The organism is Embleya sp. NPDC020630, from assembly GCF_044334985.1.
In the GTDB taxonomy this organism is placed as follows: domain Bacteria; phylum Actinomycetota; class Actinomycetes; order Streptomycetales; family Streptomycetaceae; genus Embleya.
Genome location: NZ_JBIRUB010000032.1, coordinates 1 through 57352 on the forward strand (window position 1 = coordinate 1; position 57352 = coordinate 57352).

Annotated in this window: 57 protein-coding genes and 3 pseudogenes (1 of these 60 cut by a window edge); 49 read left to right on the forward strand and 11 right to left on the reverse strand. The window is 70.4% G+C overall.

The genetic code is table 11. The features are described 5' to 3' along the window. Nucleotides 1–272: 272 nt before the first annotated feature. From ACH4XV_RS44760 to ACH4XV_RS44845, 18 genes are all read left to right on the forward strand, one after another. Nucleotides 273–785, forward strand: a complete 513-nt coding sequence (locus tag ACH4XV_RS44760) for a hypothetical protein (RefSeq protein WP_395799738.1) — start codon at nucleotides 273–275, stop codon at nucleotides 783–785. A gap of 101 nt (nucleotides 786–886) precedes the next feature. Further along, a complete protein-coding gene (locus ACH4XV_RS44765) occupies nucleotides 887–1090 on the forward strand; it encodes a hypothetical protein (protein ID WP_395799740.1) in 204 nt (67 codons plus the stop codon). Between the two features lie 126 nt (nucleotides 1091–1216). Next, nucleotides 1217–3403 (forward strand): hypothetical protein, encoded by a 2187-nt coding sequence (locus tag ACH4XV_RS44770; RefSeq protein WP_395799742.1) that lies wholly within the window; start codon nucleotides 1217–1219, stop codon nucleotides 3401–3403. A gap of 44 nt (nucleotides 3404–3447) precedes the next feature. Beyond that, the gene (locus ACH4XV_RS44775) at nucleotides 3448–3897 is read left to right on the forward strand and encodes a conjugal transfer protein TraB (protein ID WP_395799744.1); all 450 of its coding nucleotides are present in this window, start codon (nucleotides 3448–3450) and stop codon (nucleotides 3895–3897) included. Nucleotides 3898–4006: 109 nt separating this feature from the next. Then, the gene (locus ACH4XV_RS44780) at nucleotides 4007–6145 is read left to right on the forward strand and encodes a chromosome segregation protein ParM (RefSeq protein WP_395799746.1); all 2139 of its coding nucleotides are present in this window, start codon (nucleotides 4007–4009) and stop codon (nucleotides 6143–6145) included. A gap of 105 nt (nucleotides 6146–6250) precedes the next feature. Further along, nucleotides 6251–6868, forward strand: coding sequence for a hypothetical protein (locus tag ACH4XV_RS44785; protein ID WP_395799747.1), 618 nt, complete (start codon nucleotides 6251–6253; stop codon nucleotides 6866–6868). Between the two features lie 101 nt (nucleotides 6869–6969). Continuing rightward, complete coding sequence (locus ACH4XV_RS44790) at nucleotides 6970–7380, forward strand: hypothetical protein (RefSeq protein ID WP_395799749.1); 411 nt, start codon at nucleotides 6970–6972, stop codon at nucleotides 7378–7380. 74 nt (nucleotides 7381–7454) lie between these two features. Continuing rightward, nucleotides 7455–8171 (forward strand): hypothetical protein, encoded by a 717-nt coding sequence (locus ACH4XV_RS44795; RefSeq protein WP_395799751.1) that lies wholly within the window; start codon nucleotides 7455–7457, stop codon nucleotides 8169–8171. 125 nt (nucleotides 8172–8296) lie between these two features. Next, the gene (locus ACH4XV_RS44800) at nucleotides 8297–8641 is read left to right on the forward strand and encodes a hypothetical protein (protein WP_395799753.1); all 345 of its coding nucleotides are present in this window, start codon (nucleotides 8297–8299) and stop codon (nucleotides 8639–8641) included. A 135-nt stretch (nucleotides 8642–8776) separates the two neighbouring features. Continuing rightward, the gene (locus ACH4XV_RS44805) at nucleotides 8777–9118 is read left to right on the forward strand and encodes a hypothetical protein (RefSeq protein WP_395799755.1); all 342 of its coding nucleotides are present in this window, start codon (nucleotides 8777–8779) and stop codon (nucleotides 9116–9118) included. Nucleotides 9119–9223: 105 nt separating this feature from the next. After that, nucleotides 9224–9583 (forward strand): hypothetical protein, encoded by a 360-nt coding sequence (locus ACH4XV_RS44810; RefSeq protein WP_395799757.1) that lies wholly within the window; start codon nucleotides 9224–9226, stop codon nucleotides 9581–9583. Continuing rightward, nucleotides 9580–10041 (forward strand): hypothetical protein, encoded by a 462-nt coding sequence (locus tag ACH4XV_RS44815; RefSeq protein ID WP_395799759.1) that lies wholly within the window; start codon nucleotides 9580–9582, stop codon nucleotides 10039–10041. Before ACH4XV_RS44810 ends, ACH4XV_RS44815 begins: the two co-directional genes overlap by 4 nt. Before the next feature lie 114 nt (nucleotides 10042–10155). Further along, nucleotides 10156–10431, forward strand: coding sequence for a hypothetical protein (locus ACH4XV_RS44820; protein WP_395799761.1), 276 nt, complete (start codon nucleotides 10156–10158; stop codon nucleotides 10429–10431). Between the two features lie 98 nt (nucleotides 10432–10529). Next, nucleotides 10530–10886 (forward strand): hypothetical protein, encoded by a 357-nt coding sequence (locus tag ACH4XV_RS44825; RefSeq protein WP_395799763.1) that lies wholly within the window; start codon nucleotides 10530–10532, stop codon nucleotides 10884–10886. 117 nt (nucleotides 10887–11003) lie between these two features. Further along, entirely contained in the window at nucleotides 11004–12065 is a 1062-nt protein-coding gene (locus ACH4XV_RS44830) for a tyrosine-type recombinase/integrase (RefSeq protein WP_395799764.1), read from the forward strand. A gap of 12 nt (nucleotides 12066–12077) precedes the next feature. Further along, a complete protein-coding gene (locus ACH4XV_RS44835) occupies nucleotides 12078–12401 on the forward strand; it encodes a helix-turn-helix domain-containing protein (protein ID WP_395799766.1) in 324 nt (107 codons plus the stop codon). After that, nucleotides 12398–14101, forward strand: a complete 1704-nt coding sequence (locus ACH4XV_RS44840; protein ID WP_395799768.1) for a hypothetical protein — start codon at nucleotides 12398–12400, stop codon at nucleotides 14099–14101. The genes ACH4XV_RS44835 and ACH4XV_RS44840 overlap by 4 nt, the downstream gene beginning before the upstream one ends. Before the next feature lie 494 nt (nucleotides 14102–14595). After that, nucleotides 14596–15960, forward strand: a complete 1365-nt coding sequence (locus ACH4XV_RS44845) for an ankyrin repeat domain-containing protein (protein WP_395799770.1) — start codon at nucleotides 14596–14598, stop codon at nucleotides 15958–15960. 657 nt (nucleotides 15961–16617) lie between these two features. Here ACH4XV_RS44845 and ACH4XV_RS44850 read toward each other — a convergent pair. Then, entirely contained in the window at nucleotides 16618–18126 is a 1509-nt protein-coding gene (locus ACH4XV_RS44850; protein ID WP_395799772.1) for an MFS transporter, read from the reverse strand. Between the two features lie 153 nt (nucleotides 18127–18279). Here ACH4XV_RS44850 and ACH4XV_RS44855 point away from each other — a divergent pair, with 153 nt between their 5' ends. Next, a complete protein-coding gene (locus ACH4XV_RS44855; RefSeq protein ID WP_395799774.1) occupies nucleotides 18280–19188 on the forward strand; it encodes a LysR family transcriptional regulator in 909 nt (302 codons plus the stop codon). Here ACH4XV_RS44855 and ACH4XV_RS44860 read toward each other — a convergent pair. Then, nucleotides 19169–20185: an NAD(P)-dependent oxidoreductase gene (locus tag ACH4XV_RS44860; RefSeq protein WP_395799776.1), complete on the reverse strand. Its 1017-nt coding sequence runs from the start codon at nucleotides 20183–20185 to the stop codon at nucleotides 19169–19171. The two genes, ACH4XV_RS44855 and ACH4XV_RS44860, sit on opposite strands and share 20 nt — an antisense overlap. Here ACH4XV_RS44860 and ACH4XV_RS44865 point away from each other — a divergent pair. After that, nucleotides 20184–20535, forward strand: a pseudogene (locus ACH4XV_RS44865) (winged helix-turn-helix transcriptional regulator). The gene ACH4XV_RS44860 and the pseudogene ACH4XV_RS44865 sit on opposite strands and share 2 nt — an antisense overlap. A 55-nt stretch (nucleotides 20536–20590) precedes the next feature. On the opposite strand, the gene ACH4XV_RS44870 reads toward ACH4XV_RS44865, so the two are convergent. After that, nucleotides 20591–21043, reverse strand: a complete 453-nt coding sequence (locus ACH4XV_RS44870; protein ID WP_395799778.1) for a VOC family protein — start codon at nucleotides 21041–21043, stop codon at nucleotides 20591–20593. Nucleotides 21044–21064: 21 nt separating this feature from the next. Between ACH4XV_RS44870 and ACH4XV_RS44875 the strand changes: the two genes are divergently transcribed. After that, nucleotides 21065–21667 carry a CGNR zinc finger domain-containing protein gene (locus tag ACH4XV_RS44875; RefSeq protein WP_395799780.1) on the forward strand — a complete coding sequence of 201 codons (603 nt, stop codon included), beginning with the start codon at nucleotides 21065–21067 and terminating at the stop codon, nucleotides 21665–21667. Here ACH4XV_RS44875 and ACH4XV_RS44880 read toward each other — a convergent pair. Continuing rightward, on the reverse strand, nucleotides 21630–22136 hold the full coding sequence (locus ACH4XV_RS44880) for a hypothetical protein (RefSeq protein ID WP_395799782.1): 507 nt from the start codon (nucleotides 22134–22136) through the stop codon (nucleotides 21630–21632). The genes ACH4XV_RS44875 and ACH4XV_RS44880 overlap by 38 nt on opposite strands. Before the next feature lie 190 nt (nucleotides 22137–22326). On the opposite strand from ACH4XV_RS44880, the gene ACH4XV_RS44885 reads away from it, so the two are divergent. The 3 genes and pseudogenes from ACH4XV_RS44885 (at nucleotide 22327) to ACH4XV_RS44895 (ending at nucleotide 24897) form a co-directional block, all read left to right on the forward strand. Beyond that, nucleotides 22327–22917, forward strand: coding sequence for a DUF6891 domain-containing protein (locus ACH4XV_RS44885; protein WP_395799784.1), 591 nt, complete (start codon nucleotides 22327–22329; stop codon nucleotides 22915–22917). 301 nt (nucleotides 22918–23218) lie between these two features. Continuing rightward, a pseudogene (locus ACH4XV_RS44890) lies at nucleotides 23219–23491 on the forward strand (transposase); the annotation flags it as partial. Between the two features lie 1091 nt (nucleotides 23492–24582). Further along, complete coding sequence (locus ACH4XV_RS44895; RefSeq protein ID WP_395799874.1) at nucleotides 24583–24897, forward strand: transposase; 315 nt, start codon at nucleotides 24583–24585, stop codon at nucleotides 24895–24897. Here the strand turns inward: ACH4XV_RS44895 and ACH4XV_RS44900 are convergent. After that, nucleotides 24878–25321 carry a hypothetical protein gene (locus ACH4XV_RS44900; protein WP_395799786.1) on the reverse strand — a complete coding sequence of 148 codons (444 nt, stop codon included), beginning with the start codon at nucleotides 25319–25321 and terminating at the stop codon, nucleotides 24878–24880. The two genes, ACH4XV_RS44895 and ACH4XV_RS44900, sit on opposite strands and share 20 nt — an antisense overlap. Nucleotides 25322–25568: 247 nt before the next feature. On the opposite strand from ACH4XV_RS44900, the gene ACH4XV_RS44905 reads away from it, so the two are divergent. The 13 genes and pseudogenes from ACH4XV_RS44905 to ACH4XV_RS44965 all read left to right on the forward strand — a co-directional run. Beyond that, nucleotides 25569–26201, forward strand: coding sequence for a hypothetical protein (locus tag ACH4XV_RS44905; RefSeq protein ID WP_395799788.1), 633 nt, complete (start codon nucleotides 25569–25571; stop codon nucleotides 26199–26201). 111 nt (nucleotides 26202–26312) lie between these two features. Then, nucleotides 26313–26834: a hypothetical protein gene (locus ACH4XV_RS44910; RefSeq protein ID WP_395799790.1), complete on the forward strand. Its 522-nt coding sequence runs from the start codon at nucleotides 26313–26315 to the stop codon at nucleotides 26832–26834. An 88-nt stretch (nucleotides 26835–26922) separates the two neighbouring features. Continuing rightward, nucleotides 26923–27285 (forward strand): hypothetical protein, encoded by a 363-nt coding sequence (locus ACH4XV_RS44915; protein ID WP_395799792.1) that lies wholly within the window; start codon nucleotides 26923–26925, stop codon nucleotides 27283–27285. Nucleotides 27286–27363: 78 nt separating this feature from the next. After that, complete coding sequence (locus ACH4XV_RS44920) at nucleotides 27364–27636, forward strand: hypothetical protein (protein WP_395799794.1); 273 nt, start codon at nucleotides 27364–27366, stop codon at nucleotides 27634–27636. A 148-nt stretch (nucleotides 27637–27784) separates the two neighbouring features. After that, a complete protein-coding gene (locus ACH4XV_RS44925; protein WP_395799796.1) occupies nucleotides 27785–28318 on the forward strand; it encodes a hypothetical protein in 534 nt (177 codons plus the stop codon). After that, complete coding sequence (locus ACH4XV_RS44930) at nucleotides 28315–28542, forward strand: hypothetical protein (protein WP_395799798.1); 228 nt, start codon at nucleotides 28315–28317, stop codon at nucleotides 28540–28542. Before ACH4XV_RS44925 ends, ACH4XV_RS44930 begins: the two co-directional genes overlap by 4 nt. Then, a complete protein-coding gene (locus ACH4XV_RS44935; RefSeq protein ID WP_395799800.1) occupies nucleotides 28539–28865 on the forward strand; it encodes a hypothetical protein in 327 nt (108 codons plus the stop codon). The genes ACH4XV_RS44930 and ACH4XV_RS44935 overlap by 4 nt, the downstream gene beginning before the upstream one ends. A gap of 34 nt (nucleotides 28866–28899) precedes the next feature. After that, a complete protein-coding gene (locus ACH4XV_RS44940; RefSeq protein WP_395799802.1) occupies nucleotides 28900–29106 on the forward strand; it encodes a hypothetical protein in 207 nt (68 codons plus the stop codon). Between the two features lie 160 nt (nucleotides 29107–29266). Beyond that, a complete protein-coding gene (locus tag ACH4XV_RS44945) occupies nucleotides 29267–30148 on the forward strand; it encodes an NUDIX domain-containing protein (protein WP_395799803.1) in 882 nt (293 codons plus the stop codon). A 249-nt stretch (nucleotides 30149–30397) separates the two neighbouring features. After that, nucleotides 30398–30700 carry a hypothetical protein gene (locus ACH4XV_RS44950; protein ID WP_395799805.1) on the forward strand — a complete coding sequence of 101 codons (303 nt, stop codon included), beginning with the start codon at nucleotides 30398–30400 and terminating at the stop codon, nucleotides 30698–30700. Then, on the forward strand, nucleotides 30697–30951 hold the full coding sequence (locus ACH4XV_RS44955; protein ID WP_395799807.1) for a hypothetical protein: 255 nt from the start codon (nucleotides 30697–30699) through the stop codon (nucleotides 30949–30951). The genes ACH4XV_RS44950 and ACH4XV_RS44955 overlap by 4 nt, the downstream gene beginning before the upstream one ends. A 715-nt stretch (nucleotides 30952–31666) precedes the next feature. Further along, a complete protein-coding gene (locus ACH4XV_RS44960) occupies nucleotides 31667–32548 on the forward strand; it encodes a hypothetical protein (protein WP_395799809.1) in 882 nt (293 codons plus the stop codon). Nucleotides 32549–32557: 9 nt separating this feature from the next. After that, nucleotides 32558–33467, forward strand: a pseudogene (locus ACH4XV_RS44965) (transposase); the annotation flags it as partial. A 213-nt stretch (nucleotides 33468–33680) separates the two neighbouring features. Here the strand turns inward: ACH4XV_RS44965 and ACH4XV_RS44970 are convergent. Continuing rightward, complete coding sequence (locus ACH4XV_RS44970) at nucleotides 33681–34991, reverse strand: hypothetical protein (protein WP_395799811.1); 1311 nt, start codon at nucleotides 34989–34991, stop codon at nucleotides 33681–33683. Nucleotides 34992–35158: 167 nt separating this feature from the next. On the opposite strand from ACH4XV_RS44970, the gene ACH4XV_RS44975 reads away from it, so the two are divergent. After that, nucleotides 35159–35401, forward strand: coding sequence for a hypothetical protein (locus ACH4XV_RS44975; protein WP_395799813.1), 243 nt, complete (start codon nucleotides 35159–35161; stop codon nucleotides 35399–35401). 489 nt (nucleotides 35402–35890) lie between these two features. On the opposite strand, the gene ACH4XV_RS44980 is transcribed toward ACH4XV_RS44975, so the two are convergent. Further along, on the reverse strand, nucleotides 35891–36313 hold the full coding sequence (locus ACH4XV_RS44980; RefSeq protein WP_395799815.1) for a hypothetical protein: 423 nt from the start codon (nucleotides 36311–36313) through the stop codon (nucleotides 35891–35893). Nucleotides 36314–36687: 374 nt separating this feature from the next. Here ACH4XV_RS44980 and ACH4XV_RS44985 point away from each other — a divergent pair, with 374 nt between their 5' ends. Together ACH4XV_RS44985 and ACH4XV_RS44990 are read left to right on the forward strand one after the other, a co-directional pair. Then, nucleotides 36688–37347, forward strand: a complete 660-nt coding sequence (locus ACH4XV_RS44985) for a ParA family protein (protein ID WP_395799817.1) — start codon at nucleotides 36688–36690, stop codon at nucleotides 37345–37347. Further along, complete coding sequence (locus tag ACH4XV_RS44990) at nucleotides 37347–38351, forward strand: ParB/RepB/Spo0J family partition protein (RefSeq protein WP_395799819.1); 1005 nt, start codon at nucleotides 37347–37349, stop codon at nucleotides 38349–38351. Before ACH4XV_RS44985 ends, ACH4XV_RS44990 begins: the two co-directional genes overlap by 1 nt. A 75-nt stretch (nucleotides 38352–38426) precedes the next feature. On the opposite strand, the gene ACH4XV_RS44995 is transcribed toward ACH4XV_RS44990, so the two are convergent. Then, a complete protein-coding gene (locus ACH4XV_RS44995) occupies nucleotides 38427–38966 on the reverse strand; it encodes a hypothetical protein (RefSeq protein WP_395799821.1) in 540 nt (179 codons plus the stop codon). 15 nt (nucleotides 38967–38981) lie between these two features. Beyond that, nucleotides 38982–40835, reverse strand: a complete 1854-nt coding sequence (locus ACH4XV_RS45000; RefSeq protein WP_395799823.1) for a hypothetical protein — start codon at nucleotides 40833–40835, stop codon at nucleotides 38982–38984. Between the two features lie 458 nt (nucleotides 40836–41293). Here ACH4XV_RS45000 and ACH4XV_RS45005 point away from each other — a divergent pair, with 458 nt between their 5' ends. Further along, nucleotides 41294–42643: a hypothetical protein gene (locus ACH4XV_RS45005; RefSeq protein ID WP_395799825.1), complete on the forward strand. Its 1350-nt coding sequence runs from the start codon at nucleotides 41294–41296 to the stop codon at nucleotides 42641–42643. Between the two features lie 96 nt (nucleotides 42644–42739). On the opposite strand, the gene ACH4XV_RS45010 is transcribed toward ACH4XV_RS45005, so the two are convergent. Next, nucleotides 42740–43273: a DUF1772 domain-containing protein gene (locus ACH4XV_RS45010; RefSeq protein WP_395799827.1), complete on the reverse strand. Its 534-nt coding sequence runs from the start codon at nucleotides 43271–43273 to the stop codon at nucleotides 42740–42742. 361 nt (nucleotides 43274–43634) lie between these two features. Between ACH4XV_RS45010 and ACH4XV_RS45015 the strand changes: the two genes are divergently transcribed. The 4 genes from ACH4XV_RS45015 (at nucleotide 43635) to ACH4XV_RS45030 (ending at nucleotide 47914) form a co-directional block, all read left to right on the forward strand. Then, complete coding sequence (locus ACH4XV_RS45015) at nucleotides 43635–43898, forward strand: hypothetical protein (RefSeq protein ID WP_395799829.1); 264 nt, start codon at nucleotides 43635–43637, stop codon at nucleotides 43896–43898. Next, complete coding sequence (locus ACH4XV_RS45020) at nucleotides 43895–44458, forward strand: RNA polymerase sigma factor (RefSeq protein WP_395799831.1); 564 nt, start codon at nucleotides 43895–43897, stop codon at nucleotides 44456–44458. Before ACH4XV_RS45015 ends, ACH4XV_RS45020 begins: the two co-directional genes overlap by 4 nt. A gap of 1 nt (nucleotide 44459) precedes the next feature. Continuing rightward, a complete protein-coding gene (locus ACH4XV_RS45025) occupies nucleotides 44460–45503 on the forward strand; it encodes a hypothetical protein (protein WP_395799833.1) in 1044 nt (347 codons plus the stop codon). A 566-nt stretch (nucleotides 45504–46069) separates the two neighbouring features. Continuing rightward, on the forward strand, nucleotides 46070–47914 hold the full coding sequence (locus tag ACH4XV_RS45030; RefSeq protein ID WP_395799835.1) for a zeta toxin family protein: 1845 nt from the start codon (nucleotides 46070–46072) through the stop codon (nucleotides 47912–47914). On the opposite strand, the gene ACH4XV_RS45035 is transcribed toward ACH4XV_RS45030, so the two are convergent. Beyond that, complete coding sequence (locus ACH4XV_RS45035) at nucleotides 47878–48186, reverse strand: hypothetical protein (RefSeq protein WP_395799837.1); 309 nt, start codon at nucleotides 48184–48186, stop codon at nucleotides 47878–47880. The two genes, ACH4XV_RS45030 and ACH4XV_RS45035, sit on opposite strands and share 37 nt — an antisense overlap. A 242-nt stretch (nucleotides 48187–48428) precedes the next feature. Here ACH4XV_RS45035 and ACH4XV_RS45040 point away from each other — a divergent pair, with 242 nt between their 5' ends. The 4 genes from ACH4XV_RS45040 to ACH4XV_RS45055 form a co-directional block, all read left to right on the forward strand. Further along, entirely contained in the window at nucleotides 48429–51068 is a 2640-nt protein-coding gene (locus tag ACH4XV_RS45040) for an ATP/GTP-binding protein (RefSeq protein WP_395799839.1), read from the forward strand. A gap of 233 nt (nucleotides 51069–51301) precedes the next feature. Beyond that, entirely contained in the window at nucleotides 51302–52288 is a 987-nt protein-coding gene (locus tag ACH4XV_RS45045) for an AAA family ATPase (RefSeq protein WP_395799841.1), read from the forward strand. A 223-nt stretch (nucleotides 52289–52511) separates the two neighbouring features. After that, nucleotides 52512–54905 (forward strand): S8 family peptidase, encoded by a 2394-nt coding sequence (locus tag ACH4XV_RS45050; protein WP_395799842.1) that lies wholly within the window; start codon nucleotides 52512–52514, stop codon nucleotides 54903–54905. 1974 nt (nucleotides 54906–56879) lie between these two features. After that, nucleotides 56880–57352, forward strand: the 5' portion of a protein-coding gene (locus tag ACH4XV_RS45055; protein WP_395799844.1) for a DUF5677 domain-containing protein. 334 nt of this gene lie beyond the right edge of the window; the window shows 473 of its 807 coding nt (coding positions 1–473); its start codon is at nucleotides 56880–56882; its stop codon lies off the right edge, out of view.

Here is a 57352-nt window from a genome sequence, read left to right on the forward strand (position 1 = left end):
CGGTCCGGACACCCCCAGTGGCAGGTGCGGCTCGACCAACTCCCATTCGCCATCCGACAGATCACCCCGGGTCATGCCGTCCGGTCTACCGCATTCCCCCGGACGCCGAGGCCGGAATGACCCGATCGTGATCCGAACTCAGAACAGGCCCTAATACCTCCGCAGACGGCTTCGCTGGTCCCGGTGCGCGCGTGTCGCGTCCCGGGGCTCGGCGAAGGCGCCGTGCGCCGAACCCGAGATCCCACTCCCCCGAACAGCGAAGGAACACCCTGATGAACACCGACGACCGGGATGCCCAGGCGGCGTCCGAGCAGAGGGCGGCGATGCTGCGCCGGGTGGCGCAGGACCCGGAGGCGTTCGCCCGCTACATGGCGGACGTGCAGCGGACGCTGCTGGGCATCGGCGCGAGCCTGGAGCGCCTGCAACGCGAGACCCGGGTGCACTGCCGCGGCGCGCACGTGGAGGGCGACCGCTGGTATCAGGCCCGGCTGCGGGCGCGGCCGGTCGAGAGCGCCCTGCGCGAGGTCCTCAAGCACGTCCATGGCTTGACCGACGGCCTGGAGAAGAGCGTCCACAAGCGCCGCGCGCACGCCGAGGAGATGGAGGCGCTGCCCCGCCGCCGCAGGGAAAGGGAATTGGCGAGGGAACGCAAAAGGAATCCGGCCCTGCGATCCGCGCCCCGCGTCGAAGAGAACGGCGAGGACGATATTCCGGGCGGCCGTCCGGGGTATGGTGTTCCCACGTCGGTGTACGATCTCCGGCGCGGCCGGGGCAAGTCGGCATGACGCGGCCCCGCACCAGCGTGGAAATCCGGTCGGAGAAACGCCGCGACTGGCTCACGCAAGAGGAAGAAAAAGCCCGCGCATCTCGCGGCGAGCAGGGCGCGATGGAATTCTGGCTCCGCCTGACCCGCTCGGCGATCGCCAAGGACGTCAAGGCCGGCCGTTGCGACGCCTGGGCCGCGTACGCCCTCGTCAACCGCCTCTTCCTCGCCGCGATGCAACGGCGCGCGGCGGGCGATCGGCGGATCTGGGACGACCTGTTGAAGTACGCCGAGGCGGTCGTCGACCGCAACCCCCCGCGTTACTGACCGCGACCGCGAGGCCCCCACGAGATTGCCGTGGGGGCCTCGCGCGCGAAAAGCGTGCACACGTGCCGTGCACGCGTGCACGCGGAGATGACTCTGTGTCAAGCCCCTCCCGGGAGGAGATTTTTCGTGTCCGACGACGACCGGGACGACGGCACCCGCCCCGGTGGGGATGCGCGGGTGCTGCCGTTCCCCGAACGTGGCGACGCCTCGTACGTGCCGCCGCCCATCCCCACCTACCCCGACGCGGTCCCCCCGACGGACCCCGACCCCGAACCCCTCCAAGACCAGGAATCGGGACGTGAATTCCCGCCCATTCCCGTTCCGGATCCGGCGGCGGCGCTGCGATCCGAGGGAATTCCCGACGTCGAGAACGCGGAATCCGAAGAGAACCCGGGCGAAGATATCGACGGCGAATATGTTCACCGTCGTTCCTTCGCCGACAGGATCGGTGACTGGCTCGAATTGCGCGTCGTGAAAGGCCAGGCGCGTTTCGCGGAGGAACAGGAATTCCGGCAGGCCGAATTGGCGCGGAAGGTCGCGCTGATGCAGGCGCGGACCGACCGCGACGTCGGCATGATCGAGGCGAACGGCAAACTCCGCCAGGCCCGGGTGAAGGGCCGGGGCGACCGCGCCGCCGCCCGAGGCAAGGCGGACACCGGCGGCTCGCGCGGCAACGGCGGCGGATCCGGCGGCGGGGGCAAGGGCTCCTTCAAACCGTCCGGCGGCCGGGGATCCGGCGGCTCGGGATCGTCCGGGGCCCGCAACAACTCCGGGGGTCCCGGGGGCGGTTCCGGCCGCCGATCCGGTTCCGGTTCGGGCGGCGCCCCGGGCTCCGGCGGGTCGAAGGGCACAGGCCGCCCCCCGGCCGGCTCGGGGTCCGGCCGCGGTGCCGGCACCGCGGCCGGCGCGAAGGGTTCGGGCGGCGGGTCGTCCGGCAAGGGCTCGGGCGGCACGTCACCCGGCGGCGGCAAGAGCTCCGGCGGCAAGGGTTCGAGTGCCGGTAAAGGCTCGGGTGGCGGCAAGGACTCGGGCGGATCGTCCGGCACGGGAAAGTCCGGCGGGAAGTCCCCGGGCGGCGACTCGGGTGGTGGTGGCAAGTCCGGTTCCTCCGGCGGGGGGTCCGCCGTCAAGGGAAGCGGTGGAAAAGCCTCCGAAGGGCCCTTCGGCGGCCGGGAGAAGACTTCCGGATCCAAGGACTCGACCCAGGGCTCGAAGGGCTCTCAGAAGGGCTCCAAGGGCCGTGGGGACGGCAATCCCCACGTCGACCCGGACACCGTGCGACGCGTTGCCTGGGCGATCAGACGCGAGGACGACGACGAGGCCGAACGCATCCTCAAGACCTGCAAGGACCCGCAAGCCACGTTCCGGGAGGCGATGCGCCTGCTCGACGACATCGTCGCCCGGGACACTTCCCGAACCAGGGACGATCCGGAGCCCGAACCGGACTCGGACTCGGACTCGGAGGATCGCGAGCCGCAGGACGACGGAGACCAGGACCGAGACCGGTCGGACACGGACCGAGACCGGCGGGACAGGGACGGGAACGACAAGGCCGGGGACCGCAGGACACGCGAGCGGATCGCGAGTTTCCTCGACTTCCTGCGGAACCTCGCCGAGGACCGCCTCCGCCGGGACCAGGGCCCGCCCCCGTCGGAGGCCGAGCCCACGGTGTTCTGGGACGCGGAAGTCGTCGACGAGGAACGTCGCCCCCCGCACGAACCCGGAACACCCGGGCCACGGGCGGCCGTCGCGCCCCGGGCCCTGGCGGCCGCGCCCGAACCGCACACCGAACGCCCGGGCACCACCCGCCCCCCGCCCCCCGACGAGGGCGACCACTCCCCCGCGTCCGCGCCCGTCGCCTTCGACCACAGCAAGGAGGACACCGTGAGCAGCAGGTCACCGGCGAACGCCTCGGCCCAGGGCGGACTCGCCGCCCGACACCGCACCGACGTCACCTTCGACAGCTACCTGATGGACATGGCCGACATCGCCCTGGACGCCAAGGCCGACCAGGAACGCGCACACGAACTCGCCGACGCCCTGAAGCGGGTCTCGAAGGCATGCCGGGCGATGTCGGCCGACCTGATCCACGACCACAACATCGACACCCGCGTCACCTCCGCCGTCTCCGAACTCGCCGACGCCGCCGACCGCCTGCGGCTCCAGGCCGACCGTTGCGCGGACGACTGCGAGGCCGCGTACGAGACCGCCGCCGACGCCGCCCGCGACGTCGGCCGGGTCTACGGCCAGGACATGAACGCCAAGGAGGACGCCGGCCTGCGCCACACCTCCGCCGCCGCCCACCACGACTGACCCACCACCCCCACCCGGCCCGCACTCGGAGGAGAACCCCGCGGATGAGCAACCTGCCCGAACCCCGACCCGCCCCCGCCGCCCCGGCGCCCCGCCCCACCCGTGAACGCGCTCCCGCGCCGGCCGACGACGACAACCGCTACCGCGCCGTCCAGGCCCGACTGGCCCACCTGGCGGCGTCGGTGGACGACCTGTCGACCGAACTCGAGGATCTGCGCAAACGCATGAAGCGCAACGCCGCCCGCACCAACGACCTGGCCGGCGCGATCGAACGCGCGGAACTCGACCGCAGGTTCGTGTACAAGACCGGCGAGGTCGCCAACGCCCTCCACGCGGTCACCGCCCGCGTACGGCTCCTCAACGTCGCCGCACAGGACGTCGTCTCCGTCGCCCACAACGCCAAGGACACCCACCGCAAGCTCTACCAGGACCTCGACACCATCCGCTCCGGCCGCCGCGAACGCACCCCCAAACCGGGGTTCTTCGACCGCTGAACCCCCAACCACCACAACCCCACCGCGCACCCACACCAAGGGGCGGCCCCGCCCGAGACGGCGGGGCCGCCCCTTCCCGTACCCGCCCCGCCCCGTCAGGAGATCCCCGGTGTCCCGCAGCGTCGCCGTCGAACGTCTCACCTACGCCCTGGCCGCGCCGACTCTGGCCGCGGCCCCCAACATCGCCCCCGACGGTGTCCCCAACAGCGTTCTCATCCTCGCGGGCGCCACCGGAACCCTCGCCACGCTCCGCGCGACCACCGGCCATGAGGGCGTCGGCCGCAAGATGGTCCGCTGGTCGCCGCTCGTGACCGGCCTGGCCGTCGACCTGACCGCGATCGTCACCCCCGGCTGGGGCTGGGACGCGCTCCTCGCCGCCGCCTGGGCCGTGACCGGCTGCGCGATCCTGCCGCTCTCGCGCACCACCCGCCGCCGACACCGACCCGCCCTCGACCACACCCCCGGGCCACGGCCCCGCCCCGCCCCCTCCCCCGCCGCGCACGCAGGCGGCGGGAAGGACCCGCTCACCCGCGGCGCGGCGGCGATGTGGGAACGCGCCGGGAGCCCCGGCCGCTGCCACGTCGTCCGCGCGGTCCCGCACGACGGCATGCCGCACGACATGACGGTGCTCCTGCGCGCGGACGAACTCGGCCGCCCCATCAGGGGCGTGAGCGAGGCCGATGCCGCAGCCGCGTTCGGCGTCGACGAGAGCGACGTCCGCCTGAACACCGTCCCCCGGCAGGAGGGCCGGCAGGGCGGGCCCGGGTGGCTCGAGGTCCATGTCATTCCCGACGCCGGGACCAGGCGCCGCTCCGAACCCACCGACGAGGAGAAGTGGATCGACCGGATCGCCCGCCCGGGCGGCGGCGCCCCCGGCTCGCGTCTGGTCGACATCACCCGCGACCGCAGACGGCGCGTCACCTTCTACCGGGCCGAGATGGAGGACGCCGCCGACGATCCGCGTGTGGACCCCGACAAGGTCTGTCGCGGCCTGGGCGTGCCCTACGACGACGCCCGCGTTTTCCTGCTGGTCGAGGGACACCGGTTCCTCCTCAGCGTCTTCGACGAACCCCCGCTGAGCCGGACCTTCCGCGCCACCCGCGAGTTGCTCACCCCCGATGCGAAGGGCATGTTCGTCTGCGGCTACACCATCACCGGACAGCCCGTGCGCAGCATGGTGTGGCAGGCCGACAAGGACGCCGCCTGCCACGCCCTCGTGCTGGGCGTCTCGCGGTCGGGCAAGACCCAGTACTTCGCGCTCACCGCGGCCGCCCAGTCCCTCGCGGGCGGCGTGGTGTGGTTGTCCACGGTCCGCCCGGACGGGAAGATCGGCGTCCTCGGCCGGCACGTCGACCGCCAGGGCGCGAATCCCCTGTGGATGGTGCGCAGCCTGCGGGCGGCGAAGGCGTTGTGCGAGATCCGCGCGGAGATGCCGTGGGCGCACGACGGGCGCCCGCACGACTTCAAGCCCGGCGACCCGCGCTGCCCGTACCCGATGCTGAACGTGTACTGCGACGAGTACATGACCGCGACCAAGGACCCGCTGTACGGCGCGGAGATCCAGACGCTGGGCGACGACCTGACGGTCACCGGCCTCAAGTACGGCATCGGCCTGTGCGTGGCGGGTCAATCCCCGTTCGTGGACGACGGGTTCTCCACGGCGATGAAGGACAACCTCCGCCAGAACAGTCGGCCGATCGTCTTCAACTGCGGCTCGCCGGGGGCGACGCGCAAGGCGGTCGAGGGCACCATGACCGACGCCCACGACGTGCCGCTGATCCCCGCCCGGTACGCGGCCTCCGAGGGCAGCGCCATCGACCGGGCGATCTCCGGCGAGGCCGACCCCGAGAACGGCGTCGGCACCGGCGGTGTGGCCGTCATCGTCCTCGACAACGGCCGCCCCGTGCTGGTCAAGACGCTCCTCGCCGACTTCGAGACCGACCTCGCCGACCTCTTCCCCGACACGATCAACCGCCTCACCGCCCACGAGATCACCGGACTCGACGAACGCGGCCTGTGGGGCGACTGGAACGCGCCCGACGAAGACCTCGAGGACGACGACCCCGGGGACGACGAAGGTCGGGACGACCACCGCCCCCGCAGGAAGACCAAGAACGGGCAGAGCCGGGGCGGGCGCGACAACGCAAGTCCCCGCGGCCCCGGCGGCGGAGGCGGGAGCAGGCCCCCGCGGAAGCCGATCACCTCCGCCCGGGAGGCCCTCGCGGCCATCGCGAGCCTCGACGACTGACCCACCCGCCGCTGCCCGGAAGCCGAGCCCGCGGCACACCCGTTCCCGCCGCGCCGACCGGCACGGCACACCCGAACCCACGCCCGAACGCGAAGGACTTTCGACATGACCCACGAGACTCCCGACACCGCACCCGACACCCCGCCGTGGTGGCGACGCGGCCGATTCGGCCCGCTCGTCTCCGACCTCGAACACGCGCCCCGCCTCGGCTGGAACGGCATGGCCGGATGGATCCGCGCCACCCTCACCGCCCTCGGGTCCGCGGCCGTTGCCGCCGTCGGCATCCTGCTCCTGTGGGGGCTGTTCCACCTCGCGACGGGCCTGGTCCACTGGAGCCGCGACCACCTCACGGCGGGAACGGTTCCCGACGGCGTCCTGCTGACCGTCACCGACCCGGTCCGCCGCTACCTCGACGCCCACACCCAGTCCCTGCCCCTCGACGGCGGCACGACGTTCCGACTGTGGGCATGGACCGGCCTGATCGCCCTGATCGTCGCCGCCCTCGGCTCGACCGGTGCCCGCCTGACCTGGACCGCCTGGGGCGCAGCCACCGTCGCGATGGTGTGGGCAGGCACCGAGGACCCCGGCCGAGCCGTCGCCGCCGCGATCGCCGTCCTCGCCTGGACCGCCGCATCCGTCCTCGCCCTCCGCGGCCTGACGCTGCGGTCGATCGTCGTCCAACACATCGACAACCACCCACCCGCCGCCCCCGACGCCGACTGACCCCCTGCCGGCTGCCCGTCCCGCCCGCGCCCACCGCGCGGGCGCGGCGGAGAACCGACAGCACCCGTCCCCGCCCGCCCGCACACGCCAGGAGCCGATTCATGCTGCCAGCCCACCCCGAAACCGCCCCGCCGGATTCGCGATATGTCGCCGGCACCACCACCGCGGTGGTGACCATCACCACCGCCGACGGCACAGTGACCCCCGCGTACCTCACCGTCCCCGCCGGCGGCGGCCCGACGGCGCTCGCCCACACCGTCCCGGTCCCGTACGAGATCACGCCCACCCGATCCGCTGCCCCGGCACGAACCGCCGTGCCGCAATGGGCACTCGGCCTCGCGGTCGGCGGCATCGGACTCGGCACGGCGGTCGCCGGAATCGGCTACGGCATCGGCGCAGCCGCCCCCGGCATCGCCGCCGGAGCCGACCTCCTGTGGGCCCTCGCCGCCGCCCTGGGCGCGGTCGCTGTCCTCGCCCTGCTGCTCGTGACCCGGCGTCCCCAACGCAGTTGACCGCTCGGGAACCGGTGGCTCATCCCGGAACCCGGCCCCGCAAACGAACTTTCGACACCGTCGAGGACAACACCATGAACACCGTGCAAGGCATCAAACCCTGCGCTGTCGTCGAACCCGACCGGGCCTGCCCGGACCCGTCGTTCGTACACGACCCGATCCCGCTGTGCCGACGCCACGCCGTCCGGGTCGCCATGCGCGTCACCGACGCCCTGTTCGCGGGCGCCCTGGCCGCCGCGAACACCAACCCGACACAAGACCGCCCCCAGGCCGGCCCGCCGATCGCGACGATCGATGAACCCACCGTCGAGGAACGCGCCCTGGAAGCCCTGCGCGAGGCGGGGCCCGAAGGCTCGGGCGCCCAGGCCCTGGCCCGCACCCTCACCGGGCAGGGCCACTACGCCACCCGCCGGATGGTGCGCGAATGGATCGCCGGATGGACCGGGGACGGGCGCGTGGTCCGAGTCGTCGACGGCGAAGTGGTCAGCTGGGTCCACCACACGCACCTTCGCACCGGGCCTCGGACGGCCACGCCCGCGCCCGCCCCGCCCACCCGAAGAGTTCCGGACGGACACCACGCCCCCCGGCCCGCCGACAAGCCCACCCTCGCCCTACGCGTCCTGCGCGTGCTGGCGAACGGACCGCTGACCAAAGCGGACATCGCCATCGCCGTGAACAACGACGGTGGTCCCAAGGTCTCCAGCGGCAGCATCGCCAACAACCTGACCACGCTGACCGCCCAAAGAAGGACCCGCAGCTCTCAACGCGGCGTGTACGAACTCGCCGACTGACCACAGGCCCTGCCCCCACGGTCCGGCCGCTGCCCCGAAACCCGGCGCAGCGGGCGGCGCCGCGGGCGCACGACCCGCTCGACCCGATCCCCGACCACCCATCCCCACACCGGGAGTGATCCGGCATGCCCACAAACAACCGAACCTGCCGAACCCGCCTGGTACGAGCGGCCGTCGTCATCATCGGCACCCTCCTCCTGAACCTCGCCCCCGCCGTCGCGTACGCCTCCGACACCACGAAGTCGTCGGTCGCCGGGACCGGCGGCAGCGCGGTGTCGATCACCACCGGCGTCCTCGCCGTCGCCGGAGCGCTGTACCTCGCGTACCGGCGCGGCGTGGTCCTGGTGGTCCTGCTCGCGATCGCCGCCGGCGCGATGCTCTCCGGCACCAGCTTCGCCGGGACCCTGTCCGACCTCGCCGACCACCTCGCCCACGCCGCCGTCGACGCCGTGACGGCCGCCCTCTCCTGACCGGCCGATCCCCATGACCCCGGACCATGCATGCCCGGGTTCGTGGAGGACGGCCGACCCGGTCGCCCGAACGTCTCGAGCGGGGGCGCTCGCACAAGCGACCTCCCCCGACCACCGGCAGCGAGGAACCCCACCATGAGCACCGACACCATCCGGACCCACGTCGACACCTACACCCAGGCCCGGCGCGCCTACACCGAGCAGCTGCGCCGCGTCGGCCCGCGCGACGGGCACGTCATCGTGAACACCCGCATCGACGGCCGCGTCTACGACCCGATCGAGTGCCGGATCAACGCCGCCCGCGCGGCGATCCGCCGCGCCCGCCGCAGCCACACCGTCCACATCCACGACGCCACCGGCCGCGACGGCATCGCGATGCGCGTGGTCCACGTCCGCTACGCCCCCGGCACCTGGGACGGCGTCACCGACCTGGTGGACATCTACGAGATCGCGGTCGACACCCTCACCGCGCTGTAACCCGACCGCGACCGCGAGCGCGGCCCCGACCGACCCGCACCCCGGGCCCGGCCGGGACCGCTCGCACGAACACCCCCGATCCCACCACCGACAGGAGCAGCACCCGTGCACGTGCACACCAACGGCCACCACCCGAACCCGAACCCGACGGAAGACGAAGTGTTCGACCTGCGCGCCCTCTTCGGCGTCGACGTCGACCCGATCCCCGTCGAGCACCTGAACCCGCACCAGCTGCGGTGGGCGCTGACGCTCGCCCGCGAGGAGATCGCCGCCCACGTCACCAAATGGCACGAGATCGAGGCGTCGTTCGGCGACGACGTCGCCTGCACGCCCGGCTGCCTCGGCTCCCGCCTGATCCCGCCGTGCGAGGAGTGCGACGAGGAGGACCAGGACGACGAGGACGTCGAACTCCCCGAACCCCTCTCCCCCGCCACCGCGACCACCGACAGGGGAGACCGGACGTGACCGTCACCCCCACCACCACGACGGGGCCGGGCGAGGACACCCCGGCGCGGCTGCTTTATCGCGCGGCCCGCGAACGCGCCGCCGAACGCGACGCGCTCGCGGCGTACCTACGCGCCGACCAGGCCCGCAACGCCGCGAAACTCGCCGCCTCCGACGCCGAGTACTGGGCGCCCGCCATCACGGCACTCGCCGACATCGACACCTGGACCGGCTACCCCGAAACCCCCCACGCCGACGGCGCCTGCTCCTCCGGAGCCGTCACCCACCTCGGCGACGGCATCTGGGCCTGGTCCACCGACCGCGACGGCGCGCCCCTGGTCGCCCTGATCGCTCCCTGCGCCTGCGGCTTCTTCCAGACGATCGCGATCCACGGACCCGAGGACGTCGACTCCGCGATCACCCGCGCCTACGACGCCCGGGACCGTCCCGACCCGATCTGCCGCGACCTCCACGCCTGACCGGCCGAGCCCATTGCCCCCGGAACCGCCCCTCGCGGTGCCGGGGGTTTCGAGCGCGGCCGAACCCGGCACCGCGCCACCCGGAACCGAACCCGTCGAAGGAGCAAGGACACGATGAGCAGCGGAGCGCACCACTACCGCGAGGCCGAACGCCTCGCCGCGATGGCCCACCACTACACCTACGGCGACGGAGTCGACCCGGTGAGGGGACGGGCCCTGGCCACGGAGGCACTCACGCACGCCACGCTCGCCGCGGCCGCTGCGGCGGCCGCGCGGATCACGCCGGACGACGTCGACCCGGGGACCTGGGCCGAGTGGCGCCGGGCCATCGACGACAGCACCGCCCACCCCGAGCAGATCGCCGCACGCGAGTACACCGACGCCGGCTGACCCGGCCGCGCCCGTTGCCCCCGGAACCGCCCAGCGGTGCCGGGGGTTTCGAGCGCGGCCGGACCCGGCCGTCGCCCCGTCGACCCTCGGGAGTCACGTTGACCATCACCCTCGAACGCACCCCTCCGGCCCGGCCGGACTCGGAGCAGCGACCGGCGCCCGTGCGGCCGTGGGTCGTGTGCCTGTGCGGGAGCACCCGGTTCATGGCCGAACTCGCCCGCGAGACCGAGCGGCTGACCCTGGCCGGCGCCGTGGTCCTGGCGCCGGGCGTGAGTATGAAGGCGCCCAGCCCGTTGTGGGCCGACCCCACGCGGGCCCGCACCATCAAGGCCGACCTCGACGAACTGCACCGGGCCAAGATCCGCATGGCGGACGAGGTCGTCGTGGTCTGTGTCTTTCTGCGCCTGAGTTCCTGCTGGGGAGTCCGCTGGGTGAAGTCCCCGGCAGGGTACTGACCAGCGGGGCGGCGTGGGGGTCACTCGTTTGGGTGGCTGCTGATGATTCCTCAGAATTCATGAGTGCTCCTCCAGAAGCCTGACGCCTCAGGACCATTCGTGAACTGAGGAGCTGGGATGGCACTTGCTGAGGTGCAGCCGCTGCGCCCGTATCCGCTGCTGCAGTCGGCCGACGAGGTCGCGGACTTCGAGCAGGACCTGCTCTCGGAGTTCGTGCTGGCGCGGGCCGCTTCGGGGCTCGCGGACGGCACGATCTCGGGTGAGGTCGACATCGTTGTCGAGATCCGGAACTGGTTCGGGCGCCCCGTCTGGGAGCTGGAGCCCCGCGATCTGGACCGATTCTTCGGCGAGAGCCAGCGGCACCTGGCGAGCGCCACCAAGGCCCGCAAGGCCCAAGCCCTCGCGACCTACTTCGACTTCCTGGAGGTCCGCCACCGCGCGGACATCCACGCCGCGACCGGCGTGGTGCTCCAGTGCCCGATCGACGAGATCAACCGACCACGCGACGGCGCGAACATGAGGGTGCGCATTCCACCGACTGCGGCCGAGGTGGAATCTCTGTTCGCCGGATGGCGCAGCGACTTGGCGGCGTGCCGCAAGTACGCGCCGACCGTCCGCAACTATGCCGCGTTCCGGCTGGCGAGCCTGATCGGCCCGCGGATCTCCGAGCTGTGTCTGCTGCGAACCGGCGACATCCACTGGGGTCTTGGGACATTCGGCAAGCTGCTCTTGCAGGGCAAGGGCAGTCGGGGCCGAAAGAAGGAGCGCCTGGTGCCGCTCATCAACGGCGCCCGCGAACTCCTCGACTGGTGGGTCTCCGGCCCGCGCTGGGAGTTCGACGACCAGGTCAACGACCCCGAGGCGCCGCTGTTCCCCTCCGAGCGGCGGGCGGCCGACGGCGCAAGCCGACGGGTGACGTCGAGCGCGCTCCGCGGCGGCATGGCCGAGGTGGTGGGTCGGCACCTTCCCCGGCTGGTCGGACGGGTCACTCCGCATGCCCTGCGGCACTTCGCCGCGTCGGACCTGTACGCGCAGGGGATGAACGTGGTCGCCATCCAGGAGCTGCTCGGGCACAAGTGGATCAACACCACGATGATCTACGTGCACGTGAACAAGACCCATGTCGAGGACGCATGGGTCTCCGCCGGCCGCCGGGCAACCGCCCGCTTCACCGGCTGAGGCGGGTGCACGATGAAGTGGAATCTGCGGATGGTCGCCGCCAAGCGCGACATCTGGAAGTCCTCCCAACTGCACCGCATGCTCGCCGACGCGGGACTGGTGATCAGCGCCGGCAAGATGTCGAACCTGTGGTCCGGACAGCCGGTCACCATCCGCTTGGACGACCTCGAAGTCATCTGCGAGGTCCTCAGCTGCGAACCCAGCGATCTCCTGGTGCGCGAGCCCGGAAAGCGTCGCAGCATGCCGTCGGCCGAGACGACACTGCCCCAAGCGGCCGCAGCCGGTGAACGGCCGAGCGTGCAACGTCGCCCCGGTCGGGCGGAGCCCCCGCTGTGAACGCGGTACTTCCCCGCGTCTGCCGGCTGTGCGGCACCGGCGTGTGCGAATACGGCAGCCAACGCTGCTGGTCCTGCCTGCACCCGGGCAGGCCGCTGCCGCCGTGCCGGACCTGCGGGTCCGCCGAGCACTTCAGCGGCGGGTACTGCCAACGCTGCCGCCCGCGATGGCGGGCCGCCGACAGCTGCCGGTACTGCTTCGCCTGGGGCACCGAACGCCATCAGGGCAAGTGCCGGGCGTGCACCTCGTACATCCGCAAGTACCCGGTGGGCGTCTGCTCCGTCTGCCGGCTCGAAGCGCCGGTGGACGACTTGGTGTGCCGGCTGTGCCGTCACCAGGCCGGGATGCCCCCGCGCACCTGGCGGCCGCCGGATCTTCGGACCGCCGCGGTCACCGGCCAGCAACTGTTCTTCAGCGACATGGTTCGCCGCGTACGGCTGGCGTCGCGGCCGCGCGCCGCCGAGGCTTCCCCGGCCATGACCGCACCGCTCCGGATCACGGCGGCGCGGTGGATGCAGCCTCGGCTGTTCGACAGTCCGCGCGACATGAGACCGGTCATGTTCAGCGAAGCCGAGCCCAAGGAACCAGAGTTCGCCCGCTACCTGATATCCCGTGCCGACGACATCGCCGACGCCCGCGGCTGGAGCAACGGGCTCCGCTCGGACGTCCGCAACAGCCTGTACCTGCTGGCCTCGGTCCACGACCCCTCGGAGCGCATCAAGGCATCCACCGTGCTCAGCTTGCACCGCCCCGGCGTCCGACGCTCCGTCCACCGCACCTTGGAGATCCTGCTCGAACTCGGCCTGCTCGACGACGACCGCCCCGACCGCCTCGCCCAGTGGATCAGCCGCAAGCTCGAAGGGCTGGCACCCGAGATCCGGACCGAGGCCGAGCACTGGATGGACGTTCTGCGTCGGGGCCGGCCGCGACACCGCCCACGCACCACGTCAATGATCCGCAGCCAACTGACCTGCGCCACACCGTTCCTGAAGGACTTCTCCCAGCAGCACACCACACTGCGGCAGGCGACACGGGCCGACATCGTCGCCTGGCTCGACGGCCGACCTAGCGCCCTCCAGGACGCAGACGCCCTGCGCAGCCTGTTCCGCGTCCTCAAGGCCGAACGGGTGCTGTTCGCCGACCCGGCGCGCACCTTGCGCATGGGCGCCCGGCCCCTCTCAGTCCCCACCCCGCTGACCCCAGATCAGGTCCTCGCCGTGGCGCGCGCGGCAGCAGCGGACCCGGCCCTGCAGATGGTGGTGGCGCTCGTCGGCATCCACGCCCTCCACCCGAGGGACGTCCGCGCCCTGCCTCTTCACGCAGTCGACCTGCACAACGACCGACTCGTCTACGAAGGCATCGACCGGCCCCTCGACGACTACACCCGCGCCGCGGCCAACCGCTACCTGGCCTTCCGGCGCGAACGGTGGCCACGGACCGCCAATCCGCACTTCCTCATCAGCTCGCAGACCGCCAACACCACAGCCGCAGTGACCTACGGCTGGACCCACCAACTGTTCCGCGTTCTGCCCACCACCGCAGCACGCCTACGCGAGGACCGGCTGCTGGAAGAAGCCGCCGCGGTCGGAGCCGACCCGCTGCACCTCACCGCCCTGTTCAACATCAGCCCCGAGACGGGCCTTCGCTACACCAACGCCCTGAGACAGACCACCACTCCAGACACCGGAGACGACCATTGATCGGGCTCTTTGACAACGACTGTGGCGGATATTTCGGATGCTGTTGGCGATCTATTCGCTCTGCTTCGCCACCGTGCCGTCTGGTGCTGTTGCTGGTTCGCTGGATGAGGGGCCGCAGCGAGGGGGCGGCGATGTCGATGGGGTCGAGCACGGGTCGTGGGATTCCGGTGCGGACGGTGCAGGTCGCGCGGCCGGCCAGGGCGGCGCGGCTCGCGGAGGTGTTCCGCGACGAGGACTTCGCCGACTGGTTCCCTCCGGACGGGCGCCCTGGGCTCTCGCCGGCACGGTTGGCGGTCGTGTACTTGGTACAAGCTCGCGTGCAACGGTCTTCATCTGGCAACCGGCGGTTTTCGTCGGCCAGTTCCACTTGCGCGGAAGCCGCCGACATCGATGGTCGCAGTCGGCACAGGAGTTGACCGCGCGACGCATTCCCTGCCGCAGCGCCAGCAGGAGCCGCACGACTGCGTGACAGTGTCCCCCGGTACGGTGACCCGATGCGAAGCGAGGGATTGCACGTCGAGGTGCTGCGTCAGATCGAACGTCTGGGCGGGATCACGCCCGAGGCCGTCGAGGCGGGGGTGCATCGGACCGAGCTGGCCAGGTCCCTGCCCCCGGCGATCGCGACGCTGATGGCGGTGACGTGGCCGCCGCGGGCCTTGCTGGTCACCGCCGAGCACGGCGAGCGGGTGAGCTTCCCGCAGGGGGTCAGCGGGGGGGATCTGTTCGGGGCCGACCGGCCGTGCTTCGTCATCGGCTTCAACGAGTCGACGCAGTACTACTGGGTCGTCGATCTCGACGACCCGCAGCCCGGCGATCCTCATGTGCACCGGATCGACCACGACGGATCCGGCGCGGCAGACGCCTTCGGCCGTCCGCGGCGGTTGTCGCGGATGCTGGCGGAGCTGAGCGTGTACGAACCGCCGGACTCTGCCCGACTGGCCAACGCCTGCGCCCGCGGCGACCTGGAGACCGTGACCGCCGCGATCGCCGCGGGTGCCCCACTGGGCCCGGCCGAGGACGACCACGCGATGACCCTGTTGCACTTCGCGGTGATGTCGGGCTCGGCCGAGACGGTACGGGCGCTGCTGGCGGCGGACGCCGACCGCGAAGCACGGACCGGGCGGAACAGCCTTGTCAAGGAACTCGGCCTGCACCCCGACGACTTCGATGCGGAGCGGATCGACCGCGGCGTGACACCGCTGTGGATGGCTGTCCAAGGGCCGTTCCGCACCGACCGGCCCGGCCCCTCGCCGGAGGTCGTGCGGACGCTGCTCGACGCTGGCGCCGACCCGCGGGCGGCCAACACGATCGGCGAGACACCGCTGCACGTCGCGGCCGATCGCCGGTTCGTGTACGGGCCCGACCGGGCGGCCGCCGAGCGGCTGGAGATCGTACGCTGCCTCGTCGACGCCGGCGTGGACGTGGAGGCCGAGGACGTATCCGGCCAGACACCACTCATGGTGGCCCTCGACGCGCCCGAGTTCGTCGCGACGCTCCTCGACTGCGGCGCGGACCCGGCGCGACCCACCACACGCAAGGATCAGCGCCGAGTCACCGGCATCTCCGCGCTCCACGCGGCCGTAGACCGCGGCGCCCAGGACAGTCTCCGGCTGATGCTCGATCACACCGACGATCCCGATCCCCGCACGACGGCGGGCGTGACGCCGCTGCACTACGCGGTGTGGCAGGGAGCCGGGACCGCCGTCATCGAGATGCTCATCGCCGCCGGGGCCGACGTCAACGCCCAGGTCACCGACCCGTCCCAACTCGGGGTCGGCAGCAACACGCCGCTTGGCATCGCCCGGGAGAAAGGTCGCGACGAGATCGCCGAGATGCTCACACAGGCCGGCGCGGCCTGAGCTGAGTACCTGTGTCCGATCCCCGACGCGCAGGTTGAGGTGGCCATCGTCGCAATTCGGCCTGCGGCGACGCAGCCCCACATGTCGGGCATTCAATCGACGGTTGTCGGACCCAGACGTCGATCCGTGACACGTCGTCGGCCACCTCGACCACGTCAACCGCCAGTCCCTCGACCTCGGGCCACACCGGATCCCGGAACGCTGGTATGGTCCCCGACGGACAGCACGTTGGACGGCCACGGCCACCGGTGGGCCGTACCGCCCTGGCCGGGGGTAGGCCATAGCCCACGCGGGTGAAACGGCTCTGCCTCGTTGTAGTTTCCTACGCAGCCGGTGCTGCCCGGGACTCGTCGAAGGCGCGTTCCGCCGCACAACACTCAGTCCCGGCGGCGTGTTCGTCGGTCGCAGCCGCGGACCGGAGACACTGGGGACCGCCTTCGCGCATTCCGGCAAGGTCGTCGTGCCCGCGGTCCACGGACTGGGCGGGGTCGGCAAATCCGCGCTCCGCACATTGGGCGGCCACCGCGTCGAAGCAGCCCGCTCGTGCGAGGACCGCCGGTCCGGCCGGGAGTTGTGCGGCCGACGCCGCCGCGCCGTCCTGGCCGGGCCGGTGGGCGCCGGTCCGGCCGGGGAGCTGCCCTGGTCAGTGCACCAAGGTCAGGGATTGCCTGGGGGATTCGTCCGTGGAGCCGCTGTCCTGGTCGGATTCGCCCGAGGTGGCTGCGGGGCGCGCACCAGCATCAGCGTCAGTGCCGTCGCCAGGCCGACGAGTGCGAAGACGGCGGTGGCGAGGAAGCCCGCCTGGAAGCCGTCGGTGAGTCCTCGCGGCGTCGTACCGGTCGCCTGGGCGGTGGCCACCGAGGAGGCGATGGCGATGCCGAGCGCGGCACCGATCTGGAACACCGCGTTGTTGAGGCCGGAGACCAGCCCGGATTCCTCCGGCTTGGCGCCGGTGAGGGAGGCGATCGAGGCGGCGACGTTGGTGGATCCGATGCCGAAGCCGAACACCACCAGGCCGAGGAACAGTTCGGACCAGTAGCTCCCGCGGTCGTCGACCTGGCTGAGCAGTAGGAGTCCGCCGGCCAGGAACACCATGCCGGTCACGGCGATCGGCTTGTATCCGGTCTTGCCCACCAGTTTCGCGGCGAGGTTGGCCCCGATGATGGACATGACGGCGTAAATGGCGGTGCTGAGACCGAACTTGACCGCGCTGTAGCCGAGGACCTGCTGCGCGTACAGCGACGTGATCAGTGCGCCGCCGTAGACGGCCATGGCGACGATCAGCATCAGGATGTTGCCGCCGACCAGGGTTGGGGACCGGAAGACGCGGAGCGGCACCAGCGGGGCCTGCGAGCGGGTCTCGATCATCACGAAGACCACGAACAGCACTGCGGACGCGGCCAGCAGGCCGAGCGTGCCGCCGCTTGCCCACCCGGTCTCCGGCGCCCGGACGGTGGCGTACACAAGGAGCGCGATCGCTGCGGTGACGGTCAGCGCGCCGCCCGGGTCGAAGTTCTTGCGGCCCGGGCGCACCGGGGTCTCCCGGAGCAGCTTCGGACCGAGCAGGAGGACGGCTGCCACGACCGGGACGTTGATGAAGAAGATCCACTCCCAGCCGAGACCGTCGGTGATCGGGCCGCCGATCAGGAGCGCGGCGGTCGCACCGAACGCACCGATGCCGGTCCAGATTCCGAGCGCCTTGTTGCGCTCGGGGCCTTCCGCGAACGTGTGCATCAGGACGGCCATCGCCGTCGGTGTCATCACGGCGGCGGCCGCGCCCTGCACGACGCGTGCGGACACCAGCACGGAACTGGTCCACGCCAGTCCGCACAGCACCGACGCGACGCCGAACAACGCGGTCCCAATGAGGAACATCCGGCGCCCGCCGAGGAGATCGGCGGTTCTCCCGCCGAACATCAGCAGTCCGCCGAACGCCAGCAGATAGGCGCTCATCACCCATTGCACATTGCCTGCGGCGAATCCGAGGTCGGATTCGACGGCCGGTAGCGCGAGCAGCACGATCTGTGAATCCACGATCACCATGAAGAACGCCGCGACCAGCAGGGCCAGCGCTTTCCATCTGCGTGGATCGGGAACCGGTTCCGGATTTTCGGCGTGTGCCGGGCGGCGTCGCGCCGTCAGGGAGGAATCGTCGGACTTGCGCATGGGGTCCTCGTGTTCGTTCGGAGTCACCGCGGAGGAGAGCCCCCCGCCCGGACACCACGATCACTGCGGCCCCGCACCTGGAACAATGCCGATCGACTCAAGCAGCGTTGAGCTTCGCTAAGGGAAAGGTCTAGGGAATTGGAGCGCCATGAAATGGAAGCGTTCCTGGTGCTGTCCGAAGAACTGCACTTCGGTCGAACGGCCGAACGCCTCGGGGTCTCCGCAGGACGCGTGAGCCAGACCATCGGAAAGCTGGAACGCCGGGTCGGGTGCCTGCTGTTCGAGCGCTCCAGCCGACGCGTCGCGCTGACGCCTGTCGGGCGGCGGTTGGCCGAGGACCTCGGCCCCGCGTACCGGCAGATGCAGCAGGCGTGGGCCTCCGCGGTCGCGGCGGGCCGAGGCTTCGCGGACGGTCTGCGGATCGGATACTCCAGTCCGATGACGGCCGATCTCATCCTGCGCGCGGCCGAGGTGTTCCGCGGCTCCTATCCCGATTGCGAAGTCGTCATCCAGGAAACCCAGCTCGCGGACCCGTTCGGCCCGTTGCGTGCCGGCCGGCTGCATTTCCAGGTGACGGAGACACCGGTGCGGGAATCCGATCTCACGGTCGGTCCGGTGCTGGTGACCGAACGGCCGATGCTGGTGGTTCCGGCACGCCACGAACTCGCCCGACGCGTTTCCGTGACGGTCGAGGACCTGGCCGGGACGACGCTTGTCACCTTCGCGGGGATGCCGCAGTACTGGATCGACCACCACTACCCGACGGTCACCCCGTCCGGGGCACCCATCCACCGGGTCACCGCCACCTACTGGCAGGAGGCCCTGGCCCTGGTCGGTGCCGGCAAGGGCTGCACCATCGCCAGCCAGGGCGCGGAACCGTACTACACCCGGCCGGATACCGTGTGGGTCCCGTTCCGCGGTACTCCGCCGATCGAGTACGCGGCCGTCCTCCGACGCACCGCGGTGGACGAACGCGCGGTCCAGGCGTTCACGGAGGTCCTGGTACGCACCGGTGGCCTGCGGCGACACGCGTCGCCGGGCGTCACGCGCCCGGGTGCTTGATGCTCTCGACGATGCGCGCGAAGCCGTGCTCGCCGTGGCCGGCGTCCACCTGCTGCCGGATGAGCCGCTGGACCATGGCGACCGGTTCGGGGCTGACGCCTTCTTCGGTGATCGCCTCGATGAACAGGCCGAGGTTGGAGAACGTCAGGCTCTGCTGGCCCGGGACGGTGTAGTCGCCGCCGTCGATGACCTCGGCGTAGCCGGCGAGTTCGCCGGTCATGGCGGTCAGCCACGGCGCCGCCATCTCCGCGAACCGGCCCGCGGACACTCCCGCCGGGGCGAGCATGGCCGCGCCCTGCATGAATCCCGCGAACATGACGTACATGGCCGAGAGCAACGCGAAGTCGTACAGCGACGCCAGCCCCGCGTCCTCGCCGAAGTAGGTGCCGGTCGCCCAGTGGTCGAACAGCGCCTCGTGTTCGCGGAACACCTCCTCCGAGCCGCTGTACAGGATCGAGGCGCCGGGCTGCCCGATCATGGACGGCACCGCCATGATGCCCCCGTCCAGGTAGGCGATCCCCCCGTGGGCCGCCCAGGCGGCCGATTCCCGGGCCTGCGCCGGCTTGGTCGTGGTCAGGTTGACCAGGGTGCGCCCGGCCAGGTCGCCGACCAGCGGGTCGAGTACCTCGTGCACGGAGTCGTGATCGAAGAGGCAGACGATCACCAGTCGGCTCGCGCGGACCGCTTCGGCGGCCGAGGCGGCCTCGGTGGCCCCCTGTGCGACGAGCGCGTCCGCCTTCCCCGCGGAACGGTTCCACACGGTGGTCCGCAACCCGGCCTTCAGCAGGGCCTCGGCGAGCGCGCTCCCCATCGCGCCGAGTCCGAGGACGCTCACATCGGTGTCGTGAATCTGCGGCATGTCTGCTCCCTCACGTCGTACGGCAGGTTCCTGTGCGACTCCAATCCTCAGCAGTGCCAGTAGAGTTGACCAGTACTGACTAAATAGTGGGGTACTCACCAGAAGGTGAGTACCGCTGAGCAACACGGAGGCAGGCATGGCGACGTCGGCGCGACGAGGCCCCTACTTCTGCGGGATCGACGCCGCGATGGACGTCGTCGCCGGCAAGTGGAAGTCCCTGATCATCTGGGAGCTGCACGAGCACGGCACCCGCCGTTTCGCCGAGTTGCGGCGCGAACTCCCGGGCGTCAGCGAGAAGATGCTCGTCCAGCACCTGCGGGAGATGGAGGAGGACGGCCTCGTGCACCGGGAGGTCTACCCGGTGGTGCCGCCGAAGGTCGAGTACTCCCGGCACGACGCTCAACACCGCCCTGGAAGCCCTGGCCGACTGGGGACGGGACCGGATCCGGCGGATCGGTGCGGAGAAGGTCGTGCTCGGAACCGTGTGAGACGCCGCGCCCCAACGGTTCCGGCACTTCCTCCCCGCGGCGTAGCGGGGGCGGGCTACGCCACGCAGAACTCGTTGCCCTCGGGGTCCTGCATGACCCACCAGTGCCCGGCGGGCCCGTTGTCCACCTCGCGGACGCGGGTCGCGCCGAGGCCTTCGAGCCTGGCGACCAGCGTGTCGAGGCCGTGGGGCGCGCTGTGGATGTCGAGGTGCAGGCGGTTCTTGGTGGTCTTCCCCTCCGGCACGTCCTGGAAGAGCAGCCGTCGGCCGCGGCCGACGCCGCTGACCTCGTCGAAAGGGTCCTCGGGGTGCCGGACGGCGGCATAGCCGCGGAAGGTCTTGCGGCCGCGGTGCTCGGTGACGGCCTCGTCGCCGAGGCGGCCGGCGGCCTGCAGTTGCTCGATGAGCGCGCTGGGGTCCTCCACCTCGTACTCCAGGGCCGCGGCCCAGAAGTCCGCGAGGGCGGGGGCGTTCGTGCTGTCGACGACAAGCTTCCAGTTCAGTGCCATGTAACCAGTTATAGTAGTTACATGGAATCGAAGGCAACCGCGGGCCTGACGCTGCACTCCCACACGGGCGCCGCCTACCGGTTCGACCCCGGCGCGCTGTGCCTCGAACTGCTCACCACCGGCGGCCCCGGCCCGTACCGCCGGTACGAAGTCCTGTACGAGCCCGCCGACCTCGCCGCCTGGGCGACCCGGTCACGGCTGATCCCGACACCCGTCCTGGAGGTCGCCCCCGCGGAAGTCGCCGGTCTCCGCGAGCTGCGCGACGCACTGTTCCGCGTGGTCATCGCCCACACGCGCGGCGAACCCCGCCCGATACCGGACCTGGAGACCATCAACGCGGCAGCCGCCCGCCCCGCCCTGGCCCCGGCCATCGCCCCGGACGGCACACGGCAGTGGGCCGGAAACCCCACCGGAACACACCTGGCCGCCACCGTCGCCCGGGACGCCGTCGACCTGCTGACCGGCCCCTTCGCGCACCGCATCCGCACCTGCGCCGCCGAGGACTGCCACCTCGTCTACGTCGACACTTCACGACCCGGCCGCCGCCGCTGGTGCTCCATGGAACACTGCGGCAACCGGCACAAGGTCAGGACACTGCGCGCCCGCCAGGCCGACGAGCGATGAACACTGTCCCCGCAGGACCCGGCCTCTCCCCCGTGCCCATCGACGGTGCGTAAACGCGCGGCGGCCCGGCACTCGGAGTGCCGGGCCGCAGAGCTCGGTCGACGTCAGCCGCCCCAGCCCACCAGCTGACCGACTGGGTCATCGTGGCGTCGTGGAAGGCCTCACCGGCCTCGACCTGGTCCGCGAGCACGTGCTCGCGCCACACGAGCGCGTGGGTCAGGCTGGGCCCGCGGTCGGCCGCCGCATGGGTGCACGAGCGCAGACGGATCCGTCGGCGGCGGGCTCCGGTGGACCAGGCCATGGAGTCCGCCGAGACCAGGTGCTCGACGTCCATCGCCAGTCCGCCGGCCTTCACGCCGAAGCCGTGCAACCGCGGACTTTCCCGAGCCAGCGTCCCGGCGATGACACCGATCTGCGTGGTGGACTCGCGGCGGCACACCGATCCGAACCCGGCGAGCGGTTCACCCATCAGGTCGATGCCGGCCGTGTCACCAGAAGGACACTATTGCTCGCTGGAGTTCCCCACCCGCACGGGAGCTGCCGCACGGACCGGCGACCGCGCGAACGCTGCGAGAGTGCGGCTGCCTCGCGCGCTGATCCAGTAGCCGGATCACGCGACGCGGCAGGCGATGAACGGCGGCTCTCCCTACGCTTCCACGATGCTTGACGAATACGACATCCAAAGCATGCGGGAGCACGTTGCAGTTGCGGTCTTGGGCGGCTTCGAGGACGAAGATCAGGTCCGGACATGGGTGGAACGCGAACTCGGGGCGGACGATCACGCACTTCGGGACGAACTGACTTCCCACGTTGCGCAGTTGTTCCGGGAGCATCGTCGACGCGAGGCCCGCTGGCGCAAGCCCACTGCGAACGACGCCATCGACAGGGCCTTCGACACGCTGAACGAACGCGGGATCATCGCCCTCCAGAATCCGGGCTACACCCTCTCCGACGGCTGGGCCGAAGCGCACGAAGCCGCTTCGGCACGGCCGACTCCCGCACGCGGAGCGGTTTTCTACCACCGCCAGGATCTTGAATGCGGCGTGGCGGGCGGAGGTCTGATGCTGGCGTTCGGTGCCTTCGAGGACGACCTCGCGAAACGCGACGCGGCCGGCATGGCAGTCGCCCAGGAGGTATGCGACACCCTGGCGGGGCACGGCGTCCGCGCGACATGTGACGGCACCGTCCACAGTCGCATCGAGATCCTCCCCTTCGCCTGGCGCAAACGCCGATGGACCACTGCTTCCTAGCCACGGTGCCCCATGCACGCGGCGTCGGCTCCAGCTGTCGGCGGCCCCTCTGTTAGGCCATCAACAAACTGGGGACCACGAGCAGATCCAAGGCTGTGGCGGATATTTCGGATGCTGTTGGTGATCTTCGGTGGGATCGCCGAGTTTCGCCACGGTGACTTGGCGCCCGAGGGCTGATTCCCTGGGCCTGGGGAGGCTGCGGAACGGGGTTGCGGTGTCGAGGGGTTCGAGTTCGGGGCTCGGGATCCCCGCGAGGACGGTGCAGGTGGCGCGCGCTGCGAATCCTCGCGGGACGACCGCGATGTGGGTGCGGGATCGGTTGTCGGAGTTGTTCGTCGACGAGGAGTTCGCGAACTGGTACTCGTCGGACGGGCGGCCCGGCGTTTCGCCAGCGAGGCTGGCGCTGGTGTCGGTGCTGCAGTTCGCCGAGAACCTGACCGACCGGCAGGCCGCCGAGGCGGTGCGGTGCCGGATCGACTGGAAGTACGCGCTTGGCTTGGAGCTGGACGATCCGGGGTTCGACCACTCGGTGCTGTCGGAGTTCCGTGACCGGGTCGCGGTGGGAGACCGGGCGGACCAGTTGCTCGCGGTGATCGTCGAGCGCTTGGTTGCGGCCGGACTGGTCAAGCGCGGCGGGCGGCAGCGCACCGACTCTACGCACGTCCTGGCAGCCGTGCGGCGGTTGAACCGGGTCGAGCTGGTCGGCGAGACCTTGCGGTGCGCGTTGGAGGAACTGGCGGCTGCCGGTGAGGAATGGCTGACGGGGCTGGTCACCGCGGAGTGGGCGGCCCACTACGGGCGTTCGGTCCGCTACGACCGGCTGCCCAAGACCGCGGAAAGACTCGCCCACTACGTCGAGCAGGTCGGCGCCGACGGCATGGCTATCCTGCGTGCCGTCCACGCGGACGACGCCCCGCCGCACCTGCGGCTGCTGGACGCGGTCCAGGTGCTGCGGCGGGTTTGGGTTCAGCAGTTCTGGACCGACCAGGACGGCCAGCTGCGCTGGCGTGGCCCGAAGGACACCACCGACCGGCAGAGCCGCCGCGACATGCCGCGCCGGGTGAAGACCAGGCCGGGAACCGACGGCCGCCCCGCCCCGGACACCGCACGGGTGCCGTGGTCGGGCATGGAGATCGTCACCCCGCACGACCCCGAGGCGCGCTACTCGCGCCGCCTGGGCCGGGCCGAGTGGACCGGCTACCGCGTCCACTTGACCGAGACCTGCGGTGGCCCCGAGCCGAACGTGATCGTGCACGTCCTGACCACGCCCGCACCCGAGCAGGACGTGGACGCGCTGGACCGGATCCACGCCGGACTGGCTGCCCAGGACCTCCTGCCCGCGGAACACCTGGTCGACGGCGGCTACTCCACGCCGGCCACCATCCACCGCGCGGCCGTCGAGTACTCCGTCGCCCTGGTCGGACCGGTCAGGGAGGACCCGCATGCCGCCGGCCGCCCCGGCTTCGCCAAAGAGGACTTCAGCGTCGACTGGGAACAGCACACCCTCACCTGCCCGAACGGACACACCAGCCCACCCTGGAAGCCCTCCGTCAGTGACGGCCAGCCCCGTATCTCGGTGCTCTTCCCCCGCGCCACCTGCCGGAATTGCGAGACCGGCTCCAGTGCACCGGCAATGCCGGCGGACGCGGACGCCAGATCATGCTCATGCCCCGCCCGCTCCAGGAGATCCAGTCCCGCCTCCGCCGCGAGCAGCGCACCGACGCCTGGCGGCGTCACCACGCCGTCCGCATCGGCTGCGAGGCCACCGTCTCGGAGGCCGTCCGCGCCCACGGCCTGCGCAACTGCCGCTACCGCGGGCAAGCCAAGATGCACGTCCAACACGTTCTCACCGCTGCGGGAACGAACCTCGTCCGTCTCAGCGAATGCCTGCCGCCGGGAACCATTCCACCTCGAACCCTGAGGCCGCCACCCCGGTTCCGGCAGCTGTGGGACAGACAGCTCACTCAGCATCCGCACTGAGCTCGGCTGCCAGGACGGCCATCCTGTGCACGCAGGTGAAGTAGTCGGTCGCGTACTCGTCGTCCGCGATGGCCGGAAGGACCTTCACGAGAGCCTCGATACGGTTCTGCAAAACCCCACGCCGCCAATCGTCCAGCGAACCGTTGTTGTTCAAGGCCGTGTGGATGCAGCCAGCGACAAGCGTGTCCGTGAACGCCATGCACTCGCCCTCGGGCTCCCGAACACCGAAGCCCGGCGGAAACGCCATGCTTCTGAACTCGTCCCACAACCGCGAAAGCAGTTCCAGCTTCGATTCGTTCACGACCGCCAGCATGCCGCACCGGACGACGATCGATTGGGCGCACCCGCCATTGCCCATCCTCGGCGACGGCAGCCACACCGACTGCCGCACACGAGCTGACGCCCCGAAGATCACCAACAGCATCCGAAGCACAGGCCACAGCCAAATTCAAAGAGCCCCATCATCATGGGCCAGCGCCCTGAACCCACCAACGTTCCAGGCCCCGGAGTCAACGAGCGGTCGAGTTCCCGCTCACCACACCTCGGAAATCCCGAACTCAGGCACCTTCCCCGACGACTACATCGGCGAATCCACGCGTGCGGAGACTGCCTACGCCACCGCACTGGGCAAGCAGATCACCTACCGCGCGACCCGATCCGCCGGGGCGCGCGTGTTCGTGAACGCCTTCGCCGCGCAACTGCGGGACGTCCGCGCCCACATCGGCGACGAGCCGGGCCTGACCATGCTGCACGGCGTCCACCTCGAGGCCGGCGACGGCCGGTTGTACGCGGTGGCCACGAACCGGTTCACCATCACCGCGGCCCGCCGCGACACCCCCGGGATCGGCACGTGGGACGTGTTGATGCCCCGCGCCGAGGTGGACGCGGTACTGGACCTGGCGCGCGTGGCCGGCACCGACGACGCGCACCTGGTCCGCACGCCCACCGGCCTGATCGTCCACATCGGCGGATACACCGTCGCCGTCGACGATCGCGTCGACGAACGCGGCGAGTTCCCGCGCCGTATGTGGCGGACCCGGGTCGCCGCCGCCCTGGCCGCGGGCCCCGCGCTGGACGCCGAGATGGTCGTCGACCGGCGCCGCCTCGCCGCGTTCGCCCCGACCAGCGACACCGAGACCGGGGCCGTCCAGATCTGGGGCAGCGGCCCCCACGACCCTCTCGTGATCACGCGCGGGACCGACTACATCGGCCTGTTGATGCCCATGCGGCGCGGCACCGACGGACCCACCCTCGACGACGTCCGCGCCGCCTGGGACCTGGACGCCACCGGCCCGACCGGCTGACCCGCACCCGCCACCACCCACACCCCCGCAGAGTTCCCGGACGGCCGTACCGCGACAAACGAGCGGCCGTCCGGGGCCGACCCCGCGCCGAGGCGCGGAGATGGAGACATCGTGTCCGTCACCACCGATCACCGTCCACCCCCCACCGAGACGATCGCGACCGCCCCGGCCGCCGACGTCGACGCCGGTTCCGCCGAGGTCGAGGTCGTCGTCGTTCCGGACGTCGACGCGCTGTTGTCCTGGGCCGCCGCCCAACCCACCGCCGGCACCCGGCGCCTGGGCGAGCGCACCGCGCAGGGCCTGGCCCGGCTCGCCCAACAGCGCGATCACGCGGTGGCCGTCGACGCCGCCGCCGCTCGCGTGATCGAGGCCCAGCTGACGCTCGCCCGCGCCGAGGCGCAGCTGCGCGCCGCCAAGGCCGGCACCCCCGCGGCCGGGGCGACGGGGGACTCCGCCGAGGGACCGGGCGTGCCGCAGGTCGACCCCGGCCCGGCCCGGCGCCGGGAGGCCGGGCGCAGGGCACGCGCGTGGGCCGCGCGCAACAACGTCACCTGCCCGGACCGGGGTCTCGTCCCGAACCACGTGCTCGCCGCCTACCGGCGCGCCCACCCCGAGGACGTCGACGCTCGATGAACACCCCCGACACCACCGTCCAGGGCCCCGGCCCGGCCTCGACCACGCGGGCCTGGTCGCCGCGCTGCACCGCCGGATCGACGCCGCCGTGGCGGGGCACCGCGCCGCCGACCAGAAAGCGGGCCTGCTCCTGGCCGTGCTCGGCGTGAGCGCGTCCGCCCTGGCGCGGATTCCGACCGGCGCCGCCGTCGCGGCGGGGGCGGGCATCGCGGCGGCCGTCGTCCTCCTGGTCCTGGTCGTGCTCCCCCGCACCGGCGGGTGGGCCTGGCCGGTCGACGACCCGGACACGGCGCTGCGGCGGATCGCCGACGCCGAGACGCCGCGCGCGCTCGCCGCCGAGCACGACCGCCTCGGCCGCATCACCGCCCGCAAATACGCGTTGATCCGGGCCGCCTTGTTCGTGCTCGCGGCCACCGCCGCGGTGGCCGGCGTCACCGCCGCGCTCGGCTGAGTCGAACCCCTGCCACCACTCGCACAGTTCACCCATCCCGAGCCACCGCGCCCCCAAGGGCGCAGGAAAGGAAACGCGATGATCGTCGAGTTCGTCACCACCGCGCACCACGACGCGGACGACACAGCGGGGGTTCTGCGCAGCGATCCCCAGCTGCGGCGCGACCCCGACGCCCGCTGGATCTGCCTGCCGTGCGCCGAGCCCCCCCGGTGGTCCGACCTGCCGTTCACCGACCGGGACGTCGCCGAGTATCGCCACATCCCCCGCGCGTGCCAGTCCTGCGCGAGGCCCTTCCCGACGACGGTCGAGGAGCCCGCGACGACGCCGACCACGGCCGACTCCCCGCGCTGACCCGTCGAAGCGGCGGCCGTGCCCGCCGCGTGACCCCGTACACCGATCACCCTCACCGGACCACGCCCCGGACGGCCGTACCGCGACCAAACGAGCGGCCGTCCGGGGCCCCGACCACCGCGCCGAGACGCGGAGATGGAGCACCATCGTGACCGCCACCACCGACCACCGTCCACCCACCCCCACCGTCGACCCCGAAGCGATCGAAGCCGCCGTCCGCCCGGTCTACCGCGAACGCGCCGAGTACGTGGCCGACCTCGCCGCCCGCTGGCCCTCGGTCCTCGTACACCCGGCCCCCGACCTGCCCGCGTACGCACTCCTGCACATCCACACCGCCGCCGGCCCGATCACCCGACACATCCACCACGACGACCTCGACCTGGTCGCGCACGTGCGCCGGGTCGGCCCCGACGACCCGCGCGCCGCATGGGACGGACACACCACCGCCGAGGGCTACAACCGCCTCCGGGCGCTGCGCCCGGACTTGTGGAACGCGCCGCCGCGCGTGGTCGGTGCCCGCGTCGTCTACCGCGACGGCCACGGCGACCTGTGGATCACCAGCCCCACCGACCCCGACCGGATCCACGCGCTCACCCCCGAGTACGCGCCCACCCGCTGGACCACCCCGGCCGGAATCCTCCACGCCACCGGCACCCTCACCGCCCTCGGAGGCGCCCGGTGACCACCCCGCCCGCCGCCGACACCCGCCGCTCCCCCCACCCGGCCGAGGCCGCTCTCGCGCAGATCCTCGCGCAGGTCCTCGGCCTCGCCGCCGACCTCGCGGCCGAGGCCGACCTCGCGCCGGTCGGCAGCGACGCATACGTGGACCTGCACGTGATCGCCGCCCGGATCCGGGCGGCGGCCGTCGCGCCCACCACCACGGAGACCACGGAGCAGCCGCGGTGACCGCGAACACGCCCACCACGTACACCCTCCCCACCACGTGGGAACGCGGCCGACTGCGCATCACCACCCCCAGGAGCCGCCTGGACACCGGACTCGTCTCCTGGTCGTGCAACACGTGCGGCGCGGGCCGCGTCCACCCGCTGCGCCGGGCCGAGGACGCCCGCGCGGCGGGCGACGAGTGGCACGCGCACACCTGCCCGCCGCTGCCGCCGGGGTGGATGACCGCGCCGGCCGAGATGCCCTGCGACACCTGCCACGTCCACACCCGCACCCGCTGCCCGAAGAGCCGGCCGCTCCATCCGACCTGCCCACCCGCACGCTGACCGGCCGACGGCCGACACCCACCGAGGAGACGAGATGCCCGACAAACCCCTCACCCCCGACCTCGCCGCCGCGATCGAGCGCGACAACCGACTGGAGGACGCCGGTATGCACGGCGACGACCGGGCCACCTGCTGGACCCACCAGTCGTGGGCCGACGACTGCGCGGACGACCCCATCCACACCCACCCCAGCGCCCACCACCGCCTGCGCCCGCATCCCTCGGACGGGCCCCGGGCCTGACCACCCACCCACGCACGATCCACGCGGCCACCGACCCCACCCCCGGGGCCGGTGGCCGCAGGCACGTTCGACCGCTCCTCCACGGCCCCGGACCCGCGCGTCCCGGGGCCGCGGAGGGCGACCGACCCGGCCGCCACCACCGATTCCAATCGGAGACGACATGTACACGCCCATGACCGGCTACGGCTTCGAACTCACCCCCGGCGACGAGTACGACCCGCGCGACATCCCCGTCTGCTGCGACGAGAACATGACCCCCGGGCCCGACGTCGACGGCGACGACCGCGACCACACCTGCGGCACGTGCGGAACCACCCTGGTCGTGCGAGACGGCCTGGTCGCCGACATCCACACCGAGATCCCCGAGACGATTCGCCTCACGGCCGACGTCGTCGCCACCACACCGACCGGCCGCGTGCTGCTGATCGAGCGCGGCTGGGAGCCGCACGCGGGCCACTGGGCCCTGCCCGGCGGGTGGGTGGATGCCGGAGAGACGGCCCGAGAGGCCGCTCGCCGAGAGTTGGAGGAGGAAACCGGGGTGCGCGTCGACCCGGCCGACCTGGTGGAGATCGGGACGTGGCACGCTCCCGGCCGCGATCCGCGCGGTCGGTTCGTCACCGTCGCCCACCACGTCGTCGTTCCGGACGGTACCCCCGCCGTGGCCGGCGACGACGCCCGCACCGCCCGGTGGTGGCCTCTGGACGGGCTGCCGCCGCAACTCGCGTTCGATCACGCGGAAATCGTCCGTGCCGTCGCCGAGGTCGGGCACGCCTATTACTGGACGCTGATCTCCGAGACCGACGCCGTCGTGGCGGTCGGCGCGGACGACATCCGCGCGCGGGACGTCGACCGCGCCGCCCCGCTCGCCGCAATGGCGGCCCGCGTGACCCTGCTGAACCACCGCCCCGAGGGGTACTGGACGCTGCGAATCGCCCGGGTCCGGCCCACACCCACCACCACCCCCGCCGACGACCCGGCCGCGCACGCCGACGTCCGCACCTACCCTGTGTGGCCCACCCCGGCCGCCCTCACCACCACCTGACCGACCCGACAACGGCCGGCCACCGCGAACGCTGCGGTGGCCGGCCGTTTTTGCGTTTCGGAGGTGTCTAAATTTTTAGACACCTCCACGGTGCCGGGCTCGTGTTTTTGTCCGGCCGCCGATTCGCATCCGGTGCGCCCTGCCGCGCGCCGCCGATCCGGGAGGACACTGGAGACGGCCCCGGCCAGCCCCGCGCGGGGCCGGCCGATGGCGCGGACCCAGGACCCAGGGACAGGAGAGGCATCGGACATGAGCGCCCAGCCCGAACACACGACACCCCCCGGCGCGCACGTCCCCCGCACCATCGGCGGAGTGCGTGCCGCGCTCGACCCGGAGCAGCGCGCCGAGTTCGAGGCCGAGCTGGCCGCGACACCGATCGGCGACGGCCGCTTGGACGACGTCGTGTTCCTGTGGTGGGGGATCGCAGCGCTCGGCCACAACCCGCAGGTGATCGCCGACCTGCACGCGGCGGAGGCCGGCACCCTGCGCGTCCACCCCGTCGACTTGGACGACGCGGGCCCTGGCTGGTCGGGGGAGATCGACCCCCGATGAGCGCCTACCGCGTGCAGCTGACCGACGCGGTCAAAGCCGAGGTCGACGGTATGTCCGCCGGCACCCGCAGGACGTTCGAGTCCGGTCTCGGGGATTTGGCGCGCGACCCGTACGGCTGCGATTCGCGTCCATACCCGGGCGGCGGCAGCGACGACCACCGCATGACACACATCCGGGGCGTCGCGATCATCACCTACCAGATCAGCCGGGGCCTGCTGCTGATCACAGTGGTCCAGGCCGTGGCCCGCTGAACCTTGGGGCCGACACGGCGACCGCCACGGGGCCGCGTTCCCGGTAGCGTGAGCATCGACCGGACGGATCCGGCGCGTTGCTCCGGAGGACCTTCCCGGCGAAGTCGGTGGCCGGTCATCCGGATCACCATCCGGCCGAGGCGAGCATCGTGCCGGCCCCGTGACCGGACAACTCCCTTGCGCGGGACACGAGAGTTGACGCATGCGTGTCCGGACAACTTTGATGCATGCTGCACGAGAGTTGTCCGATCGACCATTTGCCCCAGGTTGCGCTCTGCCCAGTTGGGCAAGTGTTCCGCGACGCTAGTCGGACACGCCGCAAGAACAGGTCGCCCGGCCAAAGGGACCGTGGGTGCGGCTCCGGGTATTAACGGCGTTAACGGTTCAAGCGCGTGACAGGACGAGTTCCCGTTCCTCCGCACAGTCCGGAAGGGCCCCGCCCCGCACATCCCGGGATACAGCCTTCGGTGTCCTTCGGGTAAGTACCCGGAACCGCCCCCGCCCCAGCGACGCGAGTCGGGCTGGCCGCGACGCTCCGCCGGCGGAGCGCGGCGCGCAGGGGCCGTCCTCCGCTTGTGAATCAGTGGTGAGCGGGGCGAGACGCGTCTTGTTCCCCGTGCGGGGCGTTGGACAGAGTTTCGGCGGGCGCACCGCGGCGCGCGGGCTCGCGTCCGACGCGTTCGCGTCGGGCAGGCGGGGAAGGGGCAGACGGGGCGTGACGCACGGGCAGAAGGTCGTTGCCGTCGGAGGGATCGTCCTGCCCTTTGCAGCCTGGCTGATGGGCTGGGGAATCTGTGTCCTTCTCATCCTCCGGCGCCACCGGCGACAAGCGGCGAACGTGGAGACCCACATGCGCCAGGGGGTGAGCGTGTATCAGGCCGCCCGGGTCACCGGAGGCCTCCGCGCCGTCGACGACGTGGTTCTGGTGCACCTGCACACGCTCGGCCTCGTGCACGTCTCCGACAAGGGGATCATCAACCCGGCACACCGCGAGAGCGACGCGCCGCTCCCCCACGACCCGCTGCTCCGAGCGGCCGCAGGGTTCCGGACCGACGGCCGCGGCCGAGAGCGGAGCTACGAACTCCACGAACTGAGCGGGTACGAGCCCTACACGCTGGCGCGTGACGCGCACGCCCCGCCCGCCTACGACCGGTCCCGGTGGGGGAACGCGCCCCGGTACCTGTCCTATCGAATGGCGATGGGGACGCTGGCGGCATGGATCGTGATATTCGGGGCCATCCTCTTCGAACTCGACCACTCGCCGTCCGTGCCCGTGGTGCTTGTTGTCGTGGTGTTTTTCGCGAGCACGCCGTTGAGCCTGCTGCTCGCCTTCGTGGTAGCCATCGTTGCTCATCCGACCGATCACGCGTGCGATTCCTTCGTCGCCCACTGCGAGGAGTTGATCGAGCGCGAGAAGGCGGAAGTGGGCGAGGAACTGTGGCACGCGGTGCACGATCGCACCCGTGGCCCGTCCCGAACCTCGTCGCACCGCAGGGGAGGGGGCGGGGGCGGAGCATCGGACGACGGCTGTGCGAGCTGCGGCGGCGACGGCGGCTGTGGTGGCGGCAGCTGCGGCGGCTGTGGCGGCGGCGACTGACCGACATGCCCGGTGAAGACACTGGTTGGGCTCTCGCTCGCACCGGAACGCCGCCGTGGGCACGGGGCGTTGTACGACGCGGTCAATCGCGGCCGGATCGACACCGACCGACTGCGGGACACCCTCGCTCGGCTGCCTCTGATCAGGGCTGTGGACGGGCGGATCGTGCCCGCGGCCAACGTCTCGCCGTGGCTGCGGCCGGACGCGGACACCAGTCCGGACCGCGCTCCTTCTGCCACACGTTCGGGCGGGGCGAGGGCAAGCACCAGATGGTGCCCGGTTGGCCGTACTCGATCGTCGCGGCGCTGGAGCCGGGCCGCAGTTCGTGGACCGTGGTCCTGGACGCGATCCGGCTCGGGCCGGGCGAGGACGTCGCGGCCACCACCGCCGTCCAGGTCCGCGCGGTCGTCGAACGCCTGATCGCCGCCGGGCAGTACAACCTTGAGGACCCGGACACGCTCGTCGTGCTCGACGTCGGCTACGACGTCCCCCGCAGCGCCTTCCTCCTCGCGGACCTGCCGGTCGAGGTCCTCGGCCGGATGCGCTCGGACCGCGTCATGCGCCGGTCGACGCCTACGCGCGTCTACGACCCCAAGGGCGGCCGAGCACCCAAGCACGGCCGCGAGTCCGTTTTCGGACAACCGGGCACCTGGGGCCAGCGGCAGGCCGCGACAACCACCGGGACCACCCGCTACGGCACCGCGAACGCGACCGCGTGGGACCGGCTCCACCCCCGGCTGACCCGCCGCAGCGCCTGGGAAGGGTTCGACGGCGAACTGCCGATGATCTCCGGAACGGTTATCCGGCTCCAGGTCGACCGCCTGCCCACCGGCGCGACCCCAAGCCGGTCTGGCTGTGGTGGTCCAAGACCGGCGCCACCGAAGCCGACGTCGATCGCTGCTGGCAGTCGTTCCTCCGCAGCCCAGGCCAAAGCGACGGCAGAGACTAACCTCACTGAGACAGAACAAGAGGGTCACTGTGGCGACTTGACGGCCGTAAAGCCCCAAGCGGAAGCCTTCGCGGAATCAGACGGGTCGAATAGGGCGAATCGTGGCGCCGCCCGTGCCGCCGATGAACTTGACGGCCGTAAAGCCATCCCGGGAGCCGTGCCGACATGTCTACGGCGGTCGTGTCACCAGGGCAGCGGCAGATGGCCCTCGAGCCGCCCCAGCGGATTCGCGACGAACCCGGCGAGCAGTGCACCGATCCACGCGACGGTCCACAACACGTCGAACCACTCCCCCACGCGTGCGCCGAACCTCCACCGCACCTCCTGGATCCTGACCTGGAAGTGCAGCGTGCCAACGGCGGCGACGAGAACCAGGCCTGCGCAGGGATAGGCCCAGCTCGGCATATCCCGCATCCACAGGACGACTTCGCCGGCCACGCCCGCGCACACGGACGTCACGAGCAGCAGCCAGTACCCGATCGTCCGAGGCCATCCGTTCAACTCGTGCCCGTACGGGACCGGGTCGTCGGGCCGCGAGGACCGGAACGTCTCCTCGCGGTGAACAGGCTGCTCATGGGGTGTTGCGGGGGACGCATCACCCTGCCGTCGTGCCGGTTCCACCGGCCCGTCACCCGAGAAGATCGTCTCCTCGCGCCACGGGGCGGCACCCGGGGCGTGTCTCGGCGCCAGCAGATCCGCGTACTCGCGTGCCTCCAGACGCAGGGCCGCGATCCGGGAGGCCGCCTCGTCCTGGGCAACGAGACGGAACTCGCGCTCGTCGAGCGCGGCCTGCTCGGCCCGGCGGAGGAGGTCGAGCAGGCCGCGACGGGTCTCCTCGGCCTGCTCGAGGTCGACACGGGCCGCGTCGAGGGAGGCGCGCAGAAGGGTGTTCTCCTCCTCGAGCGCACACAGACGAGCACTCGCGGCGGCCTCCGCTTCCGCCACCCCGCGACCCGAGGCACGCAGTTCGTCGGCGAGCACGTCGCGATTGAGCTCAAGGGCGGCCAGCCGGGTGCGGAGATCCTCTTCCCGCCGGGCGGCCAGCTCGGCGCGGGCGGCGAGTTCCGCATCCATCGCGGTCAGTTGCTCTCCGAGGAGATACGCCTGATAGCGGTCCGGATGCGAGTCGCGGGTCGCCTCGTGGAAGAGCCGGCGCCCTTCGGCGGTCCGGCCCCGGACGTCCTCCCCGGTGATCCGGTGCAGCGCGGCACACAGACGCTCGACGAAGTCCGCCTTGTTCGCAATGCGTTCGCCGCGGAGCATGCGGGACAGCTCACTGCGCCCGTAGGGCTCATGTGCAGGATCACCCTGGGACAGAGCCCGGTCCAAGGCAGCGAGGGATTCCCACCCGCCGTCGATGCACACTGTGCGGGCCCACAGCACGAAGTCGCGGTGGTGCGGGGGACAGGCCAAGGGGCCGATCCCACCGAGTAGACGGCCCTCCTCCGCGGCGTGCGCGTCCATGCAACTCCCCCGGTCGACGCTGTCCTTCACGCCCATCCTGGCCGATTCCGCAGGATCCGTGGTGTTGCAGTGCGGCAACACCTCGTCGCACTGGCGGCAACACGGGCGCCGTCGCTTCGCTGGGATCGCCGCAAGGAGCGGTCGTTCGCCGGGCCTTCGTGTCCGTGGTGGGCGAGATCCCGAAGGGGAACATCTCCATGAGCAACGACGACAAGCCCGGGCGCCGGGGCGTCCGTGACGGGGCAGGTGTCGATCGGTTCGTCTTTCTCGCGGTCCTGGTGGCGGGCGTGGCCCTAGTTCTGGTCGGTGGTCTCGCTCCGGATTCCCTGGTCGTCATGGGTGCGGGCGTGGGAGCCATTTACGGCGCGTACACCGGTCGCGGCGGCGGCCCGCCCGCCGTCGGTGGGCGAGACGACGATCGGGATCGTCCCACCGGATAGCCGACGGACTCATCGGGCGGGGCGGTGCCCAATGGGCCGATGCGAGCGGACGTTGCACGGTCGCGACAGGCGTTTCGTCAGGCTGCGGCTTCGGCCGCGTGGCCGGCGAGCCGGTGCTCCGCCGCTGCCCGGGGTCGGCGAACTTGACGGCAGTACGACGCGAAGGACGGGTCCGCCCCGCGATCCCGCCCTCGCCGGGCACGTTCGGAGCCGGGCTCGGGGTGGAGGTTCGCTTACTTGACAATGCCGAGGACGGAGCGACCACGAAGCCGCAACGACCGTGGATGCCGAGATGAGGGTCCTCGCGGAGCTCGGCTGCCACCGAAGGGTCGAACTCGGCGAGGTCTCGGTGCACGGCCCGAACTTGACGGCCGTAAAGTCCGGTCGAGGAGTCCCTACGCGATCACGGAAGCAGTGCCGCGGTACGAGCCGGCGGAGCTTGCCCGGGGGAAGTCGTTCGTCGAATCCGCGTCTGCGCTCGGCTCGGCTTCATGCGTTCTTCCTCTCCTGCCCGTTCGCGTGGTCGGAGCCGTTGCTTCGGTCCCAGCGCCACGACCGCTGGCCCAGGAGATACAGGCACGTCGAGCCGGCGAGACAGAACCCGCTCCAGGCGAAGCCGGTAGTCAGGAGGTCCGAGAGGCCGTGAGGTCGGCTGTAGGCGACGCAGTTGCCCGTGACGTATGCGGCGAAAGCCCACAGCGTCGTCCGGAGATGCGGCGGAACATCGGGCCCGGAGCGGGAACCCGGCACCGATGGCAGACGGAGCAGGGGTGAGCCGAGCCCGACGAGCAAGGAGGCGTACAGCCCCGCCATCACCGGGTTGTCCAGAAGTCTCCCGCCGACGGCGAACCCCACGAACGCGACGACGGTCCAGTAACACCCGCAACCCAGCACAAGCCCGGTCGCCAGCACCCGTTCTCCCGTCGTCGAACGGCGGGACGGAACACGGACCTGAGACACGGGGATTCCTCCATCGGCGGTTCGCCGTCCAAGCGTCCTGACGCTCGGTTCAACGAGGTGTCGCCCAGATGGATGCGAACCTTCGGCGACTGGACGCCGGGGCTCCTCCCGGACGGGCCGCCGGGGACCGGGCGCACGTGGCAGCTCGACAACCCCGGCTTCCCACTGCCCGCATCCAGGGCAACTTGACGGCCGTAAAGTCTCGTTGCTCGTGACCCGGTGAACTTTCCGCCCAAACGCCCAGGTCGATCACCTGTTGCCGGTGCAATGTCTGGCAAACTGCCTTCGCCCGAAGTACCGGAACCCACGGGAAGCATACGGAGCAAATGGCAAGCGTCTACGTCGTATCGCTCGACCCCCAGGCATCGACCGTCTGGTGGGCAAACCGCATCACCGACCTACCCTTCGATTTCTCGCAGGAGCACGAGACCCCCGAGAACCTCCAAGTCCTCAGGAAGACCGGCGCGAAGGTCCACGTCATCGCGAACCAGAAGGGCGGCGTCGGCAAAACGACGACGACCCTGAACCTGGGGGCCGTGTGCGCCGCCGTCCTCGGGGAGACCGAGAAGGATCTGAAGCACGTTTTCATCGACACCCCGGGCAGCCTGCAAGACGAGGAACTCCTCAAGAAGGCCCTGGAGGTTGCGCACGACGTGATCGTGCCACTCCCTCCGGAGGCGCTCGCGTTCGACCCGACCGCTCGCACCATCGAGACGGTCATCGGCCCCACAGGACTCGCCTTCCGGGTGGTGATCAACAACTGGGATCCACGCGACGGCACGGTCGACCTCGACCAGACCAAGGAGTACATCGCCGCCCAAGGATGGCCCGGCACCAACACGGTGATCCGCCGCTACAAGGTGCACACCCGAGCCGCCGCCGAAGGCCAAGTCGTCACCCAGTACGCCAAGAACCGTGTCGCGATGGAGGCCCGCGAGGACTTCTTCCGGCTGGCGCTCGAACTCGGCTACGGAGGCAACGTCTGATGGCCGGACAACGCACCAGCCTCGCCTCGCTCGCCGGCCACAAGGTCGAGGACGTACCCGGCCGGGACGCCCCCACCCTCGTGCACCTCGCCCTCGAGATCGTCACCGCCACACCGCTGAACCGCCGCACCGACTTCGGCACCGACGACGAACAACGCGAACTCGGCGAGAGCATGCGCCGACGCCAACTCCAGCCGATCGTGGTCGTCAGCCGCGTCCCGTACCTGAAGCAGTTCCCCGAACACACCGACCGCGTCGGAGCCGCCACCTACGTGGTCATCAACGGCGAACGCCGCTACCGCAGCGCGAAACGCGTCGGACTGGCTACCATCGAGGCCGTCATCAGGGACGGGCTCACTGCGTCCCGCAAGGACCTCGTCGATGCGGTCCTCACGGAGAACCTTGACCGCAAAACCCTCAACCCCATCGAGGAAGCCGCTGCGGTGGAGGTCATGGTTGCGGAATTCGGCAGCGCCAGGGCCGTCGCAGAGCACCGCGGCAAACACGAGACCTGGGTGTCCCAGCGCCGATCACTTCTGCGCCTGTCCCCCGAGATGCAGCAGTTGGTGATCTCCCGCGCCATGCCGATCGAGAAGGCCAGGAAGCTCGCCAAGGCAATCAAGGACCACGATCTCGACGCCGAGCAGCAGGCCCAATGGTGGACCGACGATCGGGCCGGCGCCCTTCGGGAACGCGATTCCCCCGCGATCGCTGCAGGCGCTCCACCGCTCGTCGAGAACTTGACGGCCGTAAAGTCGGGCGGCTCCGCCGCTCGACCGCGTCCGGAGCCCGACGCCTCGTCGAACGGCTCCAGGATTCCCGCGACCAGGGTGCCCGCGGTCACGCCTTCGTCCGCGACGAACTTGACGGCCGTAAAGTCGCCGGACCCGCAGGCGGGCGTGTTGCCGTGGAGCTCCCCCGAGGAGCTCGACCGGATACTCCGCGAGAAGATGACCAACGATGACCGCTTGGACCTGGCAGAGCTTCTGATGCTCGAGGACTGACACAGGCCCGGCTCTCAACCGTGGTGGGGCGACTGCGCCCGCTGCCCCACCACGGTTGATGCGTTCCCAACGACGTCAGCGTTGGGGCTGCCGGGAACCTCTACGTCCCGGGCCGTGTCCGCGGTGTGCATTCGCATGTCGAGCGTCGACCTCCGTGGCGGCCTCATTGAGCAGACGCTGGCCGGTTCGGCCGGACAGACCCAGTCGCCTGCCGACCTCGGCCCCGGTCAAATCGCGGTCTCTTTCCAGGGCGTCGGCCAGGGCTAGGACTCGAGGGTCTCGCCGTGCCGCCGACGTGAGTGCGCGATCGGGGCTGCCCTGTGATGGCACGCCCGTCGTGGGAACCGCTGCCGCGACAACCGGGGAAGGGAAAGGCGCAGCCGTTTCCGGAGCGGCACCGGGCAGCGCTGATGCCGATGCCCGGTCCGGGTCATCGGGCTGCGGCAACGTCGTCATACCGTTCTCGAACGCGTACATCAGGGCGTCGGCGATGTCCAGGTCCCGACCGGCGGCGACGGCCGCTGCCGTCGCCAGTTCCATGAGTGCCGCCGTGCCTGTGACGCCCAGTCGGAGGGTCATCGTGATCTCCTGTGTGCCGTCCTGCCTGATCAGCATGGCTCGGTGTGCTCCCTACTCCCGGACGAGGGGCGCGTGGTCGAAGAACCGGTTGTCGGGACTCAGCCGGATTTCACGGAGACCGGGGTAGTCACGTTCGAGCGGGTCGACGGCGGTCGTGACGATCTGGCAGGCGTAACCGTCGGGGGAGGGGTCGTCGGCGGCGGTGATGAGGGTGTTCATCAGACGAACGCCGGTGTCGTGGTCGTCGCCCTGCGCCCCGAACCCGGTCAAGGGTGAGTCGATCAGCAGGAACGGCGGGACGGTGACGGTGGGCACCACGCGTGCCAGGTCGCGAAGACTCAACAGAACGGCGACGTTGATGATGACCCGGGGAGCACCCGCGACGGAGTCGTCCTCGAAGGTCTTGTCGTCGACCAGGGTGGTGTAGTTCTCCGGCTTGATCAGGGCGGTCTCACACCCGAGGTCGATCTCGCGGATCCTGGCCTGGAACAGCCCGGACCACTGCTTCACGAGGGCCTTTCGACGGCTGTTGTTGGCCGCCAGGGCTTCGGCGAGTGTCACGTTCGCGGCCTTCATGGCCGCGTTCGCCGCTTCGACCTGACGCTCGAGCGCGATGGCCCTGTCTGCATGCCCCAGATGCTTCTTGAGCTGTTTCACCTCTCCGGCGACGGTCTTGAGCTTGTCGCGGACCTCGGTCGCCGCGCGGCGCTGGGGGACGACGTCGCTCGCCTCGTAGGCCTCGTGCTTCTCCTGCGCCTTGCGAGCCTTGTCTTCGGCTGCGGCCCGCGCCGAGGCGGCTGCCAAGGCATCGGCCTTGTGGTTCTCCATCACCAGTTTGGCGTGCTCGACCTGCGCACGGGCCCGGGCGATCAACCCTTGCTTCTTCTTTTCCAGTTCCGCCTGACGCGCCGGATCGTGGAGTCGGCCACATTGCCGACAGACGCCGGGACCCACAACCGGAAGGAGACGCCCACACGCCGAGCAATCGTCGGGACCGCCTGGAGGCACCGACAGTCCCTCCAGGTGTCCTTCCGCTCGGGCGTGCTTCTGCGCCGCCGCCGCTGCCTTGGCCGTGGCGGCGTCGGCGAGCTTGCGCGTATTCCTCAGATCCTTGTCAGCCTGCTTGTAGAGGGCGCCGAGCCGGCCGTGCTCGCCGGATCGCCGATCCAACTCCGCGTGGGCCTGCCGTGATCGTTCCTCCAGGCCGGCGTGCTCTCGTACCTTGTCGTCGTAGCCCGCGCGAAGGGTTGCCGGGTCGGTGACCATGCCGTGCTCGCCCAACTTGCGAAACTCGCGGAACATCCTCTGAAGCGCCGTGAATTCGACCTTGGCGGTTGCGGCGGCCGCCTCCAGGGCGTCGATCTCCGTGGTCCGCAGACCCAGTACGACGTCGAGCAGGAGGATCCTCTCCTCGTCGGTCAGGCCACCGAGGTATTCCGTGGCAATGGTCGCCTGGCGCAGCGCGAGCAGACCGCGGTAGATCCGATCGAGGTTCACCGACACGTTGCCCCGGCGCACTGCGGGGATCCCGAGCAGTTCCTGGACGAACCCCTGCGCGCTTTGTTCACCGGGCTTGGAGGGCTTCACCGCGAAAGTTCGAATCGCCTCGGAGCGGTCACTGAGGTTCTCGAACGTAACCTTTGCCCGCCCGGAGCGAAGACTGCGTGTCGCCTCCCAGCGGGTGCCGCCGACCCGAAACACCAACCGGATCAGGTCGCATTGCCTGACCTGCGGCATCAGCGTGCACACCGTCAACCCCAGGGCATACAGGAGAGGCTCCAGCGCCGTGGACTTCCCGATCTTGTTGGGGCCCGCCAGCAGGGTGACGAGTCCCTTGAATTCCCTGCGGCGGCGTTCTCCCCGCCGTTCGAAGTCGAAGCGCTCGACGATAAACGACGGGCTCACGTGGTACCTCCTGAGCAACGGATCGGGTGTCTCATTCGTCAACGACCGTCGGCCGAACGGGTGACGGGCTCGAGTTCCATGCCGAACGCGATGCCGAGGCTCCCTCGGACGAACGACCCGGGCGCGTCGTCATGCCCCGGTTTGCCGCAGCGGCATCCGACACGGCCGGCTACCCCGGGGCGGAGCCACCGTGCCGGACGCGCGGAAGGCATGGTCGCCCCGAGAAGCGATCCGAAGGAACGACACCCGGCAGTGGGGGAGGCCCGCCCGCGTAGACCGGAAACGTCCTGTGGAGCGACTGGAGCCGGTCGGTGGATGTCCGTTCCCTGGGGGCCGACGGCTCGTTGCCCAAGTCCCCGGGACCGACGGAGACTTGGATGCCCCAGACCGATCCGATACTCCGTCACACAGCCCTCCGGTGCCGCTACGTTGAGGCATCTCACGAGACGGGGGCGTGCGTGACGGGCGGCAGTGGGGGCTACCGGTGGTGGGACGATTTCCGCGACGAGGCGAAGAGACGCCTGGGTCTGATGTGGACCGACCTGGTCGACCTGCCGATCGCCCGCGAGGAACACCTGCGGGAGGTCGGAGCGCGACGGGCGGCGGCAATATCCAGGGTGAGAGCCATCGACGCGCCCACGGCCGAGCGCATCCGCCCGGTGGTGATGGACACGGCACGGGTGTTGTCGGTCCGATCGGGATGGGCCACGGTCGTCGGCGACTTCCTCATGAAGCACGGTCCGCTGCTGTTCATGTCGACAGCCGCAGCCGTCACACTCTCCATCCCGCTGTGGATCACGCGCGTTCCATGGCCGACGACCTACACCGCCGCAGCGACGGCGTTCGTGCTGGTGATGCTGGCCTCGCTCCTCATCGTTGTACTGGAGTACCTGGCCGGGCTTCTTGCGCCTCGTCGGGGAGGAAGCCTGTGCCTGGTCGGCCTGTTCACGGCCTCGTTGGGTGCAGTGCTGTCCCGGAGGCGATGGCTTCCGGCCTATCGGCACCGCCTGGACGAATGGTCGTCGAGCCGGGGGAAGTGGAAGGGACACACCCTGGCGGACCTGTGCCTGCCCGAGGCGTCCGTGTGGGCGTTGACCGTGGTCACCGGACTGTTGGGTCTCGTCCTGCTCGTTGTCGTGATCAAAGTGGCGCTTGTCGTCGCCACACCTCGGCAACCCCGAGACGCTCTGCAATGCGCGGTGATGCTGCACACCTTCATCGAGATCGCACTCGTTCTCGACGCCCTGCACCAACCGAGTTCCGGTGGCTCGCCCCTCTCGTCCTTCGTGACCACGGCCGAGAGACACGAACTGATGGCCCGTCTGGAGGGGTTGGCCCGCACTGCGGAAGGACCCTGGCGTCGCGCGCTGCGCACGGGCGACGCCCAAGCGGACCAGGAACTTGCCCGTGTCGCCTTCGGGATCGCCGCCAGGGTCCGCGCCTGGAAGAACGTCGTGGTCCTCGGCGGCGGCCGTCTGGACGACATGCGCCAGGCGTTCGCTCTTGGCGTGGTCAACGCCGCAGATGGCGAATGGCTTCTCATGACCTCCGACGAACTCACCCATCGGGAGGTCCTCGGGCAGCGCCTGAGCCGATGGGCGAGGACGGGGATCACCCTAGTCCTTCTCGTCGGAGGCATGGTGGCTGTGTCCACCAACGTCTTCGGATTCTCGTCCGGACCGGCGGCCGCGACCGTCGTCCCCGTGGCGAGCCTGCTCGCGATGTACCTGGCCAACGCCGTCGACCCGCGGGCCACCGAACGCTTTGGCGCCGTGCAGCGACTACAGGCCGAAACCGTGAAGAAGTGACGTGCTTGCGCGGCCGGGTCCTTCGCACCCCAACCGATCACAACGTCCTCACGATCATCGGGGTAACACGCCGCGCTGTCCCTTCGACCGAACTGCTCAGGCGCGATTGCGGCGGTGCAGGCGGGTGGCCTTGAACATGGCGACCGCGGCGGCGGTCGACAGGACGGCGCGGATGCCGTTCCAGATGTTCCAGGTGGTCTCGAAGTCGGCGCGGGACGTGCCCGGGTCGACGCTGCCCGCGTGGGCGAGTGCCTGGTTGAGGGGGACGTTGATGCCCGAGGTGGTCAGGACCGTGGTGGTGTAGAGCGCGAGGGCGAAGAGGGCCCAGTGCATCGCCGTGCGGCCGTGCGCGCGGAGTTTCCAGGCGGCGATCGCGGGGGCGGCCATTGCGGCGGTGAAGACGGTAAAGAACAGCGGGTTCTCGATGCCGGTGTTGATGCTCTGCATGGTGCTCACGAAGTCGGCGTCGCCCTTGGTGCCCAGCCACGGCATAACGACGGCGGAGAAGGCGACGTAGGTGCCGGCCATCAGGCCGTTCGAGACAGCTCCGACGGTGAGCCAGCGACCGGCGATGTCGCGGGTGGCGGGGATCGGGCCGGCGGAGGCGAGGGTGTGATCGGCGGCGGCCATGGCGAACTCCCGTGAAGACGAAGGCGGATGAGGGGGAACGGTCCGCGGTTTCCGTGTTGTGTCCTTCCGTTTCCCCGATGCCTCAAGACTCTCGTTCGCGCAGGACTGGAACAACGGTCGTCCTCGCAACCCCAGTTAACCCCGGGGTTACCGATGCAACCGAGAGCAGCGGCCGAACCCGGTGAATTGAGTCCTGGTTCGGCTCCCCGCGCCATGTGCAGGGCGGTGAGGTTGTCGGAGCGCGAGTCGCAGCAACTTGTTCCAGCGCCGAGTGCACAATCTGGCCGGCTCGTGCGTAGACAGGATGAGTGCTCACCATCCAGTCCTGTGTCCTTCGCCTTGGAGGAGGTCCTTTCCCAACGTGTTCGTATCCCTCGAATCCGTCGCGGTCGTCGCAAGCGCGATCGCTGCCGTGTGCCTGTCGTTGCGCAGGCCCGGCATGGTCGAGATCGCTGCCGAGTCCCATCGTCTGATCGCGGGCAAGCGCTGCGGACGGGTGTGTCGCCGGTGGTACTTGCCGCCGGGCGCGGTATCGGCCGAAGCAGCCCTCAGTTCCAAGAACACCGGTACCGATACGCCGACCGTCATGCGTGCCGTAGACCCCCAGGAGCGTCGCCGGTGGTGAGCCCCCCGAACTCCGACAAGAAAACCCACGTCTGCGAGCTCTCACCCGAGCAACTCGCCGCGTGTGAAGACCTCCACATACGAATGGTCGGCTCCCTCACGCGACGGCTCATCGGGGCATGGAGCCTCTCGGAGGCCGACGCCGAGGACATCGTGCAGCAGGCGTTCGTGAAGCTCCTGCGCGTGTGGCCGACGATCCGACCCTCCACAGCCGAAGCCTACGTGCGCAGGATCGCCGACAACCTGGCCTTGAGTCTGTTCCGGCGACGCAAGACGGAGCGCAAGGCCAACGGCGCCTGGCTCGACAACAATCGCTGCGTATCCACCTCGCCGGACCTCGACGCCAAACTGGCCGACGTCCTCACTTACGCGATCGACGGCCTCAGCGCCGGTCAACGCGCGGTGTTGGCATACCAGCGCGACGGAATGGACGACAGTCTCATTGCTCAACAGATGGCCATTGCCCCGGCAACAGTGCGCTCCCATCGTCGGAAAGCCATTCCCCAGGTCCGAGAGGCCGTACAGAGGCGACTCGCAAACAACGGTGAGCAGGAAGGGTGAGGTGAACCCGGTGAACTTCGGACCTCTTGAGATGCCCGAACCGAACACGACGGGCAACGACGACACATGCGCCTACCAGCCCCGCACGCCTGCGTTCGCGGCCGTGATGAACGCGGCCCGGATCCGCTACGACCTGTGGGACAGGCCGGAACTCGACGAGCCCGACTCCATGGACGTCCCCATGCGTCACCGGCTCGGCGTGCCGTTCTCGGGTGCGACCCTGGCGAACACCGCCTACCGGCTCGGGAACCGAGCAGCCGTCCGTGGAGACTGGCGAACCGCCGGTCAGTGGTACGAGGAAGCGGTCATCCACGACCACCCCGGGGCGGCCTTCCGCCTTGCATGGCTCCTCCTGGAACAAGAGCACCAGCGCCTCGCGTCCAACGCCGCGACTCACGAAGGAGCCCCCCAGAACGGCACGATCGAACGCGCCGAAGACCTACTGGAATTGGCCGCCGGAGGCGGACACGCGGATGCCGCGCACCTCTTGACCACAGTCGAGTGGGCGGCGTGGCAGGCCCGTCAGGAACCGCGCCTGAATCCGGAGCGGTTGTTCGCGCATCGACTGCTGGGCTCCCGAGCGTCGGACGAGTTGTCCGCCATCACAGGATTGAGCGCCGGCGACGACGACTATCCGGCGCAGGACTTCGACGTGCTCATTCGCCTGGCCGCCTGCGCGTATCCCCTGTTGTCACGCGAAACCCCGGCGCAGCCCGCATCGGACGAGCTCGTCGGATTGCTGAACGCCGCACTCCGTACCGGCCACACCCTGATGATTGTCCAAGTGCAGTGCAATGACCCCGAGGTGGGTGAACCCGCTCCTCCGAACGAAGAGGTTCTCCGGGCGATGGTGCTGTTCTTCGACGAGGAAAGCGGGCAGGGCGCGTTGTCCGTCGACGAGCACCCCAGGCCTGTCGACTTCTCCCTGCATAGCAACCTCCGAGGCCGAACGAGCCTGCGCGCGGGCGAAGCCATCGAACTGGGTCTGAGGGGCCAACCAGGCACCGACGACTGTGGAGCCGTACTGATCGAGAACTGCAGCTGACCACCCACCGGACACGGATCCCACCATGAACACGGGGAGGTGCACGGACACGCATAGAAGTTCGGTGCACCGCTGCCTTCTGGGAACCGCCGGCGCCTCGCTGCGCCAGCGGTGCCCTACCCAGGAGACGCGCTGATTCCTGTTCGGAGTCCGCAACCGAACAGCGGAAGCGAAAAATTTCAAGATCTTTTGTGGACTTCCCGTTCATGCGCGTCCACTCGCCGGCTTGACGCCGTGTCCACGAACGCTCAGCGGACCGCATCGTATCCGCGCAGGTCGCACCGAGAGTCCGACAACGGAGCCCCGGTCGACGTCCCCACCACTTGCCGGCGGGCCGGACGCATCCAGGATCTGCAACGCCGTGAATCTGCAACGTTTGCAGGTCAGAGCCATAAGCGAGGGTCACTCAGGGCCCGCTCGGATGGCTACCCTTCTGTCGTGCTCAGCGGGCCAACGCCGAAATGGCGACGGCCCCCGGTAGCCCCCGGGAGCCGTCGATTCCACACAGTCCGGCGTATGGAGACTGAATGCCCAACGACGAACAACCCCCATGCTGCCATGCCCACATGGCGCTTGCGACGCCCGTCGGTACGCATCACCGACTCCCGGCGATCGACCCGCCCATCGCGACGCCGACGATCGATGCGGTGCGACAGGAACGACCCGTGGCCGTGTTCGTCGCCGGTCAACCAGGTGCCGGGAAAACCCTGATTGCGAACCTCGTCCAAGCAGTGCTCGACCGCCGAGGCGGAGCGGTTCGCGTGTGTGCCGACCTCTACAAAACCGACCATCCCCGCTATGCCGAGGCCCTGTCCGAGGACGTCCGCACCGCCGGCGCGGCTGTGCGTGCGGACACCCGCCGCCTCCAGGCCGAGATCGAGGCCCATGTACGGCAGCAGGGGTTCGACGCGGTGGTGGAGACCGCGCTCGCCGACATCGACGCGTTCCGCGCGGATGCGGCGGCCTACCGGTGGGCGGGGTTCCGGGTCGAGGTCGTCGTGCTGGCGACCGCGGAGGCCGTGAGCCAGTTGGGGATCCTGGACCGCTACGTCACGGGGGCGGTCGACGGCGCCGGCCGGTACGTGTCCTGGACCAACCACGACGCCTGCGCGCAGGCATTACCGGAGGTCCTGGCCGTGGTCGAGGCCGAGCGGTTGGCGGATCGGGTTACGGTGGTGCGGCGTGACGCGAGCGTGGTGTACGCGAACGAGCTGGACGCGATGGGGGAGTGGCTGCTCCCTCCGGCGGCTGCGGCGGCCGTGCTGAAGGAGCGGGCGAGGCCGTGGTCCGCGCCGGAGACGCTCCGCTTCCGCGCGGAGCTCGCCGCCGCCGACCGGCGCCTGCACCATGAGCCGATGCCCGAGGACCACCGCTTGGCGGTGCGGCGCGACGCGGAACGCGCCGCCGCCCTCGCGGAACCGGTCCGCCGGATCGCGCGGGCGATCGCCGAGGCGCCCGGTGTCGACTATCACCGTCTGTCGGCCGTAGAACACAAGTGGGTTTTCGAGGAGTTGCTCGTCCCCGACCTGGGGGAGATCACCACGCATGAGCGTCCCGTGATCACCTACGTGATGGGTCAACCCGGCGCCGGAAAGACCGGCCTGGCGAGCCTGGTCCACCGTGCGACGCTCCACCGTCGACCCACCCGGATCGTCGCCGAGCACTTCAAGATCTCCCATCCCGACTATCTGCAACTCCTGGGCGAGAACCCCCGCACCGCAGGAGAGCGCGTCCGCGTGGATTACCGGGCCTGGCGGGACCAGGCCATGGCCCATGTCCGCGCGCGCCGCGGCGACATGGTCGTGGAGATCGCCCCGGGCAGTGCCGAGGCGTTCCTGGCCGACGTCGGCGCGGACCGCCGCGCCGGATACCGGGTCGAACTCGTCGTCCTGGCCGTCCGTGCGGCGGACAGCCGTCAGGGCACCGCCGCCCGCTACGCGGAGGTGAGCCGGTCCGGTCCGGCCCGGTTCACCTCGGTGGCCGGGCACGACCGGTGCCTGCGCGCGGTCGTCGAGTCGGTGCATGCCGCCGAGCAGGGTGCGGTGGTGGACTCGGTCGTCGTCATGCGCCGGGACCAGACCGCGATCCACCGCAACGAGCTGGGCCCGGGTGGAGGGTGGGCCCACGCGACCGGTGCGGTGCGGGCGCTGCTGGGGGAGCAGAATCGCGCCTACACGCCGCGTGAGGCGGCCGAGTTCCTCGAGGTCCACCGTCGGTTGGTGGGAGCGTTGTCGCAGTACCGAGCGGAGTTGGGCGACATCGCCCGCCTGGCCGCGCCGATGATGCCCGCCTCGAGGAGGCTGCGGCACCTGGCCGCGTCCGCGTCTGCGGCGGCCCTGCCCGTCCCGTTCCCGTGTTCGGCACAGCAGGCGGGTTACCCGCCGGAGAGTTCCCGCAGGCGCGTTTCGTAGGCGGCTGCGATGGCGGCGATGCGCGCGGGAGGGGAGAGCTCCAACTCCAACTCCTGCCGGTCGGCCAGACACGCCTGCCGCTCGGCCCGAAATCGCTCCAGTTGCTCGGCGTTCGGTGCGCCCGCCCTGCCCTCGTCCAGGATCCGTGCGTTGTACCAGCCGATCACCCGATTCACCGCCTCCAACGCCTCGGCGGTGGGCACCCGGGAACGACCCGGGTCTGCGGAGGTCGAGTCGGGCGGGGTGCCCTCGGGATCGGCCGCGTCGTGCATGGGGTCCGCCTCGGGTCGGGTTGTGGAGGATCGGCTGTGCTACCGGGTCGACTGTTTCATGCGCGGCCCCGGACCGGACGCTCACCCGCACCCGGGCCGGACGGGTTGGCGAACGCCGGCCTGGAACACGGGGGTGGTGGCGCTGTGTGGGCGCTACGTTGGCGTTCGGCGATCATCACCTGGGGGCGGTCATGGCGAGTCGGCGGGATCTGAGGGCGCTGTTCGGAACGAACGATCCCGGGGTGGACAGCGACGAGGCGTTCGTGAACCGGCAGGAGCAGTGGTCGCTGGTCGGCGCGGCGCTCGCCGAACACCTGCGCCACACCGCGACCGCCGGGTTCGACGTCGAAGACCTGGAGGCACCGCGGAACAACGTGATCGTCTTCCACGGCGTCGGCGGGGTCGGCAAGACCACCCTGTCCCGCAAGATCGAGGCCGCCCTCGCCGGCCGCGGACACCGACCCGGCCAGTGGGGCGAGCCCCCGTGGACACCCGACACCGGAGAGAGCCTGCTGCCGGTGCGCATCGACCTCGCACGCTCGGCCGGCACCGACTTCGAACAGGTCGTCCTCGCGATCCGCCTCGCCCTAGCCGAGAAGGTCAACCGCCCGCTGCCCGCCTTCGACATCGCCCTGCGCCGCTACTGGGAGAGCGCGCATCCGGGCGAGCCGCTGGAGGAGTACCTGCGCAGGCGCGGCCTGGCCGGCCGGGCCGGGCAGGCACTGCCCGGGCAGGTCCAGGCGGCGATGTCCGAGGCCGCCCAGGCGCTGCTGCTCCCGGGGGTGGTCGGGGCGGTGATCGGCCAGGTGACCACCGGTCTGGTGGGGGCGTTACGTGAGCGCCGCCGCACCGTGCGGGCGCTCGCCGGGTGCAGGCGGCTCGCCGACCTCCTGGAGGCCGAGCCCGACCCGGACGCGCTGTCCTTCTATCCGCACCTGCTGGCGTGGGAAATCGCCCGCCTGCCCGCCGACAAGCGGGTGGTCCCGGTGATTCTGTTCGACGGGTGGGAGGAGATCGGCGACCGCACCCACCGCGACCTTGAGCGCCTGCTTCAGCGCGTGGTGTGGCTGATGCCCGCCGCCTTCTTCGTGATCACCGGCCGCAGCCGGCTTCAATGGGCCGACCACGCCCTTCAAGGCCAACTCGACCACACCGGCCCCGCCTCCTGGCCCGGCCTGATCGTCCACGACGTCCCGCCTGCCCGAACCCCGAGCCCCGCCGACGCGGCCCGCAACCGCCACATCCTGATCGGGGACCTCTCGCCCGAGGACTGTGACGACCACCTCGCCCGCCGCCTGTCCCGCGACGGCCACCCCCTCATCGACCCCGCCCTGCGCGCGGTCATCACCGCCCGCTCCCACGGCCTGCCCCTCTACCTCGACCTGGCCGTCATGCGGTTCCTGGAGATTCGTCGCAGCGGCGGCCGCCCACAACCCGACGACTTTTCCCACGACTTCGCCGCCCTGGTTGCCCGCACCCTCAGCGACCTCACCGCGGACGAGCGCCACGTCCTGCGCGCGGTCACCCTCCTGGACGCCTTCGACCTGCCCCTGGCCACCCACGCCGCGGGCATGACCCACCAGGCCGCAGCCCAACGACTCGTCGAACGCCCCTTCGTCCGCGAGAACCCCTTCGCACTGTGGCCCTTCCACCTGCACGCCCTCATCCGCTCCACCGTTCGCGACGCCGCCGACCACACCGACGACCGCTGGTCGCCCCGCGACTGGCACACCGCCGCCGAACGCGCCCTCGACGCCCTCGGCGCTCAATGGGCCGACGGACCCGCACACGACCGCCTGCTCCTGGTGGGCTGCCTGCGCCAAGGTCTGCGCCTGGCCCGGGACTTCGGCCTCGACCTGGCCTGGCTCGCGGACGCCGCGTGGCGCTACGTCGGCGACTCCGTCTGGGAACCCCTCGAACCCCCGACCCCCGACGGCGCACCGGGGACGGGGCCACGCACCGCGGCCGACGCCCTGGTCGAGCTGCTGAGCGCGCTCGCCCGCCGCCAGCATGAGCACCGCGAACGCACCGTCGACCGCCTGGCCGCCGTCGCCGCGACCGGACTGCTGCCCGCCGACCTGTCCGAGATGGCCGTCTACTACCGGGCCAAGGCCGAACGCGACCTCGGCCGCTCCGCCGAGTCCCGCCAGGGCATGCAGCTGGTCGTCGCGGGCGGCGGCCGGCTCGCCCCGGCCGCCGCCCGCGGCCTGGCCCACCTCGCAAGGATCGCCGGCGACTTCCCCACCGCCCTGGCCACCGCCGCGACCCTGGGTTGGGAGGGCCGTCACCATCGGATAGAGGGCGACGTGCGATGGGTCCAGGGCGACACCGCGGGCGCGGCCGCGGCGTATGCGGCGGCACGTGACGAGGCCGAACACCACGGCGTCGCGGGGGAGCGGGCCACCTCCCAGGCCCAGCGCGCCTTCGTCCTAGCCTTCGCCGACCCCGTCCTCGCCGACGACGAACTCGACCTCGCCCGACAACTCCTGACCGGCCTCGACCTGCGGGCCACGACGCTGACCACCCGCATCGCCGAACTGGCCCGCGACGCCGGAACCGCCCCCGACGTCGAGGCCCGCGCGCTCGTCCTGCGCACCGAGATCGGCGTCGCCGGCCTGGTCTCGGCGCGAGCCACCCTGGAACTGGCGGTGTGTTTCCACCACGCCGTCCGCGACGACCATCCCCAGGCAGCGGCATCGATCGACCGACTGCGCGACCTCACCCGCAGCGGCGACTACGCCTACTACGTGGACATCGGCCACTTCATGGCCGGCTTCCCCCTCGCTGCCCCCTCCTCGGCGCGATGGTTGGATGGGGACGCGGCCACGCGCGACCGGTGGCGGGCTCTCGTGATCGCTCGGCGCGCACACAGCTCTCCGTGAAAAGAGACGATGCTGCCTGGAGGCCGACGGCGGAGTGGCACCACATCCCGTCCTCCCCGGCGGTGCCTGGGGCCGGTATCGCGGGCAGATATTGGGCATAGGCAGCGCGTGCCTGACGGTGTGCGGCGGGCCCGTACTATTCACGAGCCGGTGACGGGATCCGACGTCGGCGTTGTCGGCAACGGAGCCTAGAGTGCGCGAACAGTGTTCGATCGAGGAGGTGTGACGCAGTCGTGAGCGCCAGTGCCGACCATGTCAAAGCCCTTCTGCGTGCACACGCCGACCAGGACGACGACCTCTTCTACAGCATCGCGTTGCAGGTCGCGGCGAAGTCCGCCCGACAGGGCCACGGCAAACTCGCCGTTGAATTGCGAGAGCTGATCGACGCGGTCCGCAAGCAGTCGCATGCCGCCGCTCCCAGGGCTGTCCCCACACCGGTGGTCCAACCGCGCGGTGAACTCTCCAGTCTGCTGACCGCCAGCTACCCCAAGGTCCGCCTCGACGACATGACCCTCGGCCGGGAGATCCGCGGCTCGCTGGACCGGGTGCTTCACGAGCAGCGGCAACGCGCGCGCCTGGAACGGTTCGGCTTCACCCCGGTCCATCGGATCCTGCTGTCCGGTCCACCGGGAACCGGCAAAAGCATGACCGCCGCCGCCCTCGCAGGGGAGTTGTCCCTGCCCTTGTTCACCATCCGCCTGGACGGACTGATCAGCCGCTTCATGGGCGAGACCGCGACCAAGCTGCGTCTGGTCTTCGATGCTGTCGCCAAGACCCGCGCCGTCTACCTCTTCGACGAGTTCGACGCGTTGGGCGCCGAACGCGCAGCCGGAAACGATGTCGGGGAGGCACGCCGCATCCTCAACTCCTTCCTGCTTTTCCTCGACCAGGCACCCTCCGAGAGCCTGGTCGTCGCGGGGACCAACCATCGCCAGATCCTGGACAACGCGTTGTTCCGCCGCTTCGATCTCGTCGTGCCGTACGAGCCCCCCACCGCCGAGCAGGCCGTCGAGGTGATCGAACGACGACTCGCCGGCATGGACACCACCGCAGTACGGTGGGCGACCGTTGCCGAGCGCACCGCCGGACTCAGCCACGCCGAACTGGTCAAGGCCGCCGAGTCCGCCGCGAAACGCGCCATTCTGGGGGGTGCCGACGTGATCGACGACCGTCTGCTGTTGGGAGCTTTGGAAGAGCGGCACGCGCTGCGCCATGCCTGAACGCCCCCATTCCCGCACGCCGCACCTGCTCGTTCCCTGGACTTCGCGCACGTTTCGTCCGAAGCCGCCGTCTGTGGGTGGTGGGCCGCCGAAGCTCGTCGACCGCTCGGCCGACCGTGCGGGACACGTCGGCCGCCTTCTCGGCGGCCTGGCAACTGCCCACGACCAGGCAACTGCGGCCCGGGACCTCGTCCCCGAGCCCTACCGGGCGGACGGTTTCGCCGTGCGCGTCGAAGCCGCACCCGGGCACGAACTCGACCTCAAATCCCTGGACGGCTCGAACCTGACGCTCATGAGCGTCCACCCGCAGACGGCGGCCGACCCGGAAGACGCCCTGGTCTGGCTGCCGTACGGGCAAGTCGGCAACCTGGCCACCCGTATCGGGAAGTTCACCGACGACACCCGCGGCGGGAACCCGCAGATGGCCATGCTGGTTTCCAACGTGGAGCAGATCGAACGCGCCCTCGTCGAGCACCTGTGGCAGGAAGACTCCCCCCTGCCGCCTCCCACCGAGGAACGATGGTGGGAACTGTGGTTCGACCCACGCGTCGGTTCCGCCGACCCGATCCGCACCCTGCGGGAGATCGCCACAGCACACGGCTGGCCGGTGACCGATCACGCCATGGCCGTCGGCGAGTACCTGATCGGCCACGTCAAATCCACTCGTGACGACCTGGGCGCCCTGTTGGCGACGAACGCGTGCCCGGTCGAGATCCGCAGACCGAGCTTCGTCCAGGAGTTCTACGAAGCCGAACAGTCTTTCCGACGGGAACTGGCGCTCGACCTCGCGGACCGCATTCGCGCCGCCTCCGCCGACGCGCCCACGGTGTGCCTCCTCGACACCGGCGTCAACCAGCAACACAGTTTCCTCGAGACCTCGCTGCACGGGCGCGTTCACACCGTCCTGGCCGACGGCAATCCCAACGACACCGTCGGCCACGGAACGCAGATGGCGGGTCTGGCCCTGTTCGGAGACCTCGCCTCGGCTTTGGAGGGCAAAGAACCCGTTGTCCTGACCCACGGCCTCGAATCGGTGAAGATTCTCACCGCAGCGGTTACCGAGCCGGCCGCCCACCCGCGTACGTATGCCGAGGTCACCGCGAACGGCATCTTTACCGCCGAGACCGGCACCCCCGTACAACCCGGGGCCCGCGTGTTCTCCATGGCCGTGACCACCATCTCCGACGACGGAAGCCACAACGACGGCACCGCGACGCTATGGTCGGCCACCCTCGACGCCCTCGCCGCAGGATCGTCCGTCATCACCCACAACGATCGCATCGAGCTGCTCGACCCACCCGACACCGCGACATCACGACTGATCGTCGTCTCCGCCGGCAACGTTCGCGACCACAAACTCCTCGCCACCCCTGGGACATCGCACCTCGACATCTGCGATCTCACCCCCATCGAGGAGCCCTCACAGGCCCACAACATCCTCACGGTGGGCGCCTATACCGAACTCACCGCCACACCGCTGGACCCCGCCTTTCGCGGCTACCGGGCACTGGCCACAGCCGGAGAACTCTCCCCGTTGAGTCGCACGTCCGTTACGTTCACCAACCCCAAGGCCGTCATCAAGCCCGACATCGTCGCCGAAGGCGGCAACCTGCTCGTCGACGACGCCGGGAACGTCGAATGCCACGACACGGTCTGCGTGACCACCACGGACCGCGACCCCTACCGCCTGGTGTCCACCGCCAACGCCACCAGCGCCGCCACTGCCCAGGTCGCCCGCCTGGCCGCTCTCGCCCACGCCGCCTACCCCGACTTCACGCCCGAGGCAGTACGCGGTCTCCTCGTCCACGAGGCCCGATGGACCCCCGCCATGGAAGCCGGAGCCGGGGGCCTCTACAAAAGGACGGGCAAGCCCAAGCCGAAGAGGCACGAGCTCCGGGCCCAACTCCTGCAACGGTACGGCTGGGGCGTACCCACCGAGGAACGGATCCTCGCCAGCGCCAGGAACGCTGTCACCCTCGTCGTCCAGGACTCCCTGATCCCCTACGAGCGACGAGGCGAGAACGGCGTCGGTCTGGCCGAGCTCAAGCTCCACGAACTCCCGTGGCCCCTGGAACAGTTGCGGGACATGGCCGACGCCACGGTCGAACTGCGCGTCACGCTGTCCTACATGGTCGAACCCAACCCGGGACGCCGCGGCATGCGAGGCGCCCACACATACGCCTCGCACGGACTGCGCTTCGCCATCAAGGCCCCGCTCCAATCCGTCGATGACTTCGAACGCCGTATCGCCGACGTCGCCGAGGCAGAGACGGACGCCATGACCTCCGCCCCCGCCTTCGAAGGCGACGACCACTGGCTCCTCGGCTCCCAGAACCGCAACCGCGGTTCTTTGCACAGTGACGTCTGGCGCGGATCCGCCGTGCAACTCGCCGAGTGTGGCGTCTTGGCCGTCTACCCGATCGGCGGCTGGTGGAAGACCCACAACCGCCAAGACCGCATCGGACGACCGGTCACCTACGCCCTGCTCGTGTCCCTGTCCACCGACGTCGGCACGGACCTCTACACCCCGATCGCGAACCAACTCGGGATCCCGATCACTGCATCTGTCTCGTCGGAAGTCCCTACGGGCACCCCGATCCAGTTGGAGCTGGGCTGAGAGTGCGACGCGGCTGGTGCTGGCATCGCGCAACCGGCGCCGGCCTTTTCCGCTTCCCGGTGGCCTCGGCGGATAGGCCGTCGGGTGCTGTACGGCCCACGCGGGGCGAGCCGCGCGGCGGCCGCCCCCTCTGGTCGAGTCCGCCGCGATAGGGACTGCTGGCGGCTCGGCGCGGCGGCGGGGAATGAACCCGAGACGGTGTCGGTTGTGATCGGCGTCGGTGAGGGTGTGCCCCCGGGCCCAACCATTGCCTCCGTGGAATACCGCTCGGCTGGAGCCACGGTGTGCCTTCCGCCGTGAGGCGGCCACACTCATCGGCCTTCGACGATCGACGGCGCCGCCCCGAACCTTTCGGGCGGCGCCGTCTCGCATGTCTCGCCGACTCGGGACTGTGCTCTGCGGGTAACGCCTGAACCCTGCGGCGACCTGCGCGGGTAACGAATCCGTTACCCACCGCAAGGCCCCCGGGGTAACGCTTGCCCCGGCGCCCGGTCCGATCTACGGCCGGTCCCCGTCCTCCGGCGGTGCCGTCCCGGTCGCCTTGCGGCCGTGTCGGTGATGGCGCGGAGCACAGTGTTGCGGGTGGTCGGCGGTGTTGGCGGAGCGTCAGAACCCTTGAGGATGATGGTCGTGCGTGCGAGGGAGCATCGTGCTCGGAGAATCTGCCGTTCGCGGCCGATTCCCCTCGCGGGCCCGAATGCACTGGAAATGCGACAACAGCACCTATATCAACCTCCGAGGCGACACGCGGCCGGCCGGGTTAATTTCCTCCCTGCATGTGGTCGGTGACCTGCGCGGATAACGAGAGGTCACGCCTTGCTTGCGTTCCGGGACGCCTCGTGTTTGCGGAGTGGCGGGATTGCTCTTTACCGTGTGTTCTTACATCGCGCGAAAGTCGAGCAGTGGTTGACCTGTTCGCGGGTGTGGTGGCATGACGGATCCAAGGGGAACCACAAATTCGCCGGACGTGACCTTGCCGCCTGCACGCTCTCTGCGGAATCGGGCTCCTACATATGTGGGCCCGAATCATCGGGCCCTTCCATGTGAGGAGGAATCGATGGAGCAGGGGAACGACGGCTCGGCCGAGCCGTCGCGTCGATGGACGGTCCGCCGTGTGGCCGGCTACGTGCGAAGGTGGGTTCCGGTGGTGGCGACTGTCTTGACGACAGGTATCGCCGTCTACGGGGTCGTAACCGGACGCGGGCCCAGCCAGTAGCGGCCGGGCCCGTCCAAGCGACATAACAGAGGCTCCACCCGGTGCTTCGATTGGCCTCGACCCGGGTGGGGTCTCTTTTTCATGCCTGTCGAACCACGCAGAAAGCTGCGGTTCGATGCCCATGATGCACGACTCTCGTCGCTCAGGAACAGTCCGGAACGTCCCCGACAGTCCTCAGCCGCCCCCATACGGCCCCAACCGAGGTCCTATCGGTGTCCTACGAGAGGCCGGAGCAAGGCCTTGCCAAATTCCGTCGGCGGCTTCCCGAATTGGCTTCGACCATGCAATTGTGACGACGGTCACGCAGGCTTCGGAGTATTCGAAGTCCGTCCGATTCCACCTCATGAAGGCTCTCGCCACGCGAACGAGTGAATTCGATGCCGATTCTTCGCCGCGCGAGTCGATCCCGGAGAAACACGGCCGAGAGACCGACGGAGGGACGGTCGCGACACCGCCGGCGGTGTCGCTCGACGACATGTGGTGCCCCACTGGATCGCGTGTCCCGCTGGCCGGCCCGCCTCCGTCGCCGGAACCACACCGATCCAGCCGCCCCCGGCTGCCGATGCTCCGCGTTCCGACATCGCCGCCGGTCGCCATCGGGCAGAGGCGTTGCGGTCACTGAACGATGCGACGATGGACGGGACACCGTCTGTTCCGGTCGCTCTCCCCTTCCCACGCCGGATCGGCCATCCCTGCCCGACGGGTCCATGCCGGAAATCTCGTCGCCGGCCCGGCCCGGACTCTCTAGCCTCGGCTGCATGACTGACGACGTGGATTTCGTGGCGAACTTCCACAATGACGAACGAACTCCCGCCCGGAGCCGCCGAGCCGTTACCATCCTGATCGAGGCGGCCGACACCCTCCTGCGCTCCGGTGACGAACTCGGCTGGGCGCCGGGCCGACACACGACCGTGTTCCCGCTCTACGGGTGGTGGCGCCTGGTCCACCGCAGTGCCCAAGCCCTGTTCCTTCTGACGGACAACGGCTACACCGTCGAAAGCGCCGCGCTCACCCGCGGCATCATCGAACACGCCTACGCCATGGCGTGGCTCGTCGACAACGGCGACGCCGCGACGCACGCCGTCGTCGACCACGGGAACAAGAAGTTCGGCAAACAGGTCGCCACCTTCGTCGAGACCTCCTGGCCCGGCGCCGACGAACTCGCGCGCAAGTTCGCCGAAAATCTCGCGAGCACCACGCGTGAACCCTCCGACCGCGCCCTGTACGACAA

Coding starts and splice junctions, on each gene's coding strand:
- ACH4XV_RS44950 (WP_395799805.1), top strand. CDS start 30,398: ATGAGCGCCCAGCCCGAACACACGACACCCCCCGGCGCGCACGTCCCC.
- ACH4XV_RS44880 (WP_395799782.1), bottom strand. CDS start 22,136: ATGGGTGAACCGCTCGCCGGGTTCGGATCGGTGTGCCGCCGCGAGTCC.
- ACH4XV_RS44885 (WP_395799784.1), top strand. CDS start 22,327: ATGCTTGACGAATACGACATCCAAAGCATGCGGGAGCACGTTGCAGTT.
- ACH4XV_RS44860 (WP_395799776.1), bottom strand. CDS start 20,185: ATGCCTGCCTCCGTGTTGCTCAGCGGTACTCACCTTCTGGTGAGTACC.
- ACH4XV_RS44845 (WP_395799770.1), top strand. CDS start 14,596: ATGCGAAGCGAGGGATTGCACGTCGAGGTGCTGCGTCAGATCGAACGT.
- ACH4XV_RS44945 (WP_395799803.1), top strand. CDS start 29,267: ATGTACACGCCCATGACCGGCTACGGCTTCGAACTCACCCCCGGCGAC.
- ACH4XV_RS44870 (WP_395799778.1), bottom strand. CDS start 21,043: ATGGCACTGAACTGGAAGCTTGTCGTCGACAGCACGAACGCCCCCGCC.
- ACH4XV_RS44785 (WP_395799747.1), top strand. CDS start 6,251: ATGACCCACGAGACTCCCGACACCGCACCCGACACCCCGCCGTGGTGG.
- ACH4XV_RS44990 (WP_395799819.1), top strand. CDS start 37,347: ATGGCCGGACAACGCACCAGCCTCGCCTCGCTCGCCGGCCACAAGGTC.
- ACH4XV_RS44800 (WP_395799753.1), top strand. CDS start 8,297: ATGCCCACAAACAACCGAACCTGCCGAACCCGCCTGGTACGAGCGGCC.
- ACH4XV_RS44830 (WP_395799764.1), top strand. CDS start 11,004: ATGGCACTTGCTGAGGTGCAGCCGCTGCGCCCGTATCCGCTGCTGCAG.
- ACH4XV_RS44940 (WP_395799802.1), top strand. CDS start 28,900: ATGCCCGACAAACCCCTCACCCCCGACCTCGCCGCCGCGATCGAGCGC.
- ACH4XV_RS45010 (WP_395799827.1), bottom strand. CDS start 43,273: ATGGCCGCCGCCGATCACACCCTCGCCTCCGCCGGCCCGATCCCCGCC.
- ACH4XV_RS45030 (WP_395799835.1), top strand. CDS start 46,070: ATGGCGCTTGCGACGCCCGTCGGTACGCATCACCGACTCCCGGCGATC.
- ACH4XV_RS45035 (WP_395799837.1), bottom strand. CDS start 48,186: ATGCACGACGCGGCCGATCCCGAGGGCACCCCGCCCGACTCGACCTCC.
- ACH4XV_RS44900 (WP_395799786.1), bottom strand. CDS start 25,321: ATGCTGTTGGTGATCTTCGGGGCGTCAGCTCGTGTGCGGCAGTCGGTG.
- ACH4XV_RS44760 (WP_395799738.1), top strand. CDS start 273: ATGAACACCGACGACCGGGATGCCCAGGCGGCGTCCGAGCAGAGGGCG.
- ACH4XV_RS44995 (WP_395799821.1), bottom strand. CDS start 38,966: ATGCTGATCAGGCAGGACGGCACACAGGAGATCACGATGACCCTCCGA.
- ACH4XV_RS44775 (WP_395799744.1), top strand. CDS start 3,448: ATGAGCAACCTGCCCGAACCCCGACCCGCCCCCGCCGCCCCGGCGCCC.
- ACH4XV_RS44795 (WP_395799751.1), top strand. CDS start 7,455: ATGAACACCGTGCAAGGCATCAAACCCTGCGCTGTCGTCGAACCCGAC.
- ACH4XV_RS44765 (WP_395799740.1), top strand. CDS start 887: ATGGAATTCTGGCTCCGCCTGACCCGCTCGGCGATCGCCAAGGACGTC.
- ACH4XV_RS44805 (WP_395799755.1), top strand. CDS start 8,777: ATGAGCACCGACACCATCCGGACCCACGTCGACACCTACACCCAGGCC.
- ACH4XV_RS44835 (WP_395799766.1), top strand. CDS start 12,078: ATGAAGTGGAATCTGCGGATGGTCGCCGCCAAGCGCGACATCTGGAAG.
- ACH4XV_RS44790 (WP_395799749.1), top strand. CDS start 6,970: ATGCTGCCAGCCCACCCCGAAACCGCCCCGCCGGATTCGCGATATGTC.
- ACH4XV_RS44920 (WP_395799794.1), top strand. CDS start 27,364: ATGATCGTCGAGTTCGTCACCACCGCGCACCACGACGCGGACGACACA.
- ACH4XV_RS44955 (WP_395799807.1), top strand. CDS start 30,697: ATGAGCGCCTACCGCGTGCAGCTGACCGACGCGGTCAAAGCCGAGGTC.
- ACH4XV_RS44850 (WP_395799772.1), bottom strand. CDS start 18,126: ATGCGCAAGTCCGACGATTCCTCCCTGACGGCGCGACGCCGCCCGGCA.
- ACH4XV_RS44855 (WP_395799774.1), top strand. CDS start 18,280: ATGGAAGCGTTCCTGGTGCTGTCCGAAGAACTGCACTTCGGTCGAACG.
- ACH4XV_RS44895 (WP_395799874.1), top strand. CDS start 24,583: ATGCCCCGCCCGCTCCAGGAGATCCAGTCCCGCCTCCGCCGCGAGCAG.
- ACH4XV_RS44985 (WP_395799817.1), top strand. CDS start 36,688: ATGGCAAGCGTCTACGTCGTATCGCTCGACCCCCAGGCATCGACCGTC.
- ACH4XV_RS44975 (WP_395799813.1), top strand. CDS start 35,159: ATGAGCAACGACGACAAGCCCGGGCGCCGGGGCGTCCGTGACGGGGCA.
- ACH4XV_RS44875 (WP_395799780.1), top strand. CDS start 21,065: ATGGAATCGAAGGCAACCGCGGGCCTGACGCTGCACTCCCACACGGGC.
- ACH4XV_RS44820 (WP_395799761.1), top strand. CDS start 10,156: ATGAGCAGCGGAGCGCACCACTACCGCGAGGCCGAACGCCTCGCCGCG.